We start from the raw sequence: 52,264 nt of genomic DNA on the forward strand, positions 1-52,264 counted from the left end.
ACTGGCAGGGGAACGAGCCGGAGCGTCTGGCGAAGGTAGTCAACGTGCTGAGTAATATTGCTCAGAAACACCAGATTAGTCTCGCTGACACCATCGTGCTGGCAGGAAACCAAGGCATTGAAGAATCAGCAAAAGCGGCTGGTGTGGTCGTCGACGTACCGTTTGCGCCGGGCCGTGGTGATGCCACGCTTGAGCACACTGATGTGGATTCATTTGAAGTACTAGAGCCGGTCGCAGATGGGTTCCGTAATTGGCTGAAAAAAGATTACAACGTTCAGCCCGAAGAGCTCTTGCTTGATCGCGCCCAATTGATGGGACTCACCGCACCTGAAATGACAGTACTACTGGGTGGTATGCGTGTGCTTGGCACCAACTATGGTAGTGCCCCGGAAGGCGTATTTACCGATCGGGTCGGTGAGCTGAGTCATGACTTTTTCGTCAACCTGACGGACATGGCGTATCAGTGGAAACCTGTCGGCCGTAACCGCTATGAGATCATTGAGCGTAATTCGGGGGCAGTGAAGTGGACGGCGAGCCGCGTCGACTTAGTGTTTGGCTCTAACGCCATTTTACGCGCCTATGCAGAGTTCTACGCGCAAGATGATAATCAAACCAAGTTTGTGCACGATTTTGTTGCAGCGTGGGTGAAGGTGATGAACGCTGATCGTTTTGATCTGGTCGCTAAGCAATGATTTAATCGTTACAAATTGTGATCACCAAGCCGCCTTTCATTGATAGGCGGCTTTTTATTTGTCTTAAATCAAGTCAGGGCTCGGTTGTTGTCGTGCTACAGGCAGGGTTTTAGTACAGTGAGCTGAGTAAATTCCATCCAATTCTTTTATCTTTACCATCTGGCGGAGTGAATTATGCTAGAACTTCTCATTGGGCTAGTTGTAACCGTGGCTGTGGGTTACTTCATTGTCAAAGGTTATCGTCCTGCAAGCACTTTGCTGACCGCAGGGATTATATTACTGATCATCACAGGGATATTAGGGCACAGTGTTCTGCCGGCTAAATTAACGTCGACGGGCAATCTTTTTACTGATTCGCTGGAATATGTGAAATACATGCTGCAATACCGTGGTGGCGGCCTCGGGATGCAAATCATGTTGCTGTGTGGTTTTGCGGCCTATATGTCGCATATTGGTGCCAACAACGTGGTGGTGAAGCAGTTCTCTAAGCCGTTGTCGGTGATCAAGTCGCCCTATGTGTTGTTGGTTGCAGCCTACATTGTCGCTTGTTTGATGTCACTGGCGGTCAGCTCTGCAACTGGCTTAGGTGTGCTTTTAATGGCTACCTTATTCCCGATGATGACTGCGATGGGCATTTCTCGTCCCGCCGCGACTGCAGTGTGCGCGTCTCCTGCAGCGATTATACTTTCACCCACCTCGGGAGATGTGGTGATTGCAGCGGAAAAAGCAGGCTTACCGCTCCACGTGTTTGCGGTCGAAACCGTATTGCCGGTCTCTATTTGTGCGATTATTGTGATGGCCGCCGCGGCGTACTTTTGGAATAAATACCTGGATAACAAAGAAAACACGCCGATGGAGCGTGTGGACGTCTCCGAGATAGAAACTCACGCGCCAGGTTATTACGCCGCCTTACCTTTTCTGCCTATCATTGGGGTGTTTTTATTTAATGGTGAAACCATTCCGGGCCTCTATCTAGATATCTACACTATTGTGGTGCTCTCTATCTTTTTAGGTGCGCTCGTCGACTTCGCCACCAAACGTTTTAATGGTCGCAAAACGTTAGAAGATCTGGATGCGTGTTATGAAGGGATGGCGGATGCCTTTAAAGGCGTGGTGATGCTGTTAGTCGCTGCAGGGGTATTTGCACAAGGCCTTATGTCAATTGGTGCGATTGACAACTTACTCGGCTTAGCAGAAAGCGCTGGGGCAGGCGGTATTGCATTGATGATGCTGCTTACTTTACTCACCGTCGCAGCCGCTGTTGCCACTGGCTCTGGAAATGCACCTTTCTATGCGTTTGTTGAATTAGCACCGTCTTTGGCAGCGAAAATGGGCCTCAATCCTGCATTTTTGATTATCCCTATGCTGCAAGCCTCTAACTTAGGCCGAACCATATCGCCGGTGTCTGGAGTGATTGTGGCGACATCTGGGATGGCAAAACTCAGCCCGTTTGAGGTGGTTAAGCGCACCTCGGTGCCGGTCCTCTGCGGGTTAATTACCGTGATTATTGGCACCCTTGTATTGGTGCCGATGATGGCGTAACGTCGCAAGGCATGAAACGCTCGCGTGCAAGTGCTCGCGGGCGTTTTTAATCGTATCGCACCATAGACCAATACAGTTTTGGAAGCAAACAACATGACTGCCCCGACCAAAATCACCTTTTTCTCCACCTTAACGCCCATGGTGGCCGCTGGTGTTAAAACCATCACCATTCGCGATGAATCTGAAAGTCACTATCAACCCGGTTCGCGCGTCGCGGTGCATCAGCTAGAAACTGATCATTATGTATGTGACATTGTGATCGACAGCGTTGCTCCGCTAGCGTTCGAGGACATTAATGCCCGTCATGCTGAACAAGAGGGGATGTCGCTTACCGAGCTGAAGGCGCTGATTTTGCAAATCTATCCAGCGCGTCCCCCGTTGTTTGTGATTGATTTTCATCTGGCTTAACAGTTCGCGCTTGTTCGTCGTAGCGCGCCATTAAAAAAGCGCCCGATAAACGGACGCTTGGTGAGTCAGTTGACTGATAGGTTTAGGCCGCTGAGTAACGTTTTGCCATATTATTCGCGGCTAACATGGCGTGATAGACATCCTCTTCGCTGACCGTCATTGGCATATTGCCCATGGTGTCACCTTCTGCACAAGCGATACGCGCAACTTCACGCCACTCTTCTTCAATAAAGGTTTTTAGTCCCATTTGCTCTAGCGTGAGTGGTAAACCCGCTGTTTTGATAATTCTAACCACATTATTAATTTCATCTTTAGGGGCGTTTTCCAGTACCAATTGCGTCAACAACCCAAAGACGACTTTTTCACCGTGCTGGGCATGGTGCAAATCAGCCACGGCGGTCATCCCATTATTTACGGCGTGCGCGGCGGCGAGACCGCCAGCTTCTGCGCCCACACCACTTAGATAAATTGTTGCTTCGATCATTTGCTCAAGTGCTGGCGTGCTTACTTTACTGGCTAGTGCGTCCATGGCGGCATCAATGTTTTCGCTGAGTAACTCATAGCAAAGCTGAGCGAGGCCAAGACCAGTGCGAGAGGGGCGCTTTTGGACCAAGTTAACGCCGTCGGCACGATAACAGGCGCGTGCTTCAAAATAGGTAGCCAACGCATCGCCTACACCCGCCGCAAAGAAGCGTGCTGGCGCATTGGCAATAATACCCGTATCGGCAATCACCGCATCTGGGTTTTGTGGCAAGAATAAGTAGCGGTCAAACTCACCGTCAGGTTTGTAGATCACTGACAAGGCGGTGCAAGGAGCATCGGTTGAGGCGATAGTGGGATATAAAATAACCGGTACTTTTCGCTCGTACGCGACGGCTTTGGCGCAATCGAGGGTTTTACCTCCACCAATACCGACGATCACATTGGCTTTTTGCTGTTCAGCGATACCGAGGTTACGGTCAATTTCTTGCTGGGTACATTCGTACTGAAATTTCTCAACATGGGCCGCCAAGCCCTCTGCGCGCTCAATGGCAGGCAGTGAGGTTTGGCTAACTTGATCGAGAAAGAACTCATCACAAATAATATACGCGTTAGAACCAAAGTCTTGAACGCTTTCCGGCAATTGTGCGAGTAAGCCTGTACCAATGATGAATTGTTTCGGAGACGTTACCGTGCGAGGGGTCGTTGCCATAATGAGCTCCATTGTTATCGTAAAGTTTCTTTATACTAAGAGATATATAAGATTACGCAGTTTCATAGAATAAGTATTTGATCTAAATCGAATATTAATAACTTTCTGAGCGGCATGTTTTATCCAATGCGTTATCTATTAAGCAAATACCGGATCCATGCTGCCGGCTTCTCGGGGGGCCATCAGCTTAAAGTTGTCGCTGTAGTCCACAGGAATGGCGATAACAGCTGGGCCTTGAGTATCTATGGCTTGTTTAAGTTGGGTGACTAAATCTTCTTGTCGTGTGACCGCATAGCCCTTGGCGCCAAAGGATTCGGCATAGGCTTTAAAATCAATCGGACCAAATTTCACCCCTGAATAACGCTGGTACTTTTTAACTTCCTGCATTTCCACCATGTTATAGGCGTTATCGACCCAGATGATGTGCAGCAAGTTACACTTGAGACGCACTGCCGTTTCTAGCTCCATACTTGATTGCATAAATCCACCGTCTCCGGACACGGACACCACTTTACGGTCGGGGTTGAGCAAGCTCGCGCCAATTCCCCACGGCAAGGCGACGCCCATGGTTTGTTGGCCATTAGAGACCAATAGTTGCCGAGAGCGGAAGCAATTAAGATAGCGCGCAATCCAAATATGGAAGCTGCCCATGTCTAAGCACAAGGTGGTGTCTGGAGTGATCACATCCTGCATGGCTTTAATCAAATGCAGTGGATGCATGGCAAAATCTTGGTGTGAACGACTGTATGCTCGAATAGCTTGGCGCTGGTGAGCCACTTCTTCAAGTAAATCAACTGTTGATGCGGGCATCAGCCATTGATGGTCGAGTTGTTCGGTGAGCGCATTAAGGGTGGGCTCAATCTGGCCAACGAGCTCCACGCTAGGGCGGTAATAGTGCTCAATTTCTGCTGGTGCCACATCGATATGGACAATATCGGTGTGTTGCGTGTTCCAAAGCTCTGGATCATATTCAATTGGGCCAAAACCAATGGTGACGATCAGATCAGCGTTCGCTAACAAGAGATCACCGGGCTGATTATTAAATAAGCCGACCCGACCCGCAAAGCGCTGATAGTAGGTGATGTCGACGGTACCAGCAGCCTGATAGGTCCCGATGACGGGAAGCTGGGTACGATTGAGTAGGGCGCGAATAGCTGCGGCATTTTCAGGACGGCTGGCTTGTAACCCCAGTAAGAATACCGGATTATGCGCCGCTTTGATTTTGTTGGCCGCTTCGCGGATAGAGCGCGTCTCAGCCATCCCTAATGGTGCCGGGAATGAAGGCGCGAGCACACCACTGTCGACCGGTTGGTTAAGAATATCCATAGGTAAACTGACAAACGCGGCACCCGGGCGACCGCTTTCCGCTGCACGAAAAGCGTTGGCAAGGATTTCAGAGGTCGCTGAACCGGCTTGGACTTCGGCACTGTATTTGGTAACCGAATTGAAAATGCTGACGGTATCTAGGCTTTGGTGGGTTTGTTTTTGTTGATCGGCACGTTTCACCGCACCACCTAAAGCAACCACAGGATCGCCTTCAGAATTAGCAGTCGCCAGTCCAGTCACCAGGTTCGTGCAGCCCGGGCCGGACGTTGCCATGGTGACGCCCGCTTTACCGGTTAAGCGGCCAATAACACCGGCCATAAAGGCGCCATTCGCCTCATGGCGGACCGGGATCATTTTGATATTGGTATCTTCAATCGCATCAAAGAGGCGATCAATTTTTGCGCCAGGTATACCAAAAATATACTCGACGCCTTGGCGTTCTAAGTGGGTTGCGACCAGTTGTGCGCCTGTGTCCCAATGCGTTGTTGTTGTCATGTTGGGCTCCTCGTGAGGTTAGCTCCCTATGGGAGGTGATATTATTTTTCTGCTTGTTCGATAGCGGCGTGAATATTGTCTGGTGTTAAGTTCGCGCCCAAAAATTCCGCGTTGGTGGGGAGGTCAATCACCAACTTGGAGACGCGGCCGATTTGCAAGGTGCCGCATGCCAACTCGTAGTCTTGGACATGGCCGCCGCCTGCGCGAGTGTCAGTGATAAAGTGCTCGTGATAGCCTGCGACATTGATGCCCTGGGTATATTGCGGGCTACGGAAACCAGCAATTACGCCATTAACGTGATCAAAACGAAATTCTGGCTGGGCACCGATGGCCTCGAGCATGGGCTTGTATGGCGGTGTTTGCTTGGGCACGGTGCGCGTACGCACATGCTCGAAGGCACCATCAATTCGAACGGCACAGAACAGATTGTCACTTGGTACCAGTGTGTCGATTACGTCGTGCAGCTCTTGGCGCGACATGGGATGATCAAACTGTTGTGTAATGTCTGGTTTGAAAAAGGTCATAACGGCGAATGGTGTTTTTTGCTCAGGATCCGCGCGCCTTGCCGAGCCATCGCCGCGTAGTTGAAAAATCGTCTGATCAAAGGCGATGAGTTCACCGTCCAATTGGTTAAAGGTCCCTAGGCCAAAGTCGCCATGCTCGAGCAGGTCGGCCATGGTGGTCTCGCCCTCATACACGCCATCAATCAAGGCACTCATCAATGAGGTTTGATAAATCTCACCTTCTCCTGTTTGTTGGTGATGCTTGAGATAGGCGGCGGCGACATGTTCTGCACAGTGGCAGGTTTGGGTGCTCATAAAGCGTCCTTATAAACCGAAGTCAGTTAGGTTAAAACCGAATCTTGATGATGCGAGGTTGAAGAAGGAGACACCAATACAAATAACGTTGGTTTTGATATCTAAAAGATATGGCACATGGAAAACGTGGTAAGATATTGAATCCAAACAGTTGATAATGCGCAGCATTAAGGCATGACGATGGAGTTTAGGTATTTACGGTATTTCGTCACAGTGGCCGAGTGTCAGCACTTTACGCGCGCGGCTGAGAAACTGGGTATTGCTCAGCCGCCACTGAGCCAGCAAATTAAAAAGCTAGAACAAGAGATAGGTGTGCCCTTATTAGAGCGCCTACCGCGAGGTGTGTCGTTGACACCAGCAGGAGCGGTGCTTTATCAAGATGCGGTAAAAATTCTCAGTCAGTTAGATCAAGCCGTGCAGCGCACAAAGCAGGTTGCCCGCGGGGAACGTAATCAAATACGCCTCGGTTTTGCCAGCTCGACGGTCGTCAGCCAACAAGTGTTAGCGCTGGTGCGAGGGTTACAAGAACATCATCCCGATATCGACTTTCAGCCGGTCGAGCAGCCCATGCCATCATTAGTGGAAACACTTCGTCAACAAGAGGTGGATTTAGCTTTCTTACGTTTGCCTTGTTATGCCAGTGAACATGTGGCGCATACCGCCTTATTTGATGATCCCTTTAAACTGGTTGTCGCGGCTGACCATCCTCTCGCGACATGTCACAGCGTGACGTTGTCACAGCTCGGCAATGATCCGATCATTCTCTTCCCTCGTGATATCGGGCCTGGGCTCCATGACGCGTTATCTGATGCATTAAAAAGCGCAGGATTGACACCATCTTCTGCATCGCTTGCGCCACAACTCCATTCCGCAACCGCAATGGTATCCGCGGGTTTTGGCGTGGCCTTGGTTCCCGCTTCGCTAACCACCCAGTTGAGCGACCACGTGTCTGTGCTGTCGCTGGCACAGATGCCTTTGAGTAGCCAAGTGGTGCTGGCTTGGCAACGCACGAATACTGCCCAAGTGGTGCGTCGCTGTATTGCAACGGCACGCGAATGGGCGAATGCTCAGTAAGCCACCCAGATCGTCATCGTGTTCAACGCTAACGTGCGGCGTGTTGTAAAAATTCGAGTTGCATACGCTCTTGCTCGGACATTTGATAGGGTGTGTCCGATAATTGGTCAATGTCAAAGACGCCCAATGAATAGGTGTCTTTCGGAGTGATACCAAATTGTGCTCGTTCGCCGGGGGAGCCTGACATGCGTTCAATCACGATATTTTTTAGCTGCCACTGCTTATCGAAGCCGAGTAACGTTTGCTTAAACGCTTTTAATTCAACAGTGTGATCGCCTTCCTGAAGCCGTTTTTTGGTGGTGAGAAACGCAACGGGTTCGTCGTTTTGGGTGAACAGATTGGCGCGAAAACGATAGATTCCGCCCTTATCGACATTAAGTTGTAAAGGGATAATCATATCGGCATCACGACCAAAGACAGGGTTTATTTGCGCTAACTGGGCAATCGGCTGATATAGCCTAAAATCGGCAGTGAGCACATCATGCCCAGAATCAAAGTCTAGGATCGCCTTGAGACGTAACTCCATCGGCCAGCTTTCGTCTGGCTCAATCTGCCATGTGTCTCCCGACACGGTCTTTGTCTCAATCACCTGGTTGGTCCTGACATCAATAATCTCTAAGACGGTTTGATTAACAGGTAAAGAGGCAACCAATGACGCTTGTATCGGCTTGGGATAAAAATAGCGGTATTGACTTAATTTGAGCGCTGCTTTCTCGGTGCCATCAAGTATAGGAACGGGTGTACTGATATGCCGATTCCAGTGCAAATAAGGGCTTTGCGGCGAGGCGATGGGTATTGAATAAGGCGGATGTTGGATTTTTTCTGCATAATCCGATGCAATGTAGCTAAGCGAGTTTCGCATGCTAACCGGTACAATATCTGGCTCAGTGGGTTGGGTTTGTTGTACGAACGTTGTGACCTCTTCGTCTGTTGTTTGGCTCGATGATGACGCACTCTGTTCGTTGGTACGCACTATCGTGTTGGTCGCCAGCGCCATAGACGCTGGTTCTGGTGTATCAAGCCACAAATAGCCGGTAATGCCGATAGCACTTATCAGAGTGACTGCCAGGATCAGTCTTGTCATTGCAACCCCTAATTAACGTGTAACGAACAAACTATCATGAGTGAGAAAAGTGAAGAAATCCGACAAGCTGCTTCCTCACCATAAAAAAGCAGCTTTGCCGATTTTGTCACAGTGTGTTGTGCTTATTGCGGTAGGGCGTACACGATCTCTGACAATGTGTCACGGTCCGAATCACGGACATATCGATATTTTTTGCCAAACCAACCATCCTTATCAAAGGTTTCAACTGAGATGCGTGATTGATCGCCAAGCTTGAGCTCTGGATCGGTGGCGGTAACTTTACCTCGATGCGCTGACTTAAAGATCGTGAGGTGGCTGTATTTATTCCCCATTAGCAACGGGTAGTGCATGGGGATAAAGCGTCTCACTCCTTTATGGACATAATCTAACTTGCCATCGAACTCAATCGCGGTCGAACAGCTATCAAATGCATCGACATCGGCAGCGCCACATGCAGAATGCGCGGCAACCACACCGTCATCACTGCCTGGAATAAAGGAAGATGTCGCCCCCAAGAAGTCAGAGCCATTGCCAACAAAGCGAATACGAGGGACACGGTTGTCAGGCCAGTTCGATAGTTGGCGTGCGTTAGCGACTTTTAAATCGTTCAGAACGCCAATATTGTCTTTGTTCGGTAACTGACCCATCCAAAGCGATACCGCTTTTTTCATTGTGTGATTAAGCCAACCGCCTCCCTGTGCCACATTGACAGCAATGTCTGCCATTTCGACACCACCACCGGCACCGGCAAAATCGAAAGTCCCTACAATATTGAGCGGCTCAAGACCTGCGTTAATCAGCCAATTTTCTTGGTTATCTAACAGATAGCGTGCAACCAAATCGCCGGTAGAGTGGGTGACTAAAAGGCAGCCGGACAAACAGGTTTCTTGCTCTGAAAGGGTTTTTAGCGCAGGCCAAAGATAATCGGAGGCGATTTTTCCTTCAATACGCTCATTGGCCGGCCAATCTATACGTGCATCAGCGTACTGCAGCCAGTAATCTTGCCAATAGTTAGCGCCATCTTGCACGACTTGATCGTGATCGGGGCGGCTTTGTAGTTGATCAGGCTGAAAACCGTGAATCAGTACCACCTTATAGGGGCCGATTGCGGCGAAGGCTGAAGCGGAAAATATGGCCGCCAGCATGAGTAATGCGCGATATATATTTTTCATTATTGTAGCCAACTTGTTTTGAGTAAACACTCAGTATTATATAGCGGATTGTACAATAAGTGCCACAATGATAATTAGGTCAACAATCACAGAGTTAAACGCAACCGTATTGCATTATATAAAAAAGCGCCACCTAGGGTAGCGCTTGATAATATTATCGTTACTTAGTTACTTAGTTACTTAGTTACTTAGTTACTTAGTTGCTATTGAAAGTAAACACGAACGTCGGTTTGGCTCCGGCTGCCGTCGCCAGCGAGTAGCAAGTACAAACTTTGCTGGTTGCGTAAGTCGATCTCAATGTATTGATTGCTACCGGGTCTTTCAGAGGCTGCCTGATTTTGCGCTTGCGTTGGCCAATACTCTTCAGCCGCAAACACGTTCAAATCACCTGCATCACCGTCTGCCATGACCCACACTTGCGCTTTGGTTGCGCCTTCAGGCACATCGGCATACAGGTAACGGCGTTGATAGACGCTGATGCTATTGGGACTTGCGACGTTAAGCTGAGCCGGGCGCAAGTCATCGGTGCCAGCCGGTGTTTCAGGCTGTGGCTCTGGCGTTGGCTCGGGATCGACTTGGCCTTCCGCATTTACCGCGACAGTGACATCGGTAAAGTCCCCGCGTCCGGTGACACTTAAGGTATACCGGCCTGGCTCCACATCGTTCAGGGTCACGGTTTCATTACTGGTTTGGTTCCACTCGGTGGTGTCAAAGTCATAATAGTGCGCCTGGCGGTCTTTGGCGACGTAGAGATCAGCATTGCCTTGGCCCGCGATGCTAAAGGTAAGCGCAGTGGCGGCACGGTTCAGGTCGATCTGATAGAGATATTCACTGTATGCCTGCCCGCTAATGGTGACGGTTTGTCCCAGGGATAGGGTTGTAACGTCTGGGTGCTCAGGCTCAGGATCTGGATCTGGACGAGGAGGCTCGCCGCCCTCTGAACTATCCAGCGTCGTCAGCCATTGCGAAAATGCGGGGCCATACTGTGCACCATACTCTTTGACTAAGCTTGCCCATTGTTCAAATTGTCCAGTTCGTCCGGCTGCGAGCAACGCATCTACCGCTTCTGGGTGCTTTTCAAACAAGAAGCGTACGGCCAAATACCCCCAACGATACACACGATTAACATCATGTTGGTAGGTGGTAGCAAACACGTCACTGAGTGAATAACCGCCTTCTTTGCCCAAGTGAATTGCTTCGGCATAGTCATCGCCATGAGCCATGTATTCAGCAAAGCCTTCCAGCCACCACACGGTATGACCATGACGCAGCACGTCGTTGAAGTCGCCGTACATGTTAAAACGGCCATCAAGATAATGAACGTACTCGTGTTCGAGGTTCCAAATGGAGAGCGATTTACCCTCGTCATTGCGGTAGGCAATAAAGCGAGCTTGGTTGTCAGGGCTTGCTGGGTCGCCCTCTAAGTACTGGCCGCCGTTATCGGTCGAGTTACCAAACAAGAACGATGAATAGGTTTTGTAGTCCGACGAGTTATCAAATACCACCACTTCAACACTGTCGTTTAGATCATCAGCCACCGCTTGATAACCGGAGCGAACAGTTTGATGAAATGCGTTTTCTTTTTGATGCAAGCTTTCACAGGCTTGTTGAGACTGCGCTTGTGTCATGCTTTGTGAGCGGATCACGGCAGGACCATCACATTGAAAACGATAGGGAACGATTTTGGTGGCTAACGTCGATTTGGCATTGGTGAGGCCTAATTCTTGGATTTTATCAGGGGCAAACGCGTCGACCATTTCAACCAGTCCGACCCAAACGGCATCGTTGGCGCCACCCAGAGGAAAACGAGGCAGAAGATCACGGTAGTGGGTTAGAACCCGTGCACGGATACTTGGCTGAGGTGCCATGAGTAATCGGCCCATCTCGCGGACTGTATTCGACACCAATAAAGCACCGTTTTCAGTTTGTGATRACTGAGGGTTATCAATGACAAACTGGTAGAGACGATCGATCAAAGACAAGTCAGCTGCAAGCACATCGTAGAAGGCTTGACGCGATTGGTGACCTGCCATGGCGACAAATAGATTGTTCAGCGCGTTGACATAGCCACGCTCTTGTAAGCGCGCTTGATTCAGGTTTTCCAGCAGTCGCAGTTGTAGGTTAAAGGTTTGTGGTAATTGCTTAATGCTATCGGCCATCAACGTCAGGCCATGTAATGCATCGGTTTGCGCACGGCCATCTTCGGTTGCAAAAGGGGATTGTAGAAACTGGACGATGGTATGCGCCAATGCTTCGTCAAGCTTATCAGAATAATCAGCTTGGTCTGTGTCACCATAAAAGCGGACGTAATAAGCTGCGCGAATATATTCAGTGAGGTTGGCGATTTGGCGTGCTTGCGTTGCTTGACCTTGATATTGCGTGACGGTTTGCTCTAGTCGCTGAGCGACTTTGCGGACAAAGGCTTCTTGGTAAACGGAATCATAACGGCTTGATTGGGTATCGTACCAGCTTGTAAAGCAGCTGCGATCCGCATTCGCAATCACTTGGATAGGGCTAGCACTGGCTGCTAAATCGGCGACCTCGCATGACTCGCTAGCCCATGCACTGGTGCTACTTAGCGCGGCAAGCGCGATAAGTGCCGAAAGAGGCTTGGGACGGGAAGGAAATTCATAAGACATTTCAAGCTCCTAGTTTAATTTGGGCGGAGCTTTTATAACGATTTTCTCAATATTTTTGGCGAATTAAGCCCAAATATTAGGGCTTAGTTCCACTTTGTTTGTCTTATCAGCTACTTATTCATCATTACGTTTCTTTTTCACGCAGGTGCAACTTGGCAATACGTTTGGTCACGGTATAGACGCGCTTCAGCGATTCGGTCCACTCCATTTCAATACTAAACAGTTGAAGACGATTGGGGTTATGCTCGACCAAACGCTCTGCTTGATGAGCCAGTACTTTATCCAATAGCGCGTTAAGGGTACGTTTGGTGTTTAGTACCCGCTTAGCCCGTTGCGTATCCCCACGTCGAATCGCATTCACGCTATCAAGTAACGCATGCGTCACCTTATCTTGGATTTCATCAAGCGTTGATTGCATTTCAGGGCTGATGCTAATCTCCGCATGAAGTGATTTATCCATGATGGGAACTAAGGTGTCTTCAATCAGATCAGCAATGCTTTCGAGTTGGTCGGTCACACTGATCAGCATGATTTGACGATCACTTTGTACCTGTGAAAGTGGCTCTTTACGCAGTCGTCCTAAGTAAAACAAAATATGCCCGTGTAGAATATCTACTTGTTGTTCTAGAGTCTCTATTTTCCCCAGCGCCTCCATGGCAGCGCTTTGTTCTTGCTGCGCGGCCAATTTTGAGGTTAGAGGCGGTAGGGCATTCATCATGTTACAAACTCTACGCCCAACGCGACCTATCTCAAGCTGCGCCTGGTCCATAGCAATGTCTGGCGTCATCAATAGTTCTTTCGACAAGTATTTCGGTGCGACAATCGGCCGTTCGCTGATCGTTGGTTTAGGCGTTTTTGGTATGATTTTTTTCGCGAGCCAAACAAATCCTCCCACGAATGGCAGCATAATAAGCGTATTCACGACGTTAAATAACGTATTCGCATTCGCGATTTGGCGCGGGAGCTCAGCTCCTAATCGTTCAACGCCGGTTAAATTGGGGTGAATCGGCGAAAGCGCGACACTCCAATCACTGAGCGTACTGATCATTGGCAACCAAATGAATACGCCAATAATGTTAAAGAGAATATGAACACTGGCGGTTTGCTTGGCTTCGCGAGATTTGCCGATGGCGGCCAATAATGCGGTGACGCAGGTCCCGACGTTAGCCCCCATGGCAAGTGCGATCCCACTTTCCAACGAAATAAAGCCTTGTCCCGCTAATACGATCACAATCCCGGTGGTGGCCGACGAGGATTGTACTAATGCAGTAAACAAGGCTGCAAGCAAGATAGCAAGGAAGGGGTTTCGCATTTGGGCCATGGCATCAATAAATGGCTGATAGCCGCGCAGGGGTGACATCGCCTCACTCATCATATTCATCCCCGTAAAGATGAGACCCAAACCAAACAGCATCTTGCCGTATTGCTTGGTTTTATCGGCCTTGGCGGTAAATTGAATAAAAAAGCCAATAGCGACCATCAGATACGCGGCTTGGGTGATTTTAAAGGCCACAATCTGGGCCGTTACCGTGGTGCCAATATTGGCACCCATGATCACGCCTGTTGCTTGTGTCAGTGACATCAAACCTGCAGAAATAAAGCCGATTAATAGCACTGTGGTGACAGAAGAAGATTGGATGGTTGCGGTCACACCGGCTCCTGTGAATACCCCAGCCACCCGGTTAGTCGTTAGTCGCGCTAACAAGGATTTGAGCCGACTCCCTGCGGCATTTTTAAGTGCATTGGACATCTTATCCATGCCGTATAAAAACAGAGCAAGACCTCCGAGCAGCCCCATGAGCATGGTCGGGTAATGAATCGACGATGTGTTGACCTCAGCGGCCCAGACAGCGGTAGGGATGAGGAGAAGGAGCAGCGCGAGGTGATGCCAGCGTCCGATAGTGGGAAATACCTTTTTTTGCATCCAATCTATCCATAACTTAATTGTTACCAATAATCATTAACATAGATGTAATAAATCAGTAATGCGAGAGATAGGTACCATTATCGGCGAGAATCGCGCGGGGATCACAATACGTCATCGCTTCACTGGCAAGGGATGGGGCGCATGATCAGTAACAGACAAATGAAGCGGCTGGCATGATGCCAGCCGCCATGGAAACTAGCCTTGGCAACGACCTTGGTAGCGCCAAACCCATTGGTTGGACATAGGATCAATGCCCCAATTGTTTTGTGAGGCTTGGAAAAAGTGTCCTTGATACTGAACCTGTACGCCGGCCGAGTAATAATTGTATTGACTCCAGCTAGGCATATTGGCGCAGCGATTTTTTTCTACACCGCGGTCATTAACCCGGGCTAAGACATTCGTGGTGTAGTTACCATTACTGGTTACCGTGACATAAATGTCTTGGCCTTGAACTTGGCTAAAGCCACAATACTCATCGTTGCCCGAATTGGTTGAACGACAGTCATGATCATTCGCGCTTGCCGGGCGACCGACAGCGGCATATAAATCGACATCGCCTTGGCCGCGATAGGTTTGTAACCAAACCGTACCGCGTGGTGCGGATTGAACCACAAACTGCTGTGCGCTTCCCGCTGTACCTTGAATTTGCACGGGCTGCTCTAAGGTGAGCGGTTTTAGCTGCGGCTCGGGTTGTGGTTCAGGCTCAGGCTCTGGCGTCGGTGTGCCACCGCCACCTTGGCAGTTTTGCATCTCGATACCGACTTCTGCAAAGGCCTGACTCACTGCCCCCGCAGGGTAGTTAAGATCTTTAGCTGCTTCGCAAACCCCATTCGCACCTTGTTGGAAGCTCGCGTTAGGACGCCAGTAAAGTTGGTTAGCGGTCGCAAATGCGCGGAAGGCCTTTTTGATATTCCACTGATCGCTGGTGGCCAAATGATAAAAGGCTTTGTTGTAAATCCCCGAGCTTAAGTGAACATCAATGCCTTGATAGTAACGATCAACGTGACCAATAGAGCGACCGTCTTTACTGGGGTTAATGAAATAACGCATGGCTTCGCTATGCTTCATCACATCTTCACCCATTTTCCAGTTAAAGTCGCCGAATACATACTGGCCTAGCGCCGCGGCAGCGATATCTGAAAAGGCTTCATTCATGCCACCAGACATTCCGCGATACTCTAAGCCAGAATTTTGCTCGGTAAAACCATGACTGACTTCGTGTGCAATCACATCCCAAGTGGTAAGCGGGTACATGCTGCGATTTCCGTCACCAAATGTCATCTGGCGACCATCCCAAAACGCATTACCGTAGCCTTGACCATAGTGAACACGCATTGTGAGCTGCTGGCGAATAGGGCGAACACCTAACCAATCTTGATACATGTTGAAAACTTGCTGACCAAAGTACTGCGCATCATTCATCGGGGCATAGGCGCCGTTGACTTGGCGATAGGTATTTTGAGGGCAATTAAATTGATGAACTTGTCCGCCCCATTCACGGTTGTTCATATTAATGGTTTTCACGTCGGGGCTGTCCATTTGGCAGCGACTATTCACCTGGAATCCACCGAGCTGCGTGTTCGGACCAAAGTTAAACCGACCACTTTTTTGGTTCCCTCCTGGGCCACTCGCTTCTAGGTGAGCGATACCTTCCCAGCTATCTAAAACAGTGCCGGATTTCGCATCGATAATTTTAATCGGGCGTGACGGATGGCCATTATCGCTGGCTAAATAGTCGACTTTATACACCAGGCGCGCGGTTTGCTGCTCATCAAGCCAAATCAACAACTGTGTGTTCGCATCTGGTTGCTTAAATTGCCGCGCATTTGGGGTAGATTCGCCCTGTGCAATGGCAATAGCCTGTTGCTGATTCAACATGGGCAGCGTGCTGCCAATATCAGACTCAATACCGGTGACGACCTCGCCTTTTACATCCGGCGCAAAATTGCGCGCCGATGTGTTCTCAACCACCGAGTAACCATAAACAGGAATACCGTAATGAAGTTGTTGTTTGCGAACCAGAGATTGGTCACCAATGTTAAGGCGAGATTGCTCTTGGTAACTTAATGGAGAGCCATTCACCATGGCACTGCGAGATTGCTCAGGTGCGAGTGCTTCGCTCAAATCAATACTGGTCGCATCGACAATATTGGCGGCATAAGCGGGCAACGCAAGTGGAATAAATAAGGCAAGTAACGTTTTACGCATAATATCCTCGTTAGATAGGAAAGATCCTGGTTACTATCCACAGCCATTGCTAGAGTAAAATGTGATTGGGGTCATAGTGTCGATCCGGTTCAAAATCTGTCTAGAAAAATGGTACCTGGCTTCCATTTTTCTGTCGTTTTTGCAGCGACGCTGGATAACGTAATGAAAACAAAGGAGTGATGCTGTGTATCGCCGAGGATGGCTGGCTTTGATGTTGATAGGATGTTTATGGACCGTTCCGGCCGAGGCGAGCGATCAGGCGTGGCAATCGCCTGCTTATATCCTTGACGCTTTTTACCGAATAGCAATAAAAAGCGAATATATTGAAGGGGAGCAGGGCATCCGAAAGTGGCAAGCGCCGATTCGGTATCATATTGCCCATCCAATCAATAACAGTGAGCTACATGATAATTTAGTGGCGTACCATCTTAGTCATTTGCAATCAATCACTGGGGTAGCCTTTACCCCAACCGAAAGGCCTGAACGCGCCAATCTATCGATTGTATTTACTAATCATGCCCGTTTTTTAGACGATGCACGCAAACAGTTTGCGACGGACGATGTCTCGCCATTAGAGAACGCGATATGTGCTGGCAACATTAAAGTGGATAGACACGGGGTAATTCAGTATGCGGCGGTGGTGATCCCCGTCGATCTCGCCCGATCAAAAGGTAAGCTGGTGGCATGCGTGGTGGAAGAGTTGACGCAAGTTATGGGGTTACCCAATGACGATAACCGAGTTTACCCGTCTATTTTTAACGATCAGAGCTCGCGGCAGTTGCTGACTGGACTCGATAGCCTACTGTTGCAGCTGTTATATCTCGATGCCGTAAAACCAGGGCAAAACTGGGAAACCACCCAGGCAATTATTCGGCCCGTGATCACGAAGTGGGCGCAAGATGGCACCATTAATAACGCCCATCGAGCAGTAAAAACCGGAAAACTCTATCCGTTACTCGGATGGTAGCCTGGCCGAAGATGCCAACGTGTTGATGATTGGTCTGCCCGATAATAAAAATTGTTGAAAGTGATTTAGACATTTCGCCAACTTAGACGACACTTAAAGGGTGGACTGATAATGTCATAACGATTTGGGGAGGCGACATGGAGTCGATTACAGTCAAAGATTATATGAACAAACGACCGGTTACATTCTCGCAGGACATGCCGTTGTTTAGTGCGCTCGAAAAGTTACTTCGTAGCCAGCAAACGGGAGGACCAGTCATTGATGCTAATAAGCGTTTGGTGGGCTTTATATCCGAGCAAGATATGTTGCAGCAGTTGTTACGAGACAGCTACCACTGTCAAGACTCACACACCGTCTCAGATTGCATGACGCCCAACGCGTTAGCGGTGGAATCAGAAGACAGTATCATTAAACTGGCCGAAATGATGGCACCGACCAAACCTAAACTGTATCCGGTCGTCGATGAAGGTAAATTAGTTGGGATCATCACGCGTCGTGACATACTGCGCGCCATTGGGATGCAGATGGGCGAATGTTTAACCCACCCTGTGTGACCACAGTACGATACGCACGCACCCTACTGAGCCGTCAGTAGGGTGGTTGGATTGAGCATCCCCTCTCGTTTTCCGTCTGTTTTTTAATCAGCACACTCTGCTATTATCCTGCCTTTTAATATTGACATTTCAATAACTAAAGCGATGATCGTGATAGATCGTGCGATTTTTGATGCCAGATTTAAGGTTTTCTGCTATTGTGCTGCCCATTGGCAAGCTGGTGGCCTGCCGTGCGGATACAGAGGTTAGCCCCTGTCATGCAGTGAATACGATAAGCAGGATGCGGGAATATCGTGGGTGTGGAGGCCAGCATTGACTTTACGACAATATTAAATGAGGTAGAAACAAAGGTTAAATTGGACGATCAGGGAGGACGAGGTGAGAGAAACAAAGAGGTTATATGTATCAACTCAATTCAATTGGTGCACTAGAATCATTCTTGATTGCTATTGGTGTACTTTTTCTAGGCCATTTCGTTAATTCAAAAATTCCCGCATTACGCAAGTTTAATATTCCCGAACCTATTGTTGGGGGATTGATCATTGCTTGTGTGATTTCAGTTTTACATTATAACGGTATCAACTTTAAATTTGATCTACCGTTAAAAAACACCTTTATGCTAATGTTTTTTGCCACCGTTGGGTTGGCAGCCAATTATAAACAGTTAGTCAAAGGTGGGCTAAAAGTTTTCTGGTTTTTAGCGATCGCGTCTGTCTATATTATCATTCAAAATGCGATTGGCRTCAGTTTTGCCTCGCTCCTAGGCCTTGATCCGTTAATGGGCTTAGTCGCCGGTTCAATTACGCTATCAGGTGGCCATGGTACTGGCGCAGCCTGGGCACAAATATTAACGGATGAATATGGGATTCAAAGCACGCTTGAGATCGCAATGGCCTCAGCCACACTCGGCCTCGTTATTGGCGGGGTTATTGGTAGTCCTGTTGCTCAGCGTTTGATTAATAAACACCAACTCGAATCTGAGTATGGACGTGGGACAACAACGCACGAAAAATATCCTGAATTAGTCACATATAATGAAAACGAAGAAGATAAAGTCACTGCTAAAAAAGTGATTGAAGTCTTGTTTATTTTGTTATTGTGTATTACAGGTGCAAGTCATTTATCTGAATGGGTTAGTCAGTTCAACATTCAGTGGCTTATGATCCCTGACTTTGTTTATGCGTTATTCTTGGGTGTGATCATCACCAATACGTTAGAGCTGTTTAATTTACGTAAGCTTGAATCAGAAACGGTTGATATGGTGGGGACGGTCTCTCTGTCTCTATTCTTGGCGATGGCTTTAATGACGCTGAAGTTATGGAATATTCTCGACTTAGCCGTGCCCTTTCTGATTATTCTGGCGATTCAATCGGTAGTGATTGGGTTGTTTAGCTATTATGTTACCTTTAAACTAATGGGAAGCGATTATACCAGTGCGGTCATTGCTGGTGGGCACTGTGGTTTTGGCTTGGGGGCGACACCGACGGCAGTCATGAACATGGGCTCGATCGTTAACCGCTTTGGGCCAGCGCCTCAAGCCTTTATGATCGTTCCTATTGTCGGTGCGTTCTTTATCGACATCGTGAATCTCATTATTCTGCAAGGATATATTTTTGTGATTCAGTAACCCATTGCGGGTACGTTGCGATAATTAAAATTAACGCCCAGCCATTCAACGGCTGGGTGTTTTTATAGTGATACATCCGTCCTTGACTCTGGAGTGGGCTCCAACCCTTATACTGTCCGTAAATGATAAACACAACGACCAACAAAGGAGTCGATTATGTGTAAACACTGCGGACACCACCATTGTCACCAACCCCATCACCAAACCGTTTCTCAGTCCACAGAGGCGGTGACAAACACATGTCAAGAAACAAGTTGCTGTTCGAGTCATCAAGATGGCGAGGGCAATGCAGGTGACGACGATCCTGACAGGCATCGCTTTTCCTCTTCTGTGACCCATGAATGGGCGGTGACGGGAATGGACTGTCCAAGCTGTGCCGCCAAACTAGAGAAAGCGATTCACGCCACACCGGGTGTTGAAAGTGCGACAGTACTGTTTGCGACTGAAAAGTTACGGGTGTCTCTCTCCCACAATGCACCCGCTGATACGCTTGCGGCGATTCAGTACGCGGCAAAAAAAGTGGGCTTTCCACTGCTGGCATTAAATCAACCCGCGATAGAGCCTTCTGGCTGGCAAAAGTGGCGCGATGATGCACTACTGTTTGGATTGATTGGCAGCATGCTCATCGCCTGGGGCCTGCATTATTGGTTTCCCTCACTGTCAGACTGGTTATTTACCGGCGCCACCGTGGTCGGATTAACGCCTATCTTACTCAAAGCGGGCAGGCTGGCACGTCAGGGATCCCCGTTTTCCATTGAAACACTGATGAGTATTGCCGCACTCGGTGCTCTCTACCTAGGAGAAACGACGGAAGCGGCCATGGTGTTGGTACTGTTTCTCATTGGCGAACGGCTGGAAGGCTATGCCTCGACGCGTGCCCGTGACGGTATTCAATCATTAATGGCACTAGTGCCAGAAACTGTGACGCGAGTGGGCAAAAACGGTGAACGTGAAGCCGTTGCGGCGAGCACATTAACGCCCGGTGATGTGATTGAAATTAGCGCCGGTGACCGTTTGCCGGCGGATGGCAAGTTGATGGAAATGGCGGCGAGTTTTGATCAAAGTGCCCTGACGGGAGAGTCGATTCCGGTCGATATTGAAGCGGGCGACACCGTGATGGCAGGCAGTTTAGCCACCGATAAAACGGTGACACTGACGGTGACTTCTGCCCAAGGTGAAAACGCCATTGACCGAATCCTGCATTTGATTGAGCAAGCCGAGTCAAAAAAAGCACCGATTGAACGCTTTATCGATAGATTCAGTCGTTGGTATACCCCGACGATGATTGGCGTAGCCGTGTTAGTGGTTGTCGTTCCACCCCTCTTTTTTGCTGCCAGTTGGCAAGAGTGGTTATACCGTGGCCTAGCACTATTATTGATTGCATGCCCCTGTGCGCTGGTGATTTCCACACCAGCGGCTATCACCTCGGGCTTGGCCACGGCAGCACGTCGAGGCGCGTTAATTAAAGGGGGAGCGGCGCTAGAAAGCTTGGCAGGTATCAACGCGGTATCCTTTGATAAAACGGGCACACTGACAGAAGGTAAGCCCATGGTCACGGATGTTTGCGTGTGGCAAGGCGATGAAACCACGCTGTTGCAACTGGCGACAGCGATCGAACGCGGTAGTCATCATCCATTGGCTAAATCACTCGTGCTCTACAGCACGGAACGCGGTCTTTCTATCCCCGACGCGACAGGGCTTCAAGCCAATGCAGGCCGAGGCGTAGAAGGGACAGTCGACGGCCAGCTTGTTCGGATGGTTGCGCTCGACAAACTCTCGGACGCCACGCTCGAGCATGCGCAGTATCAACAGGCCAGTCAGATCGCGGCACGCGGAGTCACCGTTGCGGTAGTGATGGTCGATGAGCGCCCTTATGGCATGATTGGCTGGCGCGATAAATTGCGCGAGGATGCACGTGAGGCGATTGAGCAGATCCGCGCGATGGGGATCCATCCTGTGATGCTGACAGGGGATAACCCGACAGCCGCTGCTGAAATTGCCGACGAGTTAGGGATTGATTATCGTGCTGGACTATTACCTGAAGACAAGGTTGCGGCGGTTGAAGCGTTCGCGAGTCAGTATCGGATCGCCATGATTGGCGATGGCATTAATGACGCTCCTGCAATGAAAGCCGCTCAGTTGGGGGTCGCGATGGGCAGTGGGACGGATGTTGCGCTTGAAACCGCCGAAGCAGCATTGAGCCATAATCGTTTAATTGAGCTGCCTCGCGTTCTTCAGCTCGCGCGCGCGACGCAAGCCAATGTGCGGCAAAACATCACGATTGCGCTAGGACTAAAAGGGGTGTTTTTGGTCACCAGTGTGTTAGGGATCACCGGTTTATGGGTGGCTGTACTGGCAGACAGTGGGGCGACAGCGTTGGTGACACTGAATGCATTACGCCTGTTGCGTGATTAGGACCAAAAATGAGGACACCTTCTGTCTGCTTTTACCTTTATAAAGTGATATTGATCTCTAAATTCTGAAAGTTGTAAGAGATTATCGTGCAATATGTCGATTATGGTCACATAAAAAGGAGCAGATTTGGGTATCCTAAATACATAATCAATAACGAGTTCAGGCCTACCTCGGTAGGCCTTACATTATTTTAAATGCTGATGATAGCATCCAGCGAGGAGACTGATTATGTCTGATACCCCTGTATTCCACCTTGGCGTCACAAAAGCCGATCTACAAGGCGCAACCACTGCCATCATTCCTGGTGATCCTGCTCGCGTTGAAAAAATCGCGAACTTGATGGAAAACCCAACGTTTCTCGCCTCACAGCGTGAATATACCTTGTACCTCGGTTGGCTAGATGGCAAATCCGTGGTGGTTTGCTCAACCGGCATTGGTGGACCGTCAACGTCTATTGCGGTAGAAGAATTGGCGCAATTGGGCGTGAATACCTTCTTGCGTGTTGGTACTACAGGCGCTATCCAGCCTGACATTAACGTCGGTGATATGATCGTGACCACCGGCTCTGTGCGTCTTGACGGTGCCAGTACTCACTTTGCACCGATGGAATTCCCAGCGGTGCCTGACTTTGATGTTGCGACCGCGATGAAAGCCGCCGTTGATGAAGAGGGTGCTACCGTACATACAGGGGTGACCGCATCAAGTGATACCTTCTACCCAGGCCAAGAGCGTTATGACACCTTTAGCGGTCGCGTTGTGCGTCGTTTCCAAGGCTCAATGCAAGAATGGCAAGAGATGGGTGTGTTGAACTTTGAGATGGAATCGGCCACTTTGCTGACCATGTGTGCCAGCTCAGGCTTACGTGCTGGTTGTGTCGCGGGTGTGATTATCAACCGTACGCAAAAAGAAATCCCAGATCACGCGACCTTAAAAGAAACGGAAGCACGTTCGATCAAAGTGGTGGTGGAAGCGGCCCGTAAGCTACTATAAGCTAGCGCGATATCAGCTAACGCGATATCGTTATCCTTGAACGCGGTGCCCTGATGAGCACCGCGTTTTTTATTGCCGACAAGGTTGTCGAACGTGTCGTATCGCCTTGCGTAAGCGATTAACTTGTTCTTACTTCGATAGTACCGCCAGCCGCAATAAACCAATCGTAAAGATGGGTGCGTAAGTTGGCCAGCTGGTCAGGGCCGATCAAAGCTAAACCCAGATCTGTACCCCGTGTAATATCGTGATGACGTAATGGTCTAAAGCTGACCAGCATCGCACGTGCTTGCAAGCCACCCAGTAAATCGCGCAAAGACTCTAATTTATACAGGGTGTCATCACCGTCGCTAGACATGCCCTTTGTCTTGCACTCAATGATATGAAGCTTATTGTTAACCACCATGGCGACATCCAACTCATTGCGGACTTCTCGCTCGCCAATTTGGCGGTAAACCTGCATAGAAAGCGCACTGTCTTGGATGGTCGGTAATTCTTTTTGGATAGAAGTGACCGTGTGGTGCACGTAGCTTTCCAGCCATTCTCCGTTGGCAAAACGTCGGGCTTCCTCACAGCTAAAAGTGAGCACACCATTTTCGTAGCGCGCTAATCCCGCATCCGATAAATCGTCGAGCAGCATCCCAAGTTCGCGATAGCCTTGCTGTTTTTCACTCAATGCAACATCCAGGCACTGTTCTTTTCGGCAAGTGGTCGCTAAGTAATTTAAAGTGGCTAAGCCTGGGCCTAATTCATAAGCATTGCTCGCCCATTTTTCTCCTAACCGATAAATATCATTGGTAAGACAGCCGGTTTCCTCTTCATCGTGATCTGCGCAACGGGCACCAAAAATCGTCATGTACTCGGTCAAACTAATATGATCTTCGACCTGTTGCTGTGGAAGACCGTCGGGATAGAGCCAGCACAATTCGTCGCTGTAGGGCTCAATCACATAACAGGGCCATTGATAGGTTCTAAACACTTCGTAAGCAGACAATAATTGGTGGCGTAGGCCACAGCTCGCATTAAAAAGAATGTCTTCAGAAGATTGGGTGAGCTGTTCGGCAAGACGCTTTACTTGGCTTTTGACTTCTCGGATATTGATATCATCCGAGATTTCAAAAAACTCCGTTTCAATGCCTTTCGGGGCTAACACACGAGTGAGTCGCTCAAACTCGAGATCTTGTTCAAGCGTACCAATCAATACCAACTTACTGACAGGCAATTGTTGATGTAAAACCGGGGTAACGAGTCGGACTGGATCCGAATCAATGATTCCTACATGAATAGCCATAAATGCTCCAGGCGGGCTATGCGGCGACAACAAGCCGCTAAATGATAAGTATAGTTGCCAGACTCAACAGATGACATGGATCTAATATCCGTCTTCAACGTCAGGCTTTCAACCGTAGATCGCGTAAATAAGTGTAATTTGACAGAGTGCTGACCTTGAGGCGTCAGTGTCAGTGTTTTAACCGCAAGCCCAGCCAACGACGGCTCGATAGCTGGGCACGTGCGTGTGAGGAGGCGCTAAGTCCGGCTTTGTTTGAGTGCTTGCTGACGCAATGTCGCAGTGAGCATATTTAACTCAGGGATCATACGCTGAATTAATGTTAACTGTTGCAGCACCATGCTTAACGGTGTGTTATCGACCCTATCATGAGCGGCGACGTTAGGCTCTGGGGTGTCGTGATATACAACGTCTGGGTGAGTGTCTGCCGGGTCGCCGGAGAGGGTTTTATCACCGGTTGATGCCACTTGAGTGGGTTGCTCGGTCGGCAGCTCGCGCCGGAGTCGTTCGGTTAACGCATTGAGTGATTGGTGAATGTCACGATGCAGTTGCGCCACTTTCTGATGATTAACCTCATCGTCCATGCGACGGCGGTGAGCGCCAAGCGCAGAAATATAGCTCAACATCGCATTGTTCAAACACAAAAACCGGAACGTCTCTTCAATGTTGGTGCGATAGCGTCCTGGCTCGACCAACATGTTACTGATGGCGGTGGTGAGCTCGGCATCGGCATTGTGTGCATGGCGACGTGCGATTCGGTAGGCGAGATTATCGCGTTTACCGACACGATATTGTGCGATCACATGGGCAAGGTAATCACGATTTGCTTGTAACGCCTCGGTCATGATCCCACGCAATCGGTGCGCTTGCCAATCGGGGAGCACGTAACGAACGGCGGCGACAGCAATCAGGCAGCCGATCACGGTATCTCCCAGCCGTGGCAAGATAACCGCAAAGCCCTGACCAAATTGGCTAAAGCACATGAGTACCAGCAGGGTGATAAACAGGGTCGCGAGCGTATACTGCACGGTACGAAAAGCGAAAAAGAGTACCCCCGTGATCACCATTAACGCTAACTGGCTGCTCGGATCGGGGAACAAATACAAAGCGGGCACACCTAATAGCAACCCACCTACGGTCCCTAGGATCCGTTCTTTGAGTTTGTTTCGCGTCGCCGAGTAGTTCGTCTGACAAACGAATTGAATCGTCATTAAGATCCAAAACCCATGTTCAAGCGATAGCCCTTGAATCACCCCGTAGCCGGCGAGTAGTGACAAAGAGAGTCGCACCGCATGGCGAAAACGTAGCGATTTGAGTGTCATCTGACGACGGATCCGATACACCATTTCGCCCAGAGAGCGCGCATCAGGGTCGGCCAGTTCACTTTCTTGTGTGCCATCATTGGCAGCTAAATTACTAAGGCTCGCCAACTGCTCCTCAACGGTCTCTAGGTTTTTATAGAGAAAATCGAGCTGATGAAGTAAGGCCATGCGCGAGGCATCTTGGGTTTGTTCAGCCAATAAATACTGCATCGATTGCTGGATGGCCAGTAACGCTTGCTGACCCGCTTTTGGGTGCTGGTAGCGCGCCCCGATCGATAACGCTTGTGCAACATCGCGACAGGCGCTGGCCTGGGCATTGAGCAAGGCCTCAAAGCGAAACAAGATATCAGAATGGAAAAACTGCGCGGCAAGATCTTGATAACGATAGTGCGAAGAGCTGACACGTTCATGGATATCTTGGGCAATAAAATAGGTTTGCAGCAACGCTTGATGCCGTTTAGTCAATCGCCCCCGTCGTGCACGGGCCAGCAAAGATGCCTTGGCTTGGTTTAGTGCGGCGACGACTTGGGCATTTCGGTTCGCGGCGGCGATGCGGGTCGGCTGGGGGACCAATTCTGTCACAGGGTGAAATAGGTTCGATTTGGTTTCCATATAGGTCGCGGTTTGGCGAAATACCGCCGCGAGCCGATGCTGTACCGGACGATGAGGCCAGATGACAATCCATATCAGCGACAAAAGGCCATACCAGACGGCCCCTGATAGCAACATCATCGGTTGTAACCACATATCACTGCCTTGCTCCATGCCTAGCATGGTATAGACCGCCAACAGTAACGACGCAAACGCAATGGTGCCGTAGCGTTCACCAATGGCCCCTAACATGATAAAACCAAAACTCGACACGGTGAGGCCGATAGCAAATAACCATGGCGTGTCATATAAGAGCTCGACGGAAAACGCCGCCACAGTAAAACAGACCAAGGTGACACCAAGTGCGCGTACTCGGCCCCAAAAATGATCGTCCACTTCTGCCAGTGCCGAGGCGATGACGCCAAGGACGAGCGGGGTGACAATATCGGTACGTCCAGCATAACTGGCATACAAGGCAACGCCCATCAGCGCAATCAGCACACGAAGGCTGTCATTAATCCGGTGATTGGCCCAATACTCACGCAACGTGAGTGGCACGGTGGGAAAACGTGGCAGAGAAAAAGACATAAATAAACGTTATCGGCCAACAATGCTGGCAAGATACCAGAAACGGCCCGAGAAACTAACCCTGAATGCGTCTTTAAGCACCGCTTTTATCGTTTGGTTGCGGTAGGTCAATTCCTTAAGAGAATCGACGCTGAGAACAGGCTTTGTGGGCGAGTGAATTGATTTCTAGGGTGGTGAGCAGTAGCATGCCAAGCATCTTTTAAAGGCCGCGCCTATCCCTCATTGGCTGACTAACGTATTGATATGAAACTCTCTGCAAATCGCTGGGCACAATGGCTTGTTTATGGCGATCATTATAGTTTACAGCTAGAAAATGATGGCTTACTGCTCGAATCTCGCCACCATCGTCAATATATTCCCTTTTCTGCCTGGGATGGACAGCTCACCATTTCGCGTGGGCTACTCTGGGGAACCATCTCGTTGACTGGCTTCACAGAGCAAGGAGATGCTTATCCATTTGATGTGTTTGGCCTGCCTTGGCGACGTGCTAAACAGGCCGGTAAAGCCATTCACGCGCGTTATCAAGCCTATATCGCACGCTATCAAAAACAGTTAGCGCTCATTCGACCGAGCTTGCTGGCTGACTATGAGGCGCTAGTGAACGCGCCAGGATACGTTCGCATGGCGCAATTACGCACTGCCCAGCAAACGTTATTGGATACGCTAGAAAGCGAGGGGATCCCAGCGGCTTTCCTTTCCCAGTTAGATGAAGGTGTCGCCACCATGTTGACGCCGGTGTTGCAAGGCGATATCCATTGGCTGAAAACCCGTAATCAGCAATGGTATGCGGCGATGCTCAACCAGTGGCAAACCTGGTTTGATCAGATTGAATCGTCACCACTGAATCCGGCGCAGCGTGAGGCTGTGCTTACCGATGAATCTCATACCTTGGTGGTGGCGGGGCCCGGTAGCGGCAAAACCAGCGTATTGGTGGCACGCGCTGCCTACTTAATTGAAAGTGGGCAAGCCAAGCCTGAGCAGCTTTTATTGCTTGCCTTTGGCCGTGATGCCGCGACTGAGCTTAAAACTCGGATCAAGACCAAAACCGGCCATGAGGTGAATGTCACCACTTTTCATGGCTTTGCCCGCCAGCAACTTGCCGAGCACCAAGGGCAGGCCCCTATCATTTCCTCGCTGGCCAGTGATGAGACCGCCAAAGCCGCCTGGCTGACTCAAGCACTCGCCGAGCAGTGGCAGCAGCCCAACACACATAAAGCATGGGAAAAACTGCATCAGCAGCACGCACTGCCGATTGATGATCAGGCCGAGCTCAGCGCGTGTGCCCATGAAAGTCGGTTGCACAGCTGGGTTTGGTCGCGTCTCTCCCGGGTGATCCAAGCCAATACCACCAAGCGTGCGCTGACCGATAAACTGGCAAGTTTTGAGGAGCAGATCGGGTTAAAAAACGAACTGGCGGTGATTTGGCCGTTGTATCAAGCTTATAAACAAGCACTAAAAGCGGAGAACGCCGTTGATTTTGATGGATTGATCGCAAAAGCGACCAAGTTGTTCCAACAGCGAAAATTCGCCACGCCCATCCAGTTTGTGATGGTCGATGAATACCAAGACATTTCGCCGGCACGATTGGCGATGCTCGAGGCCTTGTGTCACGGCAAAACGGACAGTGAAATCTTAACGCCACGCGCCTCCTTATATGCCGTCGGGGATGATTGGCAAGCCATTTATCGTTTTGCCGGTGCCGATGTCAGTTTAACCACGGATTTTGCTCAGCGCTTTGGAGACAGTGAAATTTGCTGGCTGACCACCTGTTATCGCTATCCAGCAGCGTTGGGGGATATTGCGCAGCAGTTTATTTGCCAAAACCCCAAACAGCTCACTAAGCAATTAGATTACGCGCGCGACAAAGCATCGGCGAAAACGCCCAAAGCGATTAAAGTGATCACTGACGATAAGTTAGAAAAGACACTGGCAAGCCTTGCCAAAAAGCACGCCAAAACGACGCAACCCGTGACTGTGATGCTGATTGGTCGCACCCACTCTCGATGCCCTAACGATCTAGAAACTTGGCAGAAAACGTATCCCTCACTGGCCCTTCGCTATACCACCGCGCATGCCAGCAAGGGGCAAGAAGCCCACTATGTGTTTATTCTCGGCATGGATGAGGGAGTGTTTCCGGCCAAGCAACGCTCGCTGTCACTCGATGTGGCCTTATTAGGGAAAAATGAAGAGCCAATTGAACACGCGGAAGAACGGCGATTATGTTATGTCGCCCTGACGCGCGCACAAAAACAAGTGTGGCTAGTACATCAAAAAGGCCATGCCTCGCCGTTTGTGGAGGAACTGAAAGGAAACCTTTGAGGCGGTCTCCCACACTGTTAGCCATAGACGGCGTTAGTTATCGACAGACAGTGTGGGGAAAAAGATCACAAACGCTCGTCTAAGTACGCTTGATAATCAGGAATTTGGATATCGACATCCTGCCCGAATAGCGGCGACGTGATCATAAAGCGGGCGGTTGAGCGGTTGGTGGCAATCGGAATATTCCATACGGAACCGACGCGCAGCAGCGCTTTAACATCTGGATCGTGTGGGACCGCATTGAGGGGATCCCAGAAGAAAATCATCACATCGATTTTTTGTTCAGAAATCATCGCCCCGAGTTGCTGATCCCCGCCCATTGGGCCGCTCATCAAAGGTGTTATTTTTAGCCCTGTTTCTCTTGCAAGGATGTGGCCCGTGGTGCCGGTGGCATAAAGCGCGTGCTGGCTCAGTATTTCTTTATTTTCTTTTACCCAGTCGCTCAAGGCATCTTTATAGTGATCATGTGCCACTAACGCGACGTGTTTGCGTGCAAGCATGGTGCGAGACGTTTGTTTCATAATCGATTCCATCTAAAACAAGGCGGTTAACGCCAAACTGCGAATGAACAGTGTATTGAAGCCTACGCCAATCTTGCATCGAATTATAGCGTACACCTGACAAACGCCGAACATAGGCTGTTAGAGTTATCACATTATCAATAAAAACTCTCCAAGCACATGAAATGAAGTCTGTTTTTACAGCCAGTTGTTAATCAAGCACGCAAAAGTGGCGCGACAGTCCATCGAAGTGACAACAAAAAGGCTACAGTTAACTAACTAGGCAAGGGAAACGCCTCGTTATACAGGAGAGTTTATGAGCAAGGAGTACGCGTATGTGGGTGACACTGGATTTTGAAGCATCCGGTTTGTCGTTAATGTCTTACCCGATTGAGGTAGGATACGTATTGCCAAATGGCGATAGTCATAGTTTTTTAATTGATCCCTCCACCGCCAGTGGCCATTGGCATCACTGGGACCACGAAGCTGAATCCCGTATTCATGGTATCTCGCAAAAGACATTAGCCACAGAAGGCACCAGTGTATTGGCAGTATGCCAGCACCTTAACCAAACGCTCGCACCGTTTGAGCATGTATTGTGCGACAGCCAGTGGGACCTATTTTGGATGGGGCGGCTTTATAAAGCCTGCTATATGCGTCCTTCATTTACGTTAATGGAGGTAAACCAGTGGCTAAAAAAGCACAGTGATCTCGACCGACGTGATTTTAGTCGCGAAATGAAAGCATTGGGACCCGCCCCCCATCGTGCCGTCGAAGATGCATTACAAATTCGTCGTGCCCTTGAGAGCCTGTTAAAATAGTCGGCTTTTCAGCGCACGAGTAGGCTATCATGACAGCACCATCAACCCTGAGGTTTGCGCAATTTAACCTGTCTTTGGCAGGGCGCAAGGCTGGCGACATTAAATCGCAGATGCAGGCACCAACGCCGAGTCGGCAAATTAAAAACCTCGCGGCCACCTTACAGCGCGTGCGACCTGATGTGGTGGTGCTGTGTGAATTTGATCACCCAGGCGATGGTGGCGATGATGGTGCACTGGCCGCATTTTGTGAGCGCCACTTAGCTAAATCGCAAGACGGCGACCCCCCGATTGATTATCCGTATCGCTATTTGCCTGCCACCAACACGGGTTTAAAACTCACGGTGCCGGTCAGCGCGCATCCACGTTTAACGGATGCTCAGCAGTGTCATGGCTTTGGCGACTATCATGGTCAGTTTGGCTTTGTGATCATATCGCGTTACCCCATTGAAGACACCGCGATTTGCACTTGGCAACACTTTGCGTGGCATCAGCTGCCTCACCATCAAATTCCGTCTGACTACTACACCGAAGCGGCGAAAAAAAAGCTACGTTTAGCTTCGAAAAACCTGGTCTCTGTGCCGATCAGTATCGGAGAGCAGCAGATACGCTTGGTAGCGTGTCACCCCACGCCGCCGGTGTTTGATGGGCCTGAAAAGCGTAATTGGCGGCGCAACAGTGATGAAATTCACCAACTAATTGGCCTTTTGGATAACGCGGATTGGCTGGTGGACGACAAGGGCGTCCACGGCGGGCTTTCTTCCGAGATACCTTTTGTGGTGATTGGCGATTTAAATGCGGACCCGAGCTACGGCGATGGGGATAAACAAGCCATTGGTGCCTTGCTTAACCATCCGCGTGTGCACCCTGATGTCGCCACTGGTGCGCAGGTGCCAAAAAGTGAGGCGGCCCAGTCTCACGCGTTTCGCTTTATCGATGGCAAAGGGCGGTCAATCGCTACCCATAACGGCGGGCTGCGCCTCGATTATGTCTTGCCTTCGCGAGAGCTGGCGGTGTTAGTCTCCGGCGTATTTTGGCCTGCCCCTGATGATGCCGACTACCCACTGATTTGTGATAAAAACGGCCAAGAACACGCGCGTGCCCACTCAGATCACCGCCTTGTTTGGGTCGATGTGGCGCTCAATTAGCGAGGCTGCGAGTCCAGCGCTACGCCTTCACGTTGACACGCGACTTCAGCGAGCCGTTTAGCTTGTTCGTCCGGTTTTAAAAAACAGCAAGTTGAGCAATAGCTGTGATCATCGACAGTAAAGATCCGGCAACAGCCGCCGCGCAAACGGAAGCTATGGGTTTGCAGCACGGTTTGGGTGTCGTTCGGATCGTAGACGGTGACATCGTGAAAACCACTGCGCTTGCTATAAAGCGGGGTGCCGCGTTGATGGACGATCGACAGCGCGGCTTCACGCGCGGCCTGCTCACAATCGCGATGCTTCCCTACCATTAAGAAAGCAATACAGATTGAATCCGCGATCACTTTCCATAGTGGCCCCTCACGCATACCACTTTGCTCGGCAATCGCATCGACGATGGGCGAAAAGTGATGCAATAAAGCACCATGCAAAATCGCTCGCCAGTCCTGGTGATCTTGCCGTCTCCATCCCTCAAGGGCGCTGAGATAAAAATGCGGCTTGTGATAAACAAGCTCTTGGCCATTGGGTTTAGTGACGCGGGTAGGTTCGTATTTCACCTTCCAATTATCCAAGTCCAGTGATGGTATCTGCCCGCCTTGTAGCCAGCTTGCCAGCACCGGCAGCAGAAACTCATACGCATAAGCCCCGATAAAAAGGGTACCTTGGGCACGGCTATCCGCATCGCCATAGGTGGCGTTCACTGCAGAAAAACAATGCGCCAGCCCTTGCGCGGTGGTGAGCTGCTTACGGAGCGAAACGCCTTTCACCGCATCAGGCACCATAGATAAGCCCAGGGCTGGCGGAAAAGAGGGCAGTGTCACTGTGGCGGGTAATGGTAATGCATCAACGGTAGGGTTAGCTGCGCTCATCAACACTCCTTTGAGTTGGCGCCTAAAAAGAAGAATTTACCACGTGATATAACCAATTGTAAGAGTGATTCGTATTTGGTTTAAGAGTGTAGCTTGGCGAGAAAAATGTAGCTTGGCGAGAAAAAATGTAGCCTGGCGAGAAAAGATGATCGGTGCAGCGGATCCGACTGCACCGATATAAGGGGTATGCGCCTATCCCGGCTGGACCTGATAGCGCCCAGGCTTGTGATTCATCGCCAGCACGAGGTTAGTGGTAATCGCCGCGGCGACAGATAAGGCAATTAGCCATGGTTCAACGACCATCAGTGACAACACCACAATCGAGCAATCTAGCGCCATTTGCACTTTCCCGGCGCGGATGCCGAATCGTTGCTGTAAGAACAGCGCTAGGGTGTTAAACCCGCCCAAACTGCATTGATGCCGAAACATCACCAGCATGCCCATACCAATGAGGCCACCGCCAATCAAAGCGGCATAGACGGGATGAATACTTTGAATGGTGAGCACGTGATGTAAGTGATCAGCACAGAAAGACACAATGCTGACGGCGACCAAGGTACTTAAGGTGAAGCGTTTACCCATTTGGGTGTAAGCGAGCCAATAGAAAGGTAGGTTGATCACGAAGAAAAGCTCACCAAAACTAAAGTCGGTGACACGTTGTAAAAAGAGTGCCAGCCCAGCGGTACCGCCGGTGAGTAGGCCTACTTGGTTGAAAAAGAAGATGCCAAGTGACACCAGACTACTACCAATGAGTAGCGCCAATGCGTTTTCACGCTTGGAATGATTTCTATCCATACTTGCGTTCTATCCCTATAAAAACGACCGCTACACAATACGCTGCTTTTCAATGAGGTCGAGTCAAACATCCGTTTGATAACAAGTGAATAACAAATCAATGCGTACATTATCATTTACGTTGTGGGCGAGATCACGACAAAAATACGGCGCTACAGACCAAAGTCTAATCTACATTGTCTACAATCTTATTATATTCTGGCTGTATTAAAGTTTTTAGGCGGTATTTATGTCTTTATTGTCGACAAATGACCAGGCTCTCGACCAACACACGCAATCGACTCCGGCTGAGTCACGTGAGCCCACCAAGTCAGCCAGCCTGACCGAGCAGCTTATCGAGGCGATAGTGAGCGGCACCTATCCAGCAGGCACCAAGGTATCGGAAGCGGGATTAGCCGCCGCGTTTGGCGTCAGCCGAGGTCCACTGCGCGAGGCGATGATGCGGGTCGAAGCCTTAGGACTGGTAGAGCGGGTGCCTCATGTGGGCGCGAGAGTGGTGACGCTGACACATCGCCAATTAGCCGAGATCTACGCAGTGCGAGAAGCCTTAGAGGGCATGGCGGCAAGACTGGCGTGCGCGCACATCACCGATGCCGAGATCGATCAGTTAAGTGAGGTGCTCGCCACCCACCATGCCTATATCGAGCGGGTGGAGGGGGCGGCCTACTTTCATCAACAAGGCGACTTTGATTTTCATTATTGCATCATCAAAGCCAGCCATAACCAGAAACTGATCAACCTGTTATGTGGTGAGTTATACCACTTGCTGCGTATGTACCGCTTTCAATCGCCCCGGGCGCATTCTCGCCCCCAGCAAGCGCTGCAAGAGCACATGCAAATTTTGGCGGCAATTCGCGAGCGCGATGCCGAGCTGGCGGAAATGCTGATGCGTCGTCACATTCAGCGCAGCCGCCAACTGATTGAACAGCGAATAGCAGATTGAATAGCAAATAGCAGATTGAATAGTCACTGACGAATTAAAAATAGTGCGGCGGCGATCCCCGCTAAGCCACGAATTTACAAGGAGAATACTATGAGTGCAGGTGCGCGTTTTCGCCAAGCGGTGAGCAGCAATATTCCGCTGCAAGTCGTCGGCACAATTAACCCCTATTGCGCCATGATGGCAGAGCGGGTGGGGCATCAAGCCATTTATCTATCCGGAGGCGGGATTGCTAACGCCTCTTACGGCTTACCGGATTTGGGGATCACGACTCTCAACGATGTGTTGGAAGATGTTCGCCGGATCACCGCAGCGACCGACGTGCCCTTGCTGGTGGATATTGATACCGGTTTTGGCGGCGCGCTCAATATTGCTCGCACTATTCGTGAAATGGAGCGTGCCGGCGCGGGTGCGGTGCATATGGAAGATCAAGTGGCGCAAAAGCGCTGCGGTCATCGTCCCAACAAAGAAATTGTCAGCCAAGCTGAAATGGTCGACCGCATTAAAGCGGCGGTGGACGCGCGCACCGACCCTGAGTTTGTGATCATGGCGCGCACCGATGCGTTGGCGGTGGAAGGCATGGACAGTGCCGTCGCCCGCGCCAGGGCGTACGTAGAAGCGGGTGCGGACATGATTTTCCCCGAAGCCATGCAAACGCTCGAGCAGTACCAAGCCTTTGTCGAGCAAGTAAAGGTGCCGGTGCTGGCGAATATCACCGAGTTTGGTCAAACCCCACTGTTTACCAGTCAAGAACTAGCGAGCGTGGGGGTCAGCATGGTGTTGTATCCGCTCTCTGCATTTCGTGCTATGAACCAAGCCGCCCTCAATGTGTATCAACACCTGCTGGAGGATGGTCACCAGAAAAACGTGGTCGACGCCATGCAAACCCGTGATGCGCTCTATGACTTCTTGGGGTATCACGCCTACGAACAGCAATTGGATCGCCTATTTGGCAAAGAGTGATCACAGACGCACACCAACGGTGTGAAAACGTCGGTTACACCACTGGAATTATCATCACGTTCACGGATTCATGCAGCGGTTGAATCTGATGGCATCAAAGGAAAGGAGCCAATCATGACAAATGTCGCCGTCGCACCTAACGAGAAACCAACCTCTGGCGCAGGCCTGCGTGGCCAAAGTGCCGGCACCACCGCCTTGTGTACGGTCGGGCAAACCGGCACTGGATTAACCTACCGTGGTTATGACATTACCGATTTAGCCAATCACGCCCAATTTGAGGAAGTGGCGTACCTGCTACTCAAAGGCCAACTCCCCAATCGCCAAGCACTGGCTGACTACACCGAAACCTTGGTTGGCAAGCGGGGACTGCCTGACGCCTTAAAAGCGGTGTTGGAACGGATCCCGGCCAATGCGCATCCCATGGATGTGATGCGTACTGGCTGCTCGATGCTGGGTAATTTGGATCAAGAAACCGACTTTAGTGAGCAAGCGGATAAAACCGATACGCTGTTGGCGATGTTACCGGCCATTATCTGCTATTGGTATCGCTATTCGCATGATGGCGTGCGAGTCGATACCTATCAGCCAGAGGTGAAAAGCATTGGCGGTTACTTCCTGAAAATGCTGACCGATGAAACGCCGTCGCCACTGCATGAATCTGTGATGCATTGCTCGCTGGTGCTGTATGCCGAGCATGAGTTCAATGCTTCGACCTTTACCGCCCGTGTGTGCGCGTCCACCTTGTCCGATTTGCACTCTTGCATTACCGCGGCTATCGGCAGTTTGCGCGGTCCATTACATGGCGGTGCCAACGAAGCGGCAATGGCGATGCTGGAACAGTGGCGGTCGCCTGACGAAGCCGAAGCTGGATTAATGCAAATGCTCGCCAATAAAGACAAGGTGATGGGCTTTGGCCATGCAATTTACCGTGAGTCAGATCCCCGCAATGCCCTTATCAAACATTGGTCGAAACAGCTTGCCGAAAACGCACCAGACGCTTGGCTTTATGACGTGTCTGAGCGGGTTGAGCAAGTGATGAAGCGCGAAAAAGGCTTGTTCCCCAATGCCGATTTTTATCATGCGTCGGCCTACCACTTTATGGGGATCCCGACCAAATTGTTTACCCCGATTTTTGTGATGAGCCGAGTAACGGGCTGGGCGGCGCATGTGTTTGAGCAGCGCGCCAATAACCGCATTATTCGTCCAAGTGCCGATTACGACGGCCCTGAACACCAAGATTGGCTATCTATCGATCAGCGCCCCTAATCGGCGCGCATTCACCCGATTGAAATTACAGAAGGAATTGACCATGAGCAACAACGTAGAACTGAACCAGCGCCCCGACCCCGATGCCTTATTGGTGCAAATTGCTGACTATATCGATAGCACGCCGATTGCCTCGGCAGAAGCCTACAACACCGCACGCAACTGTTTGATGGACACCCTTGGCTGTGGCTTGCTGGCGCTACGTTTCCCTGAATGCACCAAACACCTGGGTCCACTGGTGCCGGGTACTACAGTGCAACATGGTGCGCGTGTGCCGGGCACCTCTCATGAGCTTGATCCGGTCACTGCCGCGTTTAACATCGGTTGTATTATTCGCTGGCTGGATTTTAACGATACTTGGCTCGCCGCCGAGTGGGGCCATCCGTCCGATAACCTAGGTGGAATTTTGGCCACTGCCGATTATTTAAGCCGTGTGGCCGTGTCCGAAGGCAAACCGCCGCTTACCATGCGCGATGTGCTGACTGCGATGATCAAAGCGCATGAGATCCAAGGCGTGCTTGCTCTTGAAAATAGCTTTAACCGCGTCGGGCTCGATCACGTTTTATTGGTGCGCGTGGCGTCGACGGCGGTGGTCACCAAAATGCTGGGCGGTAATCGTGACCAGATCATTGATGCCGTTTCACAAGCGTGGGTAGATGGTTGTGCACTGCGCACCTACCGCCATGCGCCGAACGCCGGTTCACGCAAATCGTGGGCGGCGGGCGATGCCACCTCCCGCGCGGTGCGTCTGGCGATGATCACCATGAAAGGCGAAATGGGAATGCCGTCGGTACTCAGCGCGCCCAAATGGGGCTATTACGATGTGTTGTTTAACGGTAATCCCTTTAGTATCAAACAAGACTTTGCCAGTTACGTGATGGAAAACGTGCTGTTTAAGATTTCCTTCCCTGCTGAGTTTCATGCTCAAACCGCGGTGGAAGCGGCCGTTACCTTGCATGCACAGGTTAAAGACCGGGCTGACGAGATTGAACGTATTGAAATCACCACCCATGAATCGGCCATTCGCATCATTTCTAAAGAAGGGGAGTTGGCCAACCCGGCCGACCGTGACCACTGCCTGCAATATATGGTGGCGGTGCCGCTGTTATACGGCAATCTGGTGGCTGAGCATTATGAAGATGCTTTCCATTACGCCGACCCGCGTATTGACGCGCTACGGCAAAAAATGGTGATCAAAGAAGACCCACGCTATAGCGCGGAATACCTAGAAGCCGACAAGCGCTCGATTGCCAATGCGATTCAAATCTTCTTTACCGATGGCAGCCACACTGAACAAGTCGCAGTGGAATATCCGATTGGTCATCGCCGTCGTCGCGAAGAAGGGATCCCCGTGCTGGAGCAAAAATTCCGCACCAACTTGGCGACCCGTTTCCCACGCGCACAGAGTGAAAAAATCGTTGCCTTGTGTAGCGATCAGGCGGCGCTGGAGAAAACCCCGGTGCACGAATTTATGTCGTTGTTTGTGATTAACTAAGCACGCGGAATGAATCCATTGCTTGCAAACGTATCGCCTGCCAAGGGTGGGCGATAAGGAGCCGCTTATGCAAGAAGCAAGTTACCAACACCATGCGGATTGGGCCAGTCGTGACCCCGAGGGATTTTGGCAGGCACAGGCCAAGCAGCTCGATTGGTTTACCTTTCCACAAACCATTCTTAGCAAAGACGATAATGGCATTGAGCGCTGGTTTGCCGATGGCACCATGAACACGGCATATATGGCACTCGATGCCCATGTCGAACAAGGCCGGGGCGAGCAAACCGCGCTGATTTACGACTCACCGGTTACCGATAAAAAAACCACCTACACTTATGCGGCGCTGCGTGACTATGTGGCGAAAGTGGCGGGCATGCTGGCAGGGCTAGGGGTTGAAAAAGGGGATCGCGTGGTGATTTATATGCCCATGATCCCAGAAGCAACCGTAGCGATGCTCGCTTGCGCACGGCTTGGTGCTATTCATTCGGTGGTGTTTGGTGGCTTTGCCCCGAACGAGCTGGCGGTACGAATTGAAGATGCGGAGCCCAAAGCGGTGCTCACCGCCTCATGCGGGATTGAAGGCGAGAAAACCTTGGCGTATAAGCCGATGGTTGATCAAGCCATCATGGACAGCCGCTACAAACCCGACCATGTGGTGGTCTATCAACGTGCGATGTGTCGTGCCAATTTAGACAATCCGCGTGATGCCGACTGGGCAGCATTATTGGCTGAAGCAAAGCCTGCAGCACCGGTGCCCGTCAATGCCACGGATCCTTTGTATATCCTCTACACCTCTGGCACTACCGGCAAACCCAAAGGCGTGGTACGTGACAATGGCGGTCATGCCGTGGCGATGAAGTACAGCATGAGCGCGATTTACAACGTTAAACCCGGCGAGGTGTTTTGGGCCGCGTCGGATGTCGGTTGGGTGGTGGGGCACTCGTATATTGTGTATGCTCCTTTGCTACATGGCTGCACCACGGTGATGTTTGAGGGCAAGCCCGTCGGTACACCGGATGCGGGTGCCTTTTGGCGCGTGGTTGATACATATAACGTCAGCATCTTATTCTCGGCGCCTACCGCCTTTCGGGCGATTAAAAAACAAGATCCAAACGGTGATCACCTTGCGCGCTATCCGATGACATCTTTACGTACCGTGTTTATGGCGGGCGAACGGCTTGATCCACCGACATTGGAATGGGTGGAAGAAAAGACCCAGCGACCCGTGGTTGATCACTGGTGGCAAACTGAAACTGGCTGGGCGATTGCGGGTAATCCATTGGGGTTAACTTGCTTTGCGACCAAGCCCGGCTCGGCAACCATGCCAAGCCCTGGCTATCAAGTGCAGATCCTTGATGAAATGGGCGAACTGGCGGCGCCAAACCAACAAGGATATATTGCGATAAAACGGCCCCTGCCGCCTAGCTGCCTGCCCACGGTGTGGCGTAACCACGATCGCTTTGAAGCCGGCTATCTCAGCCAGTTCCCCGGCTATTATGTGTCTGGTGATGGGGGTTACATGGATGAAGATGGCTACGTGTTTGTGATGGGACGGATTGACGATGTGATTAACGTCGCAGGTCACCGTTTATCGACCGGCGAAATGGAAGAGGTGTTAGGCAGCCATGAAGCGGTCGCCGAATGTGCGGTGGTGGGCATGCACGATGAGCTTAAAGGCCAATTGCCGCTCGGCTTAGTGGTGCTGAAAGACGGCTTTGTCTCAGTGAGTGGCGAGATAGAACGGGAATTGGTGCAGCGTGTGCGTGACAGAATTGGCGCAATTGCTTGCTTTAAACAAGCAGTTATCGTCGATAAGTTACCCAAAACACGCTCAGGTAAAATCTTGCGCCGTATTATTCGCCAAATGGCGGATGGCGAGTCGTATCAGGTCCCCTCGACCATTGATGACCCTAGCAGTTTGGAGGCGATTGCCTCGGCGTTGTCATCGTAAGCTTTGTTATTCAAGCTTTATTATTCAGGGCTTGTTATTCAGGGCTTGCTATTTAGAGCTTGTCATTCTGAGCGTGACAATAGGTGCGACAACGCGTGGTATCACAGCAATACCACGCGTTAAGATAAGAGCGCGCTTATTGAGTGATGCGCGGGCTTATTGAATCAAACACGCAAACCCTTTAAGGTAGAAACCTTCTGGATAAGCACTGTGAGTGGGGTGATCCGCGGCTTGTGCAAAGCGTTCGATAAACTGCACGTTTTTACCCGCATCTAATGCCGCGTCCGCCAAGATCTTTTGGAATAACCCTGAATCCATTAGCCCTGAGCATGAATAACTGAGCAGCACACCGCCTGGGTTTAGCAGCTGCATGGCGAGCATATTGATATCTTTATAACCGCGGCATGCGCCGTTCAGTTGTGATTTCGATTCGGCAAACTTGGGCGGGTCCATCACAATGACGTCAAACCGTTCGCCTTGTTCGCGATAAGTGCGCAGCAGCTTGAAAACATCGGCATTCACAAACTCAGCACGGGTGAGATCAAAGCCGTTACGTTCGGCATTGGCCTTGGCTCTATCGAGCGCAGGCTGTGACACATCCACATTGATGACCCGTTTGGCATTGCCTTTTTGCGCATACAAGCCAAAGCCGCCAGTGTAACAAAAGCAGTTTAAGACGCGTTTGCCATCCATATATTTCACCGCTTGTTCGCGGCTATCCCGTTGGTCGAGGTAAAAACCGGTTTTATGGCCATTGGTAATGTCGACCTCAATCGCAACCCCATTTTCTTCGATGATGACAGTGGCCGGTGGCTCGTCACCGTGTAATACGCCGATACGTGGTTTCAAACCCTCCTTTTTGCGAATCGCAACATCCGAGCGCTCGTAAATATGGCAGTCAGGAAATTCGCTACGCAGCGCGGTGACCAGGTGATCGCGTTGGGCATCCGCGCCGGCGCTCAGCAATTGGCACACTAGGTAGTTATCGTATTTATCCACGGTAATGCCGGGCACACCGTCTGACTCGGCGGCCAATAGACGGTAACCGGTTAAGCCATCACGCTCGGCGAGCATGGTACGTAGCGATTTTGCCGCACGAATACGGGCGAGGAAAAAGTCACTGTCGATGACGGTTTTCTCAAAGCACCACATGCGTACCCGAATTTGTGATTGCGGCGAGAATGCCCCTAGGCCTAAAAATTCGCCTTGATGATCACAAACAGTGACAGTGTCACCTAATCCGGGCTTGCCTTCAACGCGGGTGATTCCTCGCGAGAAAATCCAAGGATGGCGGCGTTTGATTGATTTATCGCGGCCTTTGGCGAGATACACAGTGGCAGTCATGATGGTTCCTAACAATGGGTGGTGCAAAACACGTCAAAATGCTGAGTGAAGCACCTGCATCATGACGTGACTTGCGGATAAAGCAAAAAGGGCGGGTATTGTCGAGCAAGGCTGACGGCATTGCAATAAAAACGCGCCCAGAGTAGGGCGCGCGATAAGGGGAATGATGGAATCAAACCATGGCGTTAGGTGCGAAGCCCTGCCACTAAGGTTTTAAGCTGGTGGGCTTGTGCGCCAAGTTCGCTCACTTCGGTAGCGGAATCACGCAGCATTTGGGCAACCTGGGTAGACTGGCTGCGTACTTGCTCCACATCTTGCGAAATCGTACCCGCAACATTACCTTGCTGCTCAGCAGCGGCGGCAATTTCGGTGCTGCGATCGGCAATGGTGCCACTGCGCTCAGCGATTTGGCTGATCTCAGTATCAATCTCTTGCACCGCCGCCTCACTGGCTGACGCATTTTCAACCGTGCCTTCCATCACCCGGCGTAGCTCGGCGGTGTGCGTTTGCAGTGACTCAATCATAGATTGAATATCAACCGTCGATTCCTGGGTGCGGCTAGCCAGTGTGCGCACTTCGTCTGCGACCACGGCAAAGCCACGACCTTGTTCGCCGGCACGCGCGGCTTCAATCGCGGCGTTGAGCGCCAGTAGGTTAGTTTGTTCACTAATACCGTTAATGGTGGTTACCACGGTACCGATTTGCTCGGCGTTTTTGCTCAGCTCGCTGACTTTATCTGCCGCTTGAGCTATCTCGCTGGCAAGACCATTAATCGCGCTCATGGTTTGCTGAACTTGCTGACGCCCCAGATTTGCAGCTTCTGTGGCTTCTTGTGTTTGGGTTGATGTCTCGGTGGCATGCGTTGCGACCTCGCGAATTGAGCTCGCCATTTCTTCGGTCGCGCTGGCCAGCGAATCAAGGTACTGACGCTGGCTCTCGCCCACAGCTTCGCTTTCATTGCTGCGCTGCTGCAAACTTGCGGACAGGCCGTCCATCATCTCTGCGCTTTCCTGGATCGCTTTTACCAAACTCTGTTCACGCTCGAGCACTTGATCGATGGTAACTGCGATCTGGCTAAACTCATCACGGACCGGAATAAAGTTCATCCGGTAACTTAGCTCACCATCTGCTAGCTTTAATAAAGCTTGGTTCATGGTGTACATGGCGCCGCCGATAAAGGTCATGATGTAGTAAATCAGCACCGCAATGACTAACACCATGCCAAGCAGCAGGCTCCAATCGGTGGCGCTCATATGGCTAAATAGCGAGCCGTCGAGCTGATAGATAAGCTCATTGCCATTGAACGTAAAACCGGTTTGCTGGCTATTGAGCAGGGTTTGCACCTCGCCTTTCGGGAGGTCGTATTTTTCAACCATGGCTTGAATGGCTTGGCCTTCCGCTTCCATCTTGTGTGCCACACGGGTATCCGAGGCTGCATCTAAGGTAAGCGCAATCACAACCATTGCGAGTAAGGGGAGGAAAAAGATAAGGTAAAATTTCTCTTGGAGCCGAAGGTGGATGAAATATTTATCAATCCATCGAAACGCAACTTCTTTCATGACGTAATCCTGTCAAACGACTTGTCTCATGTAGCGTTATACAGGTGTCGTTTTGCAATGGGAATACAGTAGAGGTGACCGATGTCYCAAAAATGTATTAGGGCCTATGTCACAGGTCACGTTCAGGGGGTTGGCTTTCGTTATCAGACAGCCCATGAAGCGATAAAGCTCTCATTGACCGGGTATGCGAAGAACTTACCGGATGGGCGTGTTGAGGTACTGGCATGTGGCCGCAATGAATCGGTGGATGCCCTCATGGCGTGGTTAGATAAAGGGCCGCCTACCGCGGGTGTTGATCAGGTCGATAAAGAAGACGTGGAGTGGCGCGCCGTAGATGGCTTCGCAATACTATAGCGACTCGATAGGACCATGTCGCCTAGGTAACAAGTCGTGTTTAGCTAAAAAACAGCGCCTAGGTAACAAATAGCAATTAGCTAAAACATGTAAGCGCCGCGGTGGGTAGTGCGGCGCTTACAGACTGACCATCGGTACTAAAGACATTTAGCCGGCTTAGGTAAACCTGCCAGTTTTGTTGCCTGTTTAGCGGGACCTTTCGGGAACAGCTTGAACAAATACTTGCTGTTGCCTTTTTCTGGGCCGTATTCTTTTTCCATCGATTTAACCAACAAACGCACCGCCGGTGAGGTGTTGTATTCTTGGTAAAAGTGGCGGACAAAGTGAATCACTTCCCAATGGGCCTCGGTAAGGGCAATGCCTTCTTGCTCTGCAAGCATGGGAACTAATGCTTCGTGCCAGTCGTCCACATTTTTTAAATACCCCTGCGCATCCGTCGCAATGGTTTCACCTTCATACACCAGCATAGTCTTACCTTTGTTCGTCATCTGATCGGACGTTATCGCTGTTATTAAAGCTGCAAAGCATAGCGAGCAGGGAGGGCGAGTGCAACTGGCGTTCAACCGTGACTCCGTGCTGCACGCCGCACTGAGTGGGTGCGCCATTTAACAACAAAAAAGCCGGCGCGTGCCGGCTCTTTGTGTTTGTTACTGACTAAACCCTGGGGGGTTAGTCGTCGTTCATAAAGCCAAGAATGCTCAGCATATGAACGAAGATGTTGAAGATGTTCAAGTACAGCGACACTGTGGCGCGGATGTAGTTGGTCTCGCCGCCATTAATGATGTTGCTGGTGTCATACAGAATAAAGGCTGAGAAAATCAGTACCGCGATGGTGCTAATTGCCAGGCTCAACGCTGGGATCTGCAAGAAAATATTCGCGACCATTGCCACTAATAGGGCAATCACACCGGCAACCAAGAAACCACCCATGAAAGAGAAGTCTTTCTTAGAGGTAATGGCATACGCCGATAGGCCTAGGAACACCATCCCTGTGGTGGCAAGCGCCTGCATCACAATGCCTGGGCCGCTAGAAAGGCTCAGGTAGTAAGTCAGGGTTGGGCCGAGTGAGGCACCCAGCAAGCCGGTGAAGACGAATGTCCACACAATACCGGCAGAAGAGTTCATGGTGCGTGGTAGCACAAAGAACACGATCGCCAACGCACCTAGGGTCATACCTAGCGACATCATTGGGCCGATGCCGACAGCGATAGCGATAAAGGCCGCGATAGCACTGGTGATCAGTGTCATCGATAGCAGTGCATACGTGTTACGTAGCACCTTGTTTGTAGATAACGCACTCTGCTGTGACTGGCTGTGCGAAACGATACGATCGTTCATAACGTTCTCCCGGTTGGGTTAACAATCCATTTTTATATACGACAGTTATGCGGGCAGTCGTTCACTTTTTCAAGCTGCCCACGTCCTTAACCTAAACCACGACTGGCTTTTATAAGGTTAATAATACCTTATCCGCGCCTAACACCGATGGTGAAGTTGTAAAGGGATGTTAACCCAGCCCTTAAAGCGCGAACAAGGTAAAGTTTGTTACATCAACCACTTCCACCAGACGAACACGGCCAAGAAACCAAATAAATAGACCAGCCCGGTGATTGCCAATGCGCGCATCGCCTTGCTCATGGTCACTTCGGGTGGTAAACGGTGCTTGGTCACCAAAATATAGTTCAATAGCGCGAAAAAGGGCGTGGTGACAAATGCCGCGACCATGGCAAAATCAAGCATGGTCAGCAGCGCCCCAGTCCAAAATGCTACGATAGCCAGTGCCAACACAGCGATCAGTACCATCCAGCCTTGTGTAACTGCGGGTTTTGCTTCTGCTTCTGTTTGCTCGCGTAATAACCGTTGCGATTCGGACACCACCCGCGCATAGCCATCGATTACCGTGATGGTGCTGCCGAAGATACAGAAAAAGGCGACCACCGCAATCAAATAACGTGACCACTCGCCAATGGTGGCGGCATACAAACTCACCAATTGATGAGAAAAGCCAATACCGGATTGTTTCAGTTCAACCCCGCTGCCGTGCAGAAGCAGGGCACCCAGTGATAAGAACACAATCGCCAATAGCGCGGTGCCAATGTAGCCGACGTTAAAATCAAACAGCGCCGCTTGGGCATTGATTGGCTCAGATTGCGCTTTGCGCTTGAGCCACACCGATGTAATGCTAGAAATTTCAATCGGGGCGGGCATCCAACCCATGGTGACCACAATAAAGCCAATCGCTGCTACGGACCAAATCGACGGCGCATTAAAACTAGGCTCGACCGCGACTGGGTTACCGACCGCAACTGTAACCGCGACCAAAGTGGCGCAAGTTAGCGTTGCCATGATTACTTTAGCAAGCAGATCCAATGCCTTGTAGTGGCCAGCAATTAATATCACCAGGCAAGTGATCACAATAATGGTCGACAACACCGTTAGTGACAGATCAAACGGCACAAAATAGCTTAATAAGCTGGCGCTAAATAAGGTCAAGGCAGCGGTGTTAATAACACCAGACACGGCACTCAGTGCAACAAACAGCCACAAGTAAGGGCGGCCTAAGCGCGCATAGCCTTCTACCAGCGTTTCGCCAGTGCCTGCGGTATATTGTACGCCTGCTCGAAAAAAGGGGTATTTAAATAAGTTAACGAGCAGGATCAATGCTGCGAGCTGCCAGCCATAAATAGCACCGGCTTTGGTAGATGCAACAAGGTGAGATCCACCTACTGCCGCCGCGGCCATCATTATCCCTGGCCCCAATGCGCGTAGACGTTGCATCACCGACAAGCTAGAGCCTGCCTGATGCGAAGAGACGGTTTGCATGTGTGTTTCCTTTATAATAATTGCGTTGTTGTGTTTGCTTAATTTTATGATTTAACGCTATTGCTTTTATATTTTACGCGTAAGGCCGATTTTTATCGTTTTGCCTTCAGTGTTTTTGTCAATAGCTACCCATGAATAGCATATGAGTTAAACGTGTCAACCAGTCTTGCCATATTTATTCAGAGTAGGCGTCACGCTGGGTGCGAATGACCAACACCGCTAACCTGACATAAATATAAAGCGATAAACATCCGACCATTGTCTGAGAGAGCAGACAGCGCCGGAAAAGATCTTAGCAGGGTGCAATCAGGGCTGAATAAGTGTGATCTAAGATCAAATTCTGCTGGAAATGAGACTCCAATCACAATAGAATGCTCGCCCAACATGCGCTCTTTGCTCAGTGATAGGCAAAGAGTGGCTGTGTCGCGATTCGCGGCTGAAGAAAAAGCGTCCAAGGTAGGGCCCACCTTCACCGAACCCGCGGTACGATGTAACGCATGATGGAACCTCTTGCCTCCCCGGCAGCGTGTCGTACTCATCCGTACCGCAAGTGCAATACAACACGGCAAGGTAATCTATTTATGCAACTCCTCTATAGTGCGGCAGGTCTCGTCGCTCTGGTTCTGTGCGCGTGCGCATTTTCCACTAACCGTAAAGCTATCAATTGGCGTACCGTGCTCGGCGCGTTTGGTTTGCAAGCCGGTTTCGCGGCGTTAGTGCTCTATATCCCCTTTGGGCAAGCCATGCTGGGCTCAATGAGCAATGGCGCGGCTAAGTTGTTATCGTTCGCCAACGAAGGCATAGAATTTGTATTTGGTCCGCTGGCCAATGATGGATTTATCTTCGCTGTTAAAGTTCTGCCGTTAATCATTTTTATCAGTGCGCTGATTTCTCTCCTTTATCATCTCGGCATTATGCAGTGGGTTATTAAATTGCTCGGCGGGGGCATACAGCGATTACTCGGCACCAGTCGAGCTGAGTCGCTGGTAGCCACCAGTAACATCTTTCTTTCTCAGGGCGAATCTCCTTTGGTGGTTCGCCCTTTTCTTAGCAAAATGACTCGCTCAGAGCTATTTGCGGTGATGGTCGGCGGTATGGCCTCGGTGGCCGGTAGTGTGCTTGGCGGTTATGCCGCGATGGGTGTAGATTTAAAATACCTGATTGCGGCGAGCTTTATGGCGGCACCGGGTGGGCTATTGATGGCCAAAATCATCGTCCCAGAGACAGAAACACCGGCCGAGCAAAGCCAGGTTGAGATCAGCGATAGCGACCAAGCAAACGCGATTGATGCATTGGCTAGCGGGGCGATGAACGGCATGAAAGTCGCGGTTGCGGTCGGCACCATGCTGGTGGCCTTTATCAGTGTGATTGCGATGCTAAACGCCGGGCTGAGTAGTTTAGGGGAGTTGGTCGACATTGACGGCTTAAGCCTAGAAATGTTGTTTGGTTACCTGTTCTCACCCCTGGCGCTGCTTACCGGTGTACCCGTGCATGAAGTGTTTGATGTCGGCAACCTCTTGGGACAGAAGATTGCGCTTAATGAGTTTGTCGCCTTCTTATCCTTTGCCGATATTAAAGCCAACCTGTCGGTGCAAAGCCAGGTGATTGTGACTTTTGCCTTGTGTGGCTTTGCCAATATCGGCTCGATTGCCATTCAACTTGGCTCGATTGGTGCCATGGTGCCAGAGCGCCGCAAAGATGTGGCAAGCTTAGGCGTGCGCGCGGTGATTGCTGCCACCTTTGCCAACCTAATGAGTGCGGCATTGGCGGGTATTTTTATCGCGCTATAAACATTGCGCGGTAACGAGACTCGGTTAAAGTATCTCAGTAAAAGCAGGGCGATTGGCGGCAAGCTAATCGCCTTTTGCTAACATATTCGCCAAGCTGATCACAGCTTGAGCGAACAGACAAGAAGCGGTAAATAAAGGGTTTACAAGCCAAAGCGAACCCAATAATATACGCCGCGTTCCGGAGAGATGGCTGAGTGGTTGAAAGCACCGGTCTTGAAAACCGGCAAGGGTTAATAGCCCTTCTAGGGTTCAAATCCCTATCTCTCCGCCACATATAAAAAAGCCGCTGCTCAGTCAGCGGCTTTTTTGCGTTTATCCCCCCACAAATCCCCAAACCCTGACCGCGCCAACATTTTAGACCCCTTTGCCTAAACACACTGCCCAGCATCTGATAACCTAGCCCGCAAAAAATCGCCCTGTAAGGCCTTTTGGACGCCGCTAACCAGAGGGCGGTAGCGTGAGCGCTGCTGAGCCTATCATCTCGTTCCCACGCTCCTGCGTGGTAACGCATTGTGGGTTAGGTGGTACTGTTTTGGGATAATGTGAACGCCTGAGCCGAGATAGGCGGCATGCACACTTTCTCGGAAAAGAGACAGACCCTAAAGGCTCAAAATGTTATTCATAACAGTGGGTTAGATGAGGAAAGCCGCGTATAACGATTTTGGGAAATCGCGCATGCGCACTAATACAATGTTAGGGCGTAAGCCACCTACAGAGTTCAGCACTAAAGAAAGGATTACACATGAAAATAGAAGTTTCCTGTAAAAATGGCAGTAGTAAAAAAGCAAAAGGAGATCTTCTTGAAGGGTTAGCTAAAAAGCTATTATTGGCGCAAAACTATGATGTAATTGAAGAAATTCGTACAGTTGGTGCTGAACTGGATTTACTTTGTAAGCATAAGGTCAATGGTAAAGAAATATATGTAGAGTGTAAGGCTCAAAAAGACCCTGTTTCTGCGCCCGTATTAAGGCAATTATGGGGGACTGTAGATTTTGAAGATTATTCTGAAGGTTGGCTTATAACGACATCAGAGCTAACCAAAGACGCAAAAGGCTTTGTAGAAAGCTGGAAAACGAAACCGAAAGAGAAATCATCTCGCTTGAGTTTTTATACTCCAGAATTAATAATTGACTCACTAAAAAGTGCGTCAATTATTCGCACCCCTCCAACCGATTCAGCGAAAAAGTTTGCTGGCTCATCTGACGCATTAGGTGATTGGACATTACTACTATCAGAGTTCGGTGTTTATTGGTGTGTCTATACACTAAAAGGTGGAGCACCTTTTGGCGTTCTAGTTTATAGTGCCTCGACAGGCGAGCATATAAAAGACAAAGAAACGATTAATAATTTGTCTTTATTGGATAGTACGTTAGCTGATTATGATCTTGAGATAGGCATTAAGTCTGAGCAATCAATTTCCACAAACTTATCTAAAAAATTACCACCAGTTGTCGAGGTGCAAATAGGAGAGTCATGGGATGATTATCGTCCAGCAAGGCCTAAAGATTTCGTAGGTAGAGATGTAACTCAAAAAGATATATTAAATTTTCTAAGTTCAGCGAAAACTAACTCAGGTACAAGAATTTTTGCTATAACAGGCAACTCTGGATTAGGGAAAAGCTCTTTAATAGCGAAACTTAGAGATAGAGCAAGAAATAAGCACTACCGAAAAAAGTATTTTGTTTACGCTGTAGATATTCGTGGTGCCCGAGAGCCTTCATATATTCCAGCATCTTTAATTGAAGCTTTGAGAGAAGCGCAAAAAAATGGTTTTGGTAATACAAGCGACTTATCACTTACTGATCCTAGCTCGCCTTTAAATTCTGAGAGTATTAGCGCATATCTGGACTCTTTAAGAGAAAAAGAACAAGTTGTTTGTTTGATATTCGACCAGTTTGAAGAGCTCTACTCTAAACCTGAATTATTTGGTATTTTTAAAGCTGCAAAAGACCTAATGCTCGATGTAGCAAGCAGTAAAAGTAATATTGTTCTTGGCTTCGCTTGGAAGACAGATAGTACGACTCAACAAGATCACCCCGCATATCATTTGTGGCACGAACTATCTGATCACCGAAAAGAGTTTCGGTTGGGGGTTTTTGAAAGTGGAGAAATATCTAATTCCTTAACTAAATTTGAAAAGGAAATAGATCAAAAAATATCTGCAGAGATTAGACACCAGATCTCTCAAGTTAGTCAGGGCTTTCCATGGTTGTTGAAAAAGTTATGTATTAACCTCTATGAAGGCATAGTAAAGGGAGAGAATACTGACTCATTATTTGTAGATCTTGATATTAAACGTTTATTTGAAGCAGATTTAGATGTACTAACACAACAAGAATTAGTTTGCTTGAGACTTATTGCTCAAAAAGCACCTGCCGATTGGAGTGAAATCATTGAAACTTCTGGAACGACAGTTCTTAATAGTTTGGTACACAAGCGTCTAGTCATTAAAAGTGGTGATCGCCTCAATGTGTATTGGGATATTTTTAAAGATTATTTATTATCCGGCAATGTTCCTGTTGTCCCTTACAATTATATTCCATCATCTGACGTATCGTCTCTTCTAAATATTTGTACAAAATTACTTATTGATAAGTATGTAACTTCAGGTGAAATTGGGCAAAAAACAGCTCTTAATGAAAAGACCATTTGGAATATTGGTGCGGATCTCGTGATGTTAGGCTTAGCAGAAAGAGATGGAACATCTTTCAAGGTAAGTAGCAAGCTTGGCAACAATGATGAAGAGACAATACTGAAATCACTTCGTAATGTAATGAGTAAGCATGCATTAAAAATACTGCTGTTTAAGAATCATGCAGGAAAAACTATTAACCACGATACTATCCTAGAAAATCTTAAACAATGCACCCCAAAAGCTAAGTTTGGAGATAAAACATGGAATACATACTGTAACAGACTTACGAACTACTTGATTTACACAGGCTTCCTATTGCAAGCAGGAAGAAATATCGTTGTTCAAGATACAGGAACTGTAATATTAGACCGTGAGGGGCTTGCAAGAAGAGGCAAACAAAGGGGGATGGTATTTTCTATATCGGTATCACCATTCTCCGTTCTTATGGAAATGGAAAATATTTCGAGTTCAGGGGCTAAAATTGAAGACGTACAAAGAAATGCACTCTCGGTTTTGAAAAGGTTTGAGCTTGTCACGGTCAATCAAGGGTTAGTAACTTTAAATATGGATTCAATAGAAAAATCGGGTGGTAACAAAGAAGCTATATGGGCTGCAGCTAAAAATGAAAGTTCATTTTTAAGTTGTATCGATCTAATGACAGAATCCCCTGATTTAGATACTAGAGAAATTGCAGAGAAAATTTCAGATGAATTTGAACTTAATTGGTCAAAAGGCTCCAAAGTGAGAAATGGCGGGATACTAAAACAATGGTCTTCTTGGGTTAAAGAGGGAATCGAGTTAACTATTGTACCTACTCCACCAGGGCGCCCTAACAAGTCATTACAGCAGGACATATAAATGTTGGCTTTGCTCCTGCGTCGCTATTTTAGCCAACAATTATTTGCCTCTGAATGAGGCGTTATGTGCTAGGAGGTTTAATTGAAATTATTGGCGAGTGTTGTGCTGGGTATTTCGGCTGTTTGTTCTGCTTTCTTTTTGAATGGTGGGCTTTATCGAACTGACACAATTCAAGTAGGGTTAGTACATAAAACTAACATCTTAACGGGTGAAGTAAGCTTGTGTCGTTTCGAATACGGTTGCCAACAATTTTCAACGCCTCAGTTGTTCGAGGAGAAAAGCATAATTTCGGTGTTTAGACGCCAGTATCCACAATACAATGATTTGTCTAACGATCAACTCGCAAAAGCTTTGTACAAAAAACTTAAGTCAGAATTAAATATTACCATTTCTGAAGCAGAGTTTATAAAGATCTTTACGCATGTGGAACAACGCACATAACAAATAAGAATAAGTGTCGCGTAGCCGACACTTTATTTGGGTGTTGAAAAAGCCCGTTGCTTTATTAAGTAAATAGCTCGAATGCGCATAGGTAGGCGCTGCGTCTGGCACTTTTTTCAGCGCGAGCGCAGCCAAGAAACAAGCGGATACATTGTTACCTAAAAAGTGATGATTGGCGAAGTAAACACCACAAAAGAATTGAGTAGACATATTTGCCTCCGGTATTAAAAGCCGCACCTAAGTGTGGCAGATCTTAAAGAGGGGAAACCATGTCATTCGTTATATCGCTCATCACGTGAGAGTGGAGTTTCTATAATATTTTAGTGAACGATATATGCTAGCTTTTGTCTAAGCTATCAATTGTTTACATCAAATATGAGATATTCCCATGAAATGTTTATTAAGTTTTCTGAAATTGAGGAAAGCTGCATTTAAAGAGAAAAAAGATATAGTCATTGAGTACCTTGATGAGTGTATATT

39 protein-coding genes and 1 tRNA gene (1 of these 40 running past the window's edge) are annotated in these 52,264 nt (G+C 49.5%); 22 read left to right on the forward strand and 18 right to left on the reverse strand.

Going from position 1 to position 52,264, the window contains the following annotated elements; genetic code table 11:
• The 3 genes from katG to yqfB all read left to right on the forward strand — a co-directional run.
• Positions 1–692, forward strand: partial view of a catalase/peroxidase HPI gene (gene katG, locus BZG78_RS10900; RefSeq protein WP_077661214.1) — the 3' portion only. The gene continues 1,492 nt to the left of window position 1, outside the view; 692 of the gene's 2,184 nt are visible here — the last part of the coding sequence; its start codon lies beyond the left edge, outside the window; its stop codon occupies positions 690–692.
• A gap of 174 nt (positions 693–866) precedes the next feature.
• Positions 867–2,234 (forward strand): anaerobic C4-dicarboxylate transporter DcuC, encoded by a 1,368-nt coding sequence (dcuC, locus tag BZG78_RS10905; protein WP_021023954.1) that lies wholly within the window; start codon positions 867–869, stop codon positions 2,232–2,234.
• A 93-nt stretch (positions 2,235–2,327) separates the two neighbouring features.
• Positions 2,328–2,642 (forward strand): N(4)-acetylcytidine aminohydrolase, encoded by a 315-nt coding sequence (yqfB, locus tag BZG78_RS10910; RefSeq protein WP_077461063.1) that lies wholly within the window; start codon positions 2,328–2,330, stop codon positions 2,640–2,642.
• 82 nt (positions 2,643–2,724) lie between these two features.
• Here the strand turns inward: yqfB and BZG78_RS10915 are convergent, their stop codons facing one another.
• The 3 genes from BZG78_RS10915 to budA all read right to left on the reverse strand — a co-directional run bounded on the left by BZG78_RS10915 (position 2,725) and on the right by budA (position 6,473).
• Positions 2,725–3,834, reverse strand: coding sequence for a glycerol dehydrogenase (locus BZG78_RS10915; protein ID WP_077661215.1), 1,110 nt, complete (start codon positions 3,832–3,834; stop codon positions 2,725–2,727).
• Positions 3,835–3,972: 138 nt separating this feature from the next.
• Positions 3,973–5,655, reverse strand: a complete 1,683-nt coding sequence (gene alsS / locus BZG78_RS10920) for an acetolactate synthase AlsS (RefSeq protein WP_077661216.1) — start codon at positions 5,653–5,655, stop codon at positions 3,973–3,975.
• 41 nt (positions 5,656–5,696) lie between these two features.
• A complete protein-coding gene (gene budA / locus BZG78_RS10925; protein ID WP_077661217.1) occupies positions 5,697–6,473 on the reverse strand; it encodes an acetolactate decarboxylase in 777 nt (258 codons plus the stop codon).
• A gap of 180 nt (positions 6,474–6,653) precedes the next feature.
• On the opposite strand from budA, the gene BZG78_RS10930 reads away from it, so the two are divergent.
• The gene (locus BZG78_RS10930) at positions 6,654–7,547 is read left to right on the forward strand and encodes a LysR family transcriptional regulator (protein ID WP_021023959.1); all 894 of its coding nucleotides are present in this window, start codon (positions 6,654–6,656) and stop codon (positions 7,545–7,547) included.
• A gap of 28 nt (positions 7,548–7,575) precedes the next feature.
• Here BZG78_RS10930 and BZG78_RS10935 read toward each other — a convergent pair whose 3' ends face one another.
• From BZG78_RS10935 to BZG78_RS10955, 5 genes are all read right to left on the reverse strand, one after another.
• Complete coding sequence (locus BZG78_RS10935; RefSeq protein WP_077661218.1) at positions 7,576–8,631, reverse strand: hypothetical protein; 1,056 nt, start codon at positions 8,629–8,631, stop codon at positions 7,576–7,578.
• Between the two features lie 122 nt (positions 8,632–8,753).
• Positions 8,754–9,803, reverse strand: coding sequence for a hypothetical protein (locus BZG78_RS10940; RefSeq protein WP_077661219.1), 1,050 nt, complete (start codon positions 9,801–9,803; stop codon positions 8,754–8,756).
• Positions 9,804–10,006: 203 nt separating this feature from the next.
• Positions 10,007–12,442, reverse strand: a complete 2,436-nt coding sequence (locus BZG78_RS10945) for a M9 family metallopeptidase (protein ID WP_077661220.1) — start codon at positions 12,440–12,442, stop codon at positions 10,007–10,009.
• Between the two features lie 124 nt (positions 12,443–12,566).
• Positions 12,567–14,366, reverse strand: a complete 1,800-nt coding sequence (locus tag BZG78_RS10950; protein ID WP_242413014.1) for a Na/Pi cotransporter family protein — start codon at positions 14,364–14,366, stop codon at positions 12,567–12,569.
• A 198-nt stretch (positions 14,367–14,564) separates the two neighbouring features.
• The gene (locus tag BZG78_RS10955) at positions 14,565–16,577 is read right to left on the reverse strand and encodes a M4 family metallopeptidase (protein ID WP_077661221.1); all 2,013 of its coding nucleotides are present in this window, start codon (positions 16,575–16,577) and stop codon (positions 14,565–14,567) included.
• Positions 16,578–16,761: 184 nt separating this feature from the next.
• On the opposite strand from BZG78_RS10955, the gene BZG78_RS10960 reads away from it, so the two are divergent.
• The 5 genes from BZG78_RS10960 to udp all read left to right on the forward strand — a co-directional run bounded on the left by BZG78_RS10960 (position 16,762) and on the right by udp (position 23,130).
• Positions 16,762–17,544: a DUF2927 domain-containing protein gene (locus BZG78_RS10960; protein ID WP_077661222.1), complete on the forward strand. Its 783-nt coding sequence runs from the start codon at positions 16,762–16,764 to the stop codon at positions 17,542–17,544.
• A 137-nt stretch (positions 17,545–17,681) separates the two neighbouring features.
• Positions 17,682–18,098: a CBS domain-containing protein gene (locus BZG78_RS10965; protein WP_077661223.1), complete on the forward strand. Its 417-nt coding sequence runs from the start codon at positions 17,682–17,684 to the stop codon at positions 18,096–18,098.
• Positions 18,099–18,498: 400 nt separating this feature from the next.
• Complete coding sequence (gltS, locus tag BZG78_RS10970) at positions 18,499–19,725, forward strand: sodium/glutamate symporter (RefSeq protein ID WP_077661224.1); 1,227 nt, start codon at positions 18,499–18,501, stop codon at positions 19,723–19,725.
• Between the two features lie 156 nt (positions 19,726–19,881).
• Positions 19,882–22,140: a zinc/cadmium/mercury/lead-transporting ATPase gene (locus BZG78_RS10975; RefSeq protein ID WP_077661225.1), complete on the forward strand. Its 2,259-nt coding sequence runs from the start codon at positions 19,882–19,884 to the stop codon at positions 22,138–22,140.
• A 228-nt stretch (positions 22,141–22,368) separates the two neighbouring features.
• Positions 22,369–23,130 (forward strand): uridine phosphorylase, encoded by a 762-nt coding sequence (gene udp / locus BZG78_RS10980; RefSeq protein ID WP_077661226.1) that lies wholly within the window; start codon positions 22,369–22,371, stop codon positions 23,128–23,130.
• 118 nt (positions 23,131–23,248) lie between these two features.
• Here the strand turns inward: udp and BZG78_RS10985 are convergent, their stop codons facing one another.
• Together BZG78_RS10985 and yccS are read right to left on the reverse strand one after the other, a co-directional pair.
• On the reverse strand, positions 23,249–24,418 hold the full coding sequence (locus BZG78_RS10985; protein WP_077461079.1) for a DUF1887 family CARF protein: 1,170 nt from the start codon (positions 24,416–24,418) through the stop codon (positions 23,249–23,251).
• Between the two features lie 236 nt (positions 24,419–24,654).
• Complete coding sequence (yccS, locus tag BZG78_RS10990; RefSeq protein ID WP_077661227.1) at positions 24,655–26,916, reverse strand: YccS family putative transporter; 2,262 nt, start codon at positions 26,914–26,916, stop codon at positions 24,655–24,657.
• Positions 26,917–27,159: 243 nt separating this feature from the next.
• Here yccS and helD point away from each other — a divergent pair, with 243 nt between their 5' ends.
• On the forward strand, positions 27,160–29,235 hold the full coding sequence (gene helD / locus BZG78_RS10995) for a DNA helicase IV (protein ID WP_077661228.1): 2,076 nt from the start codon (positions 27,160–27,162) through the stop codon (positions 29,233–29,235).
• Positions 29,236–29,300: 65 nt separating this feature from the next.
• Here helD and BZG78_RS11000 read toward each other — a convergent pair whose 3' ends face one another.
• A complete protein-coding gene (locus BZG78_RS11000) occupies positions 29,301–29,756 on the reverse strand; it encodes a methylglyoxal synthase (RefSeq protein WP_025744664.1) in 456 nt (151 codons plus the stop codon).
• 314 nt (positions 29,757–30,070) lie between these two features.
• On the opposite strand from BZG78_RS11000, the gene BZG78_RS11005 reads away from it, so the two are divergent.
• Positions 30,071–30,556 (forward strand): hypothetical protein, encoded by a 486-nt coding sequence (locus BZG78_RS11005; protein WP_077661229.1) that lies wholly within the window; start codon positions 30,071–30,073, stop codon positions 30,554–30,556.
• 29 nt (positions 30,557–30,585) lie between these two features.
• Positions 30,586–31,701, forward strand: a complete 1,116-nt coding sequence (locus BZG78_RS11010) for an endonuclease/exonuclease/phosphatase family protein (protein WP_108743381.1) — start codon at positions 30,586–30,588, stop codon at positions 31,699–31,701.
• Here the strand turns inward: BZG78_RS11010 and BZG78_RS11015 are convergent.
• Together BZG78_RS11015 and BZG78_RS11020 are read right to left on the reverse strand one after the other, a co-directional pair.
• A complete protein-coding gene (locus tag BZG78_RS11015) occupies positions 31,698–32,570 on the reverse strand; it encodes a (2Fe-2S)-binding protein (protein WP_077661230.1) in 873 nt (290 codons plus the stop codon). The two genes, BZG78_RS11010 and BZG78_RS11015, sit on opposite strands and share 4 nt — an antisense overlap.
• Before the next feature lie 192 nt (positions 32,571–32,762).
• Positions 32,763–33,365 (reverse strand): YitT family protein, encoded by a 603-nt coding sequence (locus BZG78_RS11020; RefSeq protein WP_077461083.1) that lies wholly within the window; start codon positions 33,363–33,365, stop codon positions 32,763–32,765.
• 229 nt (positions 33,366–33,594) lie between these two features.
• On the opposite strand from BZG78_RS11020, the gene BZG78_RS11025 reads away from it, so the two are divergent.
• The 5 genes from BZG78_RS11025 (at position 33,595) to BZG78_RS11045 (ending at position 39,980) form a co-directional block, all read left to right on the forward strand.
• Positions 33,595–34,308 (forward strand): GntR family transcriptional regulator, encoded by a 714-nt coding sequence (locus BZG78_RS11025; RefSeq protein WP_077661231.1) that lies wholly within the window; start codon positions 33,595–33,597, stop codon positions 34,306–34,308.
• Between the two features lie 90 nt (positions 34,309–34,398).
• The gene (gene prpB / locus BZG78_RS11030) at positions 34,399–35,268 is read left to right on the forward strand and encodes a methylisocitrate lyase (protein ID WP_077661232.1); all 870 of its coding nucleotides are present in this window, start codon (positions 34,399–34,401) and stop codon (positions 35,266–35,268) included.
• 114 nt (positions 35,269–35,382) lie between these two features.
• Complete coding sequence (gene prpC / locus BZG78_RS11035) at positions 35,383–36,534, forward strand: 2-methylcitrate synthase (RefSeq protein ID WP_077661233.1); 1,152 nt, start codon at positions 35,383–35,385, stop codon at positions 36,532–36,534.
• Between the two features lie 43 nt (positions 36,535–36,577).
• Entirely contained in the window at positions 36,578–38,029 is a 1,452-nt protein-coding gene (locus tag BZG78_RS11040; protein WP_077661234.1) for a bifunctional 2-methylcitrate dehydratase/aconitate hydratase, read from the forward strand.
• Between the two features lie 46 nt (positions 38,030–38,075).
• Entirely contained in the window at positions 38,076–39,980 is a 1,905-nt protein-coding gene (locus tag BZG78_RS11045; protein ID WP_269087437.1) for a propionyl-CoA synthetase, read from the forward strand.
• 156 nt (positions 39,981–40,136) lie between these two features.
• Here BZG78_RS11045 and BZG78_RS11050 read toward each other — a convergent pair whose 3' ends face one another.
• Both BZG78_RS11050 and BZG78_RS11055 read right to left on the reverse strand, forming a co-directional pair.
• Positions 40,137–41,324 (reverse strand): class I SAM-dependent methyltransferase, encoded by a 1,188-nt coding sequence (locus tag BZG78_RS11050; protein ID WP_077661236.1) that lies wholly within the window; start codon positions 41,322–41,324, stop codon positions 40,137–40,139.
• A gap of 185 nt (positions 41,325–41,509) precedes the next feature.
• On the reverse strand, positions 41,510–42,883 hold the full coding sequence (locus BZG78_RS11055; protein WP_077576614.1) for a methyl-accepting chemotaxis protein: 1,374 nt from the start codon (positions 42,881–42,883) through the stop codon (positions 41,510–41,512).
• 81 nt (positions 42,884–42,964) lie between these two features.
• On the opposite strand from BZG78_RS11055, the gene yccX reads away from it, so the two are divergent.
• Complete coding sequence (gene yccX / locus BZG78_RS11060) at positions 42,965–43,237, forward strand: acylphosphatase (RefSeq protein WP_077461090.1); 273 nt, start codon at positions 42,965–42,967, stop codon at positions 43,235–43,237.
• Positions 43,238–43,374: 137 nt separating this feature from the next.
• Here the strand turns inward: yccX and BZG78_RS11065 are convergent, their stop codons facing one another.
• The 3 genes from BZG78_RS11065 to BZG78_RS11075 all read right to left on the reverse strand — a co-directional run bounded on the left by BZG78_RS11065 (position 43,375) and on the right by BZG78_RS11075 (position 46,060).
• The gene (locus tag BZG78_RS11065; RefSeq protein WP_025744655.1) at positions 43,375–43,704 is read right to left on the reverse strand and encodes a TusE/DsrC/DsvC family sulfur relay protein; all 330 of its coding nucleotides are present in this window, start codon (positions 43,702–43,704) and stop codon (positions 43,375–43,377) included.
• Positions 43,705–43,906: 202 nt separating this feature from the next.
• A complete protein-coding gene (locus BZG78_RS11070) occupies positions 43,907–44,575 on the reverse strand; it encodes a Bax inhibitor-1/YccA family protein (RefSeq protein ID WP_046073363.1) in 669 nt (222 codons plus the stop codon).
• A gap of 207 nt (positions 44,576–44,782) precedes the next feature.
• Positions 44,783–46,060, reverse strand: coding sequence for a divalent metal cation transporter (locus tag BZG78_RS11075; protein ID WP_077661237.1), 1,278 nt, complete (start codon positions 46,058–46,060; stop codon positions 44,783–44,785).
• A gap of 581 nt (positions 46,061–46,641) precedes the next feature.
• On the opposite strand from BZG78_RS11075, the gene BZG78_RS11080 reads away from it, so the two are divergent.
• The 4 genes from BZG78_RS11080 to BZG78_RS11095 all read left to right on the forward strand — a co-directional run bounded on the left by BZG78_RS11080 (position 46,642) and on the right by BZG78_RS11095 (position 51,784).
• Entirely contained in the window at positions 46,642–47,850 is a 1,209-nt protein-coding gene (locus BZG78_RS11080) for a NupC/NupG family nucleoside CNT transporter (RefSeq protein WP_077461092.1), read from the forward strand.
• 180 nt (positions 47,851–48,030) lie between these two features.
• Positions 48,031–48,121 (forward strand) — tRNA-Ser (locus BZG78_RS11085).
• Between the two features lie 471 nt (positions 48,122–48,592).
• Positions 48,593–51,343, forward strand: a complete 2,751-nt coding sequence (locus BZG78_RS11090) for a restriction endonuclease (protein WP_077661238.1) — start codon at positions 48,593–48,595, stop codon at positions 51,341–51,343.
• A gap of 81 nt (positions 51,344–51,424) precedes the next feature.
• A complete protein-coding gene (locus tag BZG78_RS11095) occupies positions 51,425–51,784 on the forward strand; it encodes a hypothetical protein (RefSeq protein WP_077661239.1) in 360 nt (119 codons plus the stop codon).
• Positions 51,785–52,264 lie beyond the last annotated feature (480 nt).

The organism is Salinivibrio sp. MA351, assembly GCF_001996065.1.
In the GTDB taxonomy this organism is placed as follows: domain Bacteria; phylum Pseudomonadota; class Gammaproteobacteria; order Enterobacterales; family Vibrionaceae; genus Salinivibrio; species Salinivibrio costicola.

Coding starts and splice junctions, on each gene's coding strand:
- yccS (WP_077661227.1), bottom strand. CDS start 26,916: ATGTCTTTTTCTCTGCCACGTTTTCCCACCGTGCCACTCACGTTGCGT.
- BZG78_RS11090 (WP_077661238.1), top strand. CDS start 48,593: ATGAAAATAGAAGTTTCCTGTAAAAATGGCAGTAGTAAAAAAGCAAAA.
- BZG78_RS11025 (WP_077661231.1), top strand. CDS start 33,595: ATGTCTTTATTGTCGACAAATGACCAGGCTCTCGACCAACACACGCAA.
- prpC (WP_077661233.1), top strand. CDS start 35,383: ATGACAAATGTCGCCGTCGCACCTAACGAGAAACCAACCTCTGGCGCA.
- BZG78_RS11015 (WP_077661230.1), bottom strand. CDS start 32,570: ATGAGCGCAGCTAACCCTACCGTTGATGCATTACCATTACCCGCCACA.
- prpB (WP_077661232.1), top strand. CDS start 34,399: ATGAGTGCAGGTGCGCGTTTTCGCCAAGCGGTGAGCAGCAATATTCCG.
- BZG78_RS11055 (WP_077576614.1), bottom strand. CDS start 42,883: ATGAAAGAAGTTGCGTTTCGATGGATTGATAAATATTTCATCCACCTT.
- BZG78_RS10915 (WP_077661215.1), bottom strand. CDS start 3,834: ATGGCAACGACCCCTCGCACGGTAACGTCTCCGAAACAATTCATCATT.
- BZG78_RS10975 (WP_077661225.1), top strand. CDS start 19,882: ATGTGTAAACACTGCGGACACCACCATTGTCACCAACCCCATCACCAA.
- BZG78_RS10985 (WP_077461079.1), bottom strand. CDS start 24,418: ATGGCTATTCATGTAGGAATCATTGATTCGGATCCAGTCCGACTCGTT.
- BZG78_RS11005 (WP_077661229.1), top strand. CDS start 30,071: ATGTGGGTGACACTGGATTTTGAAGCATCCGGTTTGTCGTTAATGTCT.
- BZG78_RS10930 (WP_021023959.1), top strand. CDS start 6,654: ATGGAGTTTAGGTATTTACGGTATTTCGTCACAGTGGCCGAGTGTCAG.
- dcuC (WP_021023954.1), top strand. CDS start 867: ATGCTAGAACTTCTCATTGGGCTAGTTGTAACCGTGGCTGTGGGTTAC.
- BZG78_RS11040 (WP_077661234.1), top strand. CDS start 36,578: ATGAGCAACAACGTAGAACTGAACCAGCGCCCCGACCCCGATGCCTTA.
- BZG78_RS11050 (WP_077661236.1), bottom strand. CDS start 41,324: ATGACTGCCACTGTGTATCTCGCCAAAGGCCGCGATAAATCAATCAAA.
- budA (WP_077661217.1), bottom strand. CDS start 6,473: ATGAGCACCCAAACCTGCCACTGTGCAGAACATGTCGCCGCCGCCTAT.
- BZG78_RS11020 (WP_077461083.1), bottom strand. CDS start 33,365: ATGGATAGAAATCATTCCAAGCGTGAAAACGCATTGGCGCTACTCATT.
- helD (WP_077661228.1), top strand. CDS start 27,160: ATGAAACTCTCTGCAAATCGCTGGGCACAATGGCTTGTTTATGGCGAT.
- BZG78_RS11065 (WP_025744655.1), bottom strand. CDS start 43,704: ATGCTGGTGTATGAAGGTGAAACCATTGCGACGGATGCGCAGGGGTAT.
- BZG78_RS10935 (WP_077661218.1), bottom strand. CDS start 8,631: ATGACAAGACTGATCCTGGCAGTCACTCTGATAAGTGCTATCGGCATT.
- BZG78_RS10940 (WP_077661219.1), bottom strand. CDS start 9,803: ATGAAAAATATATATCGCGCATTACTCATGCTGGCGGCCATATTTTCC.
- BZG78_RS11010 (WP_108743381.1), top strand. CDS start 30,586: ATGACAGCACCATCAACCCTGAGGTTTGCGCAATTTAACCTGTCTTTG.
- BZG78_RS11070 (WP_046073363.1), bottom strand. CDS start 44,575: ATGAACGATCGTATCGTTTCGCACAGCCAGTCACAGCAGAGTGCGTTA.
- BZG78_RS11075 (WP_077661237.1), bottom strand. CDS start 46,060: ATGCAAACCGTCTCTTCGCATCAGGCAGGCTCTAGCTTGTCGGTGATG.
- udp (WP_077661226.1), top strand. CDS start 22,369: ATGTCTGATACCCCTGTATTCCACCTTGGCGTCACAAAAGCCGATCTA.
- BZG78_RS11000 (WP_025744664.1), bottom strand. CDS start 29,756: ATGAAACAAACGTCTCGCACCATGCTTGCACGCAAACACGTCGCGTTA.
- BZG78_RS11080 (WP_077461092.1), top strand. CDS start 46,642: ATGCAACTCCTCTATAGTGCGGCAGGTCTCGTCGCTCTGGTTCTGTGC.
- alsS (WP_077661216.1), bottom strand. CDS start 5,655: ATGACAACAACAACGCATTGGGACACAGGCGCACAACTGGTCGCAACC.
- BZG78_RS10955 (WP_077661221.1), bottom strand. CDS start 16,577: ATGCGTAAAACGTTACTTGCCTTATTTATTCCACTTGCGTTGCCCGCT.
- yqfB (WP_077461063.1), top strand. CDS start 2,328: ATGACTGCCCCGACCAAAATCACCTTTTTCTCCACCTTAACGCCCATG.
- BZG78_RS10965 (WP_077661223.1), top strand. CDS start 17,682: ATGGAGTCGATTACAGTCAAAGATTATATGAACAAACGACCGGTTACA.
- BZG78_RS10950 (WP_242413014.1), bottom strand. CDS start 14,366: ATGCAAAAAAAGGTATTTCCCACTATCGGACGCTGGCATCACCTCGCG.